40 protein-coding genes and 2 pseudogenes are annotated in these 41,081 nt (G+C 68.0%); 21 read left to right on the top strand and 21 right to left on the bottom strand.

Annotated elements, in window-relative coordinates; all coding sequences use genetic code 11:
* Nucleotides 1–242: pseudogene (locus ACXJLU_RS21740) on the bottom strand (hypothetical protein); the annotation flags it as partial.
* A gap of 154 nt (nucleotides 243–396) precedes the next feature.
* On the opposite strand from ACXJLU_RS21740, the gene ACXJLU_RS21735 reads away from it, so the two are divergent.
* Nucleotides 397–744, top strand: coding sequence for a hypothetical protein (locus tag ACXJLU_RS21735; protein ID WP_457334550.1), 348 nt, complete (start codon nucleotides 397–399; stop codon nucleotides 742–744).
* A gap of 29 nt (nucleotides 745–773) precedes the next feature.
* On the top strand, nucleotides 774–1,280 hold the full coding sequence (locus tag ACXJLU_RS21730) for a hypothetical protein (protein WP_457334548.1): 507 nt from the start codon (nucleotides 774–776) through the stop codon (nucleotides 1,278–1,280).
* Nucleotides 1,281–2,214: 934 nt separating this feature from the next.
* Here ACXJLU_RS21730 and ACXJLU_RS21725 read toward each other — a convergent pair.
* A complete protein-coding gene (locus ACXJLU_RS21725) occupies nucleotides 2,215–3,399 on the bottom strand; it encodes a DUF4236 domain-containing protein (protein ID WP_457334546.1) in 1,185 nt (394 codons plus the stop codon).
* A gap of 227 nt (nucleotides 3,400–3,626) precedes the next feature.
* Between ACXJLU_RS21725 and ACXJLU_RS21720 the strand changes: the two genes are divergently transcribed.
* The 3 genes from ACXJLU_RS21720 to ACXJLU_RS21710 all read left to right on the top strand — a co-directional run bounded on the left by ACXJLU_RS21720 (nucleotide 3,627) and on the right by ACXJLU_RS21710 (nucleotide 5,212).
* Nucleotides 3,627–3,860, top strand: coding sequence for a CopG family transcriptional regulator (locus ACXJLU_RS21720; RefSeq protein ID WP_457334544.1), 234 nt, complete (start codon nucleotides 3,627–3,629; stop codon nucleotides 3,858–3,860).
* A 228-nt stretch (nucleotides 3,861–4,088) separates the two neighbouring features.
* A complete protein-coding gene (locus ACXJLU_RS21715; protein ID WP_457334542.1) occupies nucleotides 4,089–4,847 on the top strand; it encodes an RHS repeat-associated core domain-containing protein in 759 nt (252 codons plus the stop codon).
* Complete coding sequence (locus ACXJLU_RS21710) at nucleotides 4,847–5,212, top strand: hypothetical protein (RefSeq protein ID WP_457334540.1); 366 nt, start codon at nucleotides 4,847–4,849, stop codon at nucleotides 5,210–5,212. The genes ACXJLU_RS21715 and ACXJLU_RS21710 overlap by 1 nt, the downstream gene beginning before the upstream one ends.
* A gap of 623 nt (nucleotides 5,213–5,835) precedes the next feature.
* Here the strand turns inward: ACXJLU_RS21710 and ACXJLU_RS21705 are convergent.
* On the bottom strand, nucleotides 5,836–6,747 hold the full coding sequence (locus ACXJLU_RS21705; protein WP_457334538.1) for a LysR family transcriptional regulator: 912 nt from the start codon (nucleotides 6,745–6,747) through the stop codon (nucleotides 5,836–5,838).
* Nucleotides 6,748–6,811: 64 nt separating this feature from the next.
* Here ACXJLU_RS21705 and ACXJLU_RS21700 point away from each other — a divergent pair, with 64 nt between their 5' ends.
* Both ACXJLU_RS21700 and ACXJLU_RS21695 read left to right on the top strand, forming a co-directional pair.
* Nucleotides 6,812–7,675, top strand: coding sequence for a class I SAM-dependent methyltransferase (locus ACXJLU_RS21700; RefSeq protein WP_457334536.1), 864 nt, complete (start codon nucleotides 6,812–6,814; stop codon nucleotides 7,673–7,675).
* Nucleotides 7,676–7,682: 7 nt separating this feature from the next.
* A complete protein-coding gene (locus tag ACXJLU_RS21695; protein WP_457334534.1) occupies nucleotides 7,683–8,708 on the top strand; it encodes a tripartite tricarboxylate transporter substrate-binding protein in 1,026 nt (341 codons plus the stop codon).
* A gap of 24 nt (nucleotides 8,709–8,732) precedes the next feature.
* Here the strand turns inward: ACXJLU_RS21695 and ACXJLU_RS21690 are convergent, their stop codons facing one another.
* Complete coding sequence (locus ACXJLU_RS21690; protein WP_457334532.1) at nucleotides 8,733–11,291, bottom strand: glycosyl hydrolase family 28 protein; 2,559 nt, start codon at nucleotides 11,289–11,291, stop codon at nucleotides 8,733–8,735.
* Nucleotides 11,292–11,531: 240 nt separating this feature from the next.
* Here ACXJLU_RS21690 and ACXJLU_RS21685 point away from each other — a divergent pair, with 240 nt between their 5' ends.
* The 3 genes from ACXJLU_RS21685 to ACXJLU_RS21675 all read left to right on the top strand — a co-directional run bounded on the left by ACXJLU_RS21685 (nucleotide 11,532) and on the right by ACXJLU_RS21675 (nucleotide 14,277).
* Nucleotides 11,532–12,248, top strand: a complete 717-nt coding sequence (locus ACXJLU_RS21685; protein WP_457334530.1) for a FadR/GntR family transcriptional regulator — start codon at nucleotides 11,532–11,534, stop codon at nucleotides 12,246–12,248.
* 261 nt (nucleotides 12,249–12,509) lie between these two features.
* Nucleotides 12,510–13,277, top strand: a complete 768-nt coding sequence (locus ACXJLU_RS21680) for a DUF6088 family protein (protein ID WP_457334528.1) — start codon at nucleotides 12,510–12,512, stop codon at nucleotides 13,275–13,277.
* A complete protein-coding gene (locus tag ACXJLU_RS21675) occupies nucleotides 13,225–14,277 on the top strand; it encodes a nucleotidyl transferase AbiEii/AbiGii toxin family protein (RefSeq protein ID WP_457334526.1) in 1,053 nt (350 codons plus the stop codon). Before ACXJLU_RS21680 ends, ACXJLU_RS21675 begins: the two co-directional genes overlap by 53 nt.
* On the opposite strand, the gene ACXJLU_RS21670 is transcribed toward ACXJLU_RS21675, so the two are convergent.
* From ACXJLU_RS21670 to ACXJLU_RS21660, 3 genes are read right to left on the bottom strand one after another with little or no spacing between them, the layout of a single operon-like run.
* Nucleotides 14,274–14,882: an amino acid kinase family protein gene (locus ACXJLU_RS21670; protein ID WP_457334524.1), complete on the bottom strand. Its 609-nt coding sequence runs from the start codon at nucleotides 14,880–14,882 to the stop codon at nucleotides 14,274–14,276. The two genes, ACXJLU_RS21675 and ACXJLU_RS21670, sit on opposite strands and share 4 nt — an antisense overlap.
* Complete coding sequence (locus tag ACXJLU_RS21665) at nucleotides 14,882–15,952, bottom strand: hydantoinase/oxoprolinase family protein (protein WP_457334522.1); 1,071 nt, start codon at nucleotides 15,950–15,952, stop codon at nucleotides 14,882–14,884. Before ACXJLU_RS21665 ends, ACXJLU_RS21670 begins: the two co-directional genes overlap by 1 nt.
* Complete coding sequence (locus tag ACXJLU_RS21660) at nucleotides 15,945–16,931, bottom strand: ATP-grasp domain-containing protein (protein WP_457334520.1); 987 nt, start codon at nucleotides 16,929–16,931, stop codon at nucleotides 15,945–15,947. The genes ACXJLU_RS21665 and ACXJLU_RS21660 overlap by 8 nt, the downstream gene beginning before the upstream one ends.
* Before the next feature lie 22 nt (nucleotides 16,932–16,953).
* Between ACXJLU_RS21660 and ACXJLU_RS21655 the strand changes: the two genes are divergently transcribed.
* The 9 genes and pseudogenes from ACXJLU_RS21655 (at nucleotide 16,954) to ACXJLU_RS21615 (ending at nucleotide 26,174) form a co-directional block, all read left to right on the top strand.
* Nucleotides 16,954–17,655: a HisA/HisF-related TIM barrel protein gene (locus ACXJLU_RS21655; RefSeq protein WP_457334518.1), complete on the top strand. Its 702-nt coding sequence runs from the start codon at nucleotides 16,954–16,956 to the stop codon at nucleotides 17,653–17,655.
* A gap of 230 nt (nucleotides 17,656–17,885) precedes the next feature.
* A complete protein-coding gene (locus ACXJLU_RS21650) occupies nucleotides 17,886–19,151 on the top strand; it encodes a molybdopterin-binding domain-containing protein (RefSeq protein ID WP_457334516.1) in 1,266 nt (421 codons plus the stop codon).
* The gene (locus ACXJLU_RS21645) at nucleotides 19,148–20,830 is read left to right on the top strand and encodes a formylmethanofuran dehydrogenase subunit A (RefSeq protein ID WP_457334514.1); all 1,683 of its coding nucleotides are present in this window, start codon (nucleotides 19,148–19,150) and stop codon (nucleotides 20,828–20,830) included. Before ACXJLU_RS21650 ends, ACXJLU_RS21645 begins: the two co-directional genes overlap by 4 nt.
* Nucleotides 20,827–21,741: a formylmethanofuran--tetrahydromethanopterin N-formyltransferase gene (gene fhcD / locus ACXJLU_RS21640; protein WP_457334512.1), complete on the top strand. Its 915-nt coding sequence runs from the start codon at nucleotides 20,827–20,829 to the stop codon at nucleotides 21,739–21,741. The genes ACXJLU_RS21645 and fhcD overlap by 4 nt, the downstream gene beginning before the upstream one ends.
* On the top strand, nucleotides 21,738–22,550 hold the full coding sequence (locus tag ACXJLU_RS21635; protein WP_457334510.1) for a formylmethanofuran dehydrogenase subunit C: 813 nt from the start codon (nucleotides 21,738–21,740) through the stop codon (nucleotides 22,548–22,550). Before fhcD ends, ACXJLU_RS21635 begins: the two co-directional genes overlap by 4 nt.
* A gap of 20 nt (nucleotides 22,551–22,570) precedes the next feature.
* The gene (gene fae, locus ACXJLU_RS21630) at nucleotides 22,571–23,104 is read left to right on the top strand and encodes a formaldehyde-activating enzyme (RefSeq protein ID WP_457334508.1); all 534 of its coding nucleotides are present in this window, start codon (nucleotides 22,571–22,573) and stop codon (nucleotides 23,102–23,104) included.
* 6 nt (nucleotides 23,105–23,110) lie between these two features.
* Nucleotides 23,111–24,313 (top strand): annotated as a pseudogene (pabB, locus tag ACXJLU_RS21625) (aminodeoxychorismate synthase component I); the annotation flags it as partial.
* Nucleotides 24,314–24,338: 25 nt separating this feature from the next.
* Nucleotides 24,339–25,007, top strand: coding sequence for an HAD family hydrolase (locus ACXJLU_RS21620; RefSeq protein WP_457334506.1), 669 nt, complete (start codon nucleotides 24,339–24,341; stop codon nucleotides 25,005–25,007).
* 36 nt (nucleotides 25,008–25,043) lie between these two features.
* A complete protein-coding gene (locus ACXJLU_RS21615; RefSeq protein ID WP_457334504.1) occupies nucleotides 25,044–26,174 on the top strand; it encodes a methyl-accepting chemotaxis protein in 1,131 nt (376 codons plus the stop codon).
* Between the two features lie 4 nt (nucleotides 26,175–26,178).
* On the opposite strand, the gene ACXJLU_RS21610 is transcribed toward ACXJLU_RS21615, so the two are convergent.
* The 12 genes from ACXJLU_RS21610 to ACXJLU_RS21555 form a co-directional block, all read right to left on the bottom strand.
* Nucleotides 26,179–26,793: a M48 family metalloprotease gene (locus tag ACXJLU_RS21610; RefSeq protein ID WP_457334502.1), complete on the bottom strand. Its 615-nt coding sequence runs from the start codon at nucleotides 26,791–26,793 to the stop codon at nucleotides 26,179–26,181.
* A 151-nt stretch (nucleotides 26,794–26,944) separates the two neighbouring features.
* The gene (locus ACXJLU_RS21605; RefSeq protein ID WP_073467557.1) at nucleotides 26,945–27,574 is read right to left on the bottom strand and encodes a response regulator; all 630 of its coding nucleotides are present in this window, start codon (nucleotides 27,572–27,574) and stop codon (nucleotides 26,945–26,947) included.
* Nucleotides 27,571–28,941 (bottom strand): histidine kinase, encoded by a 1,371-nt coding sequence (locus ACXJLU_RS21600; RefSeq protein WP_457334500.1) that lies wholly within the window; start codon nucleotides 28,939–28,941, stop codon nucleotides 27,571–27,573. Before ACXJLU_RS21600 ends, ACXJLU_RS21605 begins: the two co-directional genes overlap by 4 nt.
* Nucleotides 28,938–29,876 carry an alpha/beta fold hydrolase gene (locus ACXJLU_RS21595; protein ID WP_457334498.1) on the bottom strand — a complete coding sequence of 313 codons (939 nt, stop codon included), beginning with the start codon at nucleotides 29,874–29,876 and terminating at the stop codon, nucleotides 28,938–28,940. Before ACXJLU_RS21595 ends, ACXJLU_RS21600 begins: the two co-directional genes overlap by 4 nt.
* A gap of 106 nt (nucleotides 29,877–29,982) precedes the next feature.
* A complete protein-coding gene (locus ACXJLU_RS21590) occupies nucleotides 29,983–30,861 on the bottom strand; it encodes a phosphoribulokinase (protein ID WP_457334496.1) in 879 nt (292 codons plus the stop codon).
* A gap of 10 nt (nucleotides 30,862–30,871) precedes the next feature.
* Nucleotides 30,872–31,945, bottom strand: a complete 1,074-nt coding sequence (locus tag ACXJLU_RS21585; RefSeq protein WP_073467561.1) for a class 1 fructose-bisphosphatase — start codon at nucleotides 31,943–31,945, stop codon at nucleotides 30,872–30,874.
* 15 nt (nucleotides 31,946–31,960) lie between these two features.
* A complete protein-coding gene (locus ACXJLU_RS21580) occupies nucleotides 31,961–32,632 on the bottom strand; it encodes an HAD-IA family hydrolase (RefSeq protein WP_457334493.1) in 672 nt (223 codons plus the stop codon).
* Nucleotides 32,632–33,333, bottom strand: a complete 702-nt coding sequence (rpe, locus tag ACXJLU_RS21575) for a ribulose-phosphate 3-epimerase (RefSeq protein WP_457334491.1) — start codon at nucleotides 33,331–33,333, stop codon at nucleotides 32,632–32,634. Before rpe ends, ACXJLU_RS21580 begins: the two co-directional genes overlap by 1 nt.
* Nucleotides 33,330–34,082 carry an HAD-IA family hydrolase gene (locus tag ACXJLU_RS21570; protein ID WP_457334489.1) on the bottom strand — a complete coding sequence of 251 codons (753 nt, stop codon included), beginning with the start codon at nucleotides 34,080–34,082 and terminating at the stop codon, nucleotides 33,330–33,332. The genes rpe and ACXJLU_RS21570 overlap by 4 nt, the downstream gene beginning before the upstream one ends.
* On the bottom strand, nucleotides 34,079–34,939 hold the full coding sequence (gene cbbX / locus ACXJLU_RS21565) for a CbbX protein (RefSeq protein WP_457334552.1): 861 nt from the start codon (nucleotides 34,937–34,939) through the stop codon (nucleotides 34,079–34,081). The genes ACXJLU_RS21570 and cbbX overlap by 4 nt, the downstream gene beginning before the upstream one ends.
* A 49-nt stretch (nucleotides 34,940–34,988) precedes the next feature.
* On the bottom strand, nucleotides 34,989–35,423 hold the full coding sequence (locus ACXJLU_RS21560; protein WP_457334487.1) for a ribulose bisphosphate carboxylase small subunit: 435 nt from the start codon (nucleotides 35,421–35,423) through the stop codon (nucleotides 34,989–34,991).
* Between the two features lie 17 nt (nucleotides 35,424–35,440).
* Nucleotides 35,441–36,907 (bottom strand): form I ribulose bisphosphate carboxylase large subunit, encoded by a 1,467-nt coding sequence (locus tag ACXJLU_RS21555; RefSeq protein WP_457334485.1) that lies wholly within the window; start codon nucleotides 36,905–36,907, stop codon nucleotides 35,441–35,443.
* Nucleotides 36,908–36,996: 89 nt separating this feature from the next.
* Here ACXJLU_RS21555 and ACXJLU_RS21550 point away from each other — a divergent pair, with 89 nt between their 5' ends.
* Nucleotides 36,997–37,971: a LysR family transcriptional regulator gene (locus ACXJLU_RS21550; RefSeq protein ID WP_457334483.1), complete on the top strand. Its 975-nt coding sequence runs from the start codon at nucleotides 36,997–36,999 to the stop codon at nucleotides 37,969–37,971.
* Between the two features lie 320 nt (nucleotides 37,972–38,291).
* Nucleotides 38,292–38,795: a response regulator transcription factor gene (locus ACXJLU_RS21545; protein WP_457334481.1), complete on the top strand. Its 504-nt coding sequence runs from the start codon at nucleotides 38,292–38,294 to the stop codon at nucleotides 38,793–38,795.
* Between the two features lie 8 nt (nucleotides 38,796–38,803).
* On the opposite strand, the gene ACXJLU_RS21540 is transcribed toward ACXJLU_RS21545, so the two are convergent.
* On the bottom strand, nucleotides 38,804–39,586 hold the full coding sequence (locus ACXJLU_RS21540) for an amidohydrolase family protein (protein WP_457334479.1): 783 nt from the start codon (nucleotides 39,584–39,586) through the stop codon (nucleotides 38,804–38,806).
* Nucleotides 39,553–40,986, bottom strand: a complete 1,434-nt coding sequence (locus ACXJLU_RS21535) for a dipeptidase (protein WP_457334478.1) — start codon at nucleotides 40,984–40,986, stop codon at nucleotides 39,553–39,555. Before ACXJLU_RS21535 ends, ACXJLU_RS21540 begins: the two co-directional genes overlap by 34 nt.
* Between the last annotated feature and the right edge of the window lie 95 nt (nucleotides 40,987–41,081).

Raw genomic sequence — 41,081 nt, 5'->3', positions numbered from 1 at the left:
CCTTCCATGTAGTCCACGCTGTCGCCCATCGGGTGCTCCTGCCCGCAGTCGGTGCAGGTGCGGATTGCGACGCCGGCTTCTTCATCGGTCCGCAGCGCGAAGGCCCGGCACCCGCAATCGCATTTGGACGCAGCAAACCGGACGGCTTCATGGCGATTCGCAACGCTGTAGCTGCGCAGCTCGGCTTGGGTGTCGCCGGACGTCGTCCCGTACCAGTATTCGCCTTTCTTCGTCAGTGCCATTGATACTGCTCCATTCTTCAAGGTGGGCTTCCGGCAGGCCTGACGTCAGGCTCGCCCCTGAGCTGGATTTTGCCTGGAGGCCCGGTTCTGGAGAGGAGTACGGCTTCGCAGCGGTCGGCGGAGAATGCCTGCTTCGCGGCGAACGGAACAAATCATGCGATGGCTCTGGGGCGCAATTGGCATGCTGGCGCTGGGGCTGCAGTCCGCCGACGTTGCTTCGGCTGAGGGCTTGCCGGCAGACACCGAGGGCTTCCGCGCCTTGGTCGAAGTTCGCATACCTATTGGCACGCAACTCGACGTGGGCAAGTCGAGCCTCGAGGCGCTCGGCTTGAAATGTGCCCCTTTCGAGAGCTACGACGCGGAAGCGAAGACGGCCCGCATCAGCCTCTTGTGTTCGCGGACCGAAGGTTGGCTCGTAGCCAAGTCGTGGCTCGTGGACGTGCAGCACAAGGACGGTCGCGTCAGCTCCATATATGCTTTCGTCGCGCTCACGGGATCGTGAGCGTGGAGACCCAGTTGGAGAATCCGCGAATGAGTGCCCTCAAGCAGATCTGGCAAGCGCTCATCTCGGCGCTCGGGCAGTTCTTCGCGACCTACTCTTGGATCGAAATCGTCGAGGACAAGCAGGATCGCCTCGTCCTGAGCGTGAATACCCGTCATGTGATTGCCGACAAGATCAGCCGTCTTGTCTCTGCAGCTGGGCGAACAGTTGCCAGTTTCGAAGCCATTCAATCCATTGAGGTGCAGCACTGCCGCAACGGCAAGAGACTCGAATGGTGGGTTGTCAGCCTTCGCCTTCTCAGCGAACGTCGGCTGCGGATCGGCAGGACATCAGACGAAGTTCAGGCGTCGATTGCTGCGGCGCACTTGGGCACCAATCTAGCTGGCGTTCAGCCAGTCGCTCTTCAGCTTGACCATCCTTTCGCCAGGTCCGGTCTTCTTTGCTTCTACTCGGTAGTAGTGAGTGGGCTTCGGAACGAACGGCATCTTGGCCTCCAAGCTTCGAAGTCGCGAGACAAAAGCCGGATCGGTATCTGATGCGCCGAACAAGAAGGTCGGTTGAAGAAACACCTTGCGACCGCCAATCGACACCCCAAGTCTGCTTCCGCGTTCGAAGTGKGTTCTGGACTCACCGTGCGCGGGATTTGGCATCGATTTCCACTCAAACGAATACGACACGTACAAGCTGACCGGCCCCAGCGATTGCTTGGGCCGCTGCTCGTCCGCGAGGGCGAACTCAACCGCATCCGCCAGTCGATCCGTCTGTAGTTCCCAGTTATGAAACCCRCCAGAAATGCTTGTCACTGGCCCAAAGGCCTCGACAGCTTGGGTTCGGGTCGCCTCAACTACCGCCGCATCGGTCCACTGGCTCGATCCCCAGAGCGTCAGTCTGAGCGGCGACCCAAGCTCCGAGATCGTCTGCTCATCAAGGAAGGATCGCACTGATTCCCAAGCCCTTCGAGGAAGTCTTGCCCTTGGCCCCTGACCATGAGAAACAGATTTCGGAGGGTGATACGCGATCATGCTCGTTCAGAAGACAAGGGGTAGCGGCTCTGGTGCGTCGAAGGATACCTCCACGCTGGGGTAGCGAATGTCTGCTTGCGGGCGCCAAGTTTGACGGCGCGAATTTCCGTAGAGGGTCGATAGCTCCGCTTCGCGGTTCGCGACAGCAGCCATTCGAGCAGGTCAGCACTGCCGTCGCGGCACCGTCCGCCAGGCCCATGACTGAGCAGCTGCAAAACGATTCGCGATGAACGGCTCCTTCTGGTGAGAGCTGTCGTTCGGCGGGCGGACCCGACCGACCGCAACCAGTCTGAAGCGGACAACGGCTATGCAGCGATTGCCGCCGGCCGCGCGGCACGACCGAATGCCGCCACTCGACCAGCGCCAGTCGCCCGCGATCGGATGCTTTGCTGTGACGGACACAAGAACAGGACGAACCGAAGTGAACCCACGCCCTGCAGCGAAGCATTCATGAACTGTGAGGCGTGATAGCTTTGAGCAAACCAGACTTCAGCATCTCTCGACGCAAATCGTAGCGAGCCAACGCCTCGATGACGTCGATCGCTGCAAGGTGAGCGAAGTCGTTGGCTTCCCAGTTCGAGCGCTGCACTCGCACCGAGAGCAGGTAGTCGTCACGTAGCTGCGCGGTGGCGGGGTCACGTCGCTGTGAATAGCCGGATGCGACCACGGTTTGGGCCTTCGGAAGGGCCGCGAACACTTCGCCAATGAGCCGAAACAGGATGCCGTGCACGTGTTCCGCGTAGAGGCGTTGGACCTTGGTTGCAGTCAAGTCCTTAACCGACAACTTGAGGCCCCGCGCCGGGACTGCTGCGAGCTTTGTCGGCATGTCTTCGAGTTCAGGGAGATCCACGTCAAGCATGACCCGCTCGCCGTCATCCTGGATGTCCAAGGCGACCTGGGTCTCGCGCGGCCACGTGATGTCTTGAAGGCTTTCCTCCAGAAACGACTCCATCGCCCCAACATCTTGATAGATGAGAGTTTCGACCAGTGACTTGCGCCCTGCCATCTGAGCGGCGAACTCGGCGTTCGCTCGCTGCCACTTCGACGCGGCATCACGATAGTTTTCTACGTCGGCATTGTTGGCAGCTTCGACGCGGAGCCGGCGACTGCTAAAAAGCTTGTCGAGTATCCCGAGCTTTCGCGGCCGTGGCACGGTGGGCTCAGCTTCTCCATACGCGCGAGGCACGAACTTTGGCTTGATGCGCGGATCTGGTGTGTCGTAGTGCAGCCGGCCGAGCAATTCAACTTGCTCGTTAATCTCATCGCACTTGCGCTGGATGAGGCCGAGGATAGCTTCCTTGTTCTGCTTCTTCGCCACCTCGACCAGATGCTCCGGCATCGCGGCGCCTGAAGGGTCCTGGAAGTACAACGTGCCGTCATCGCGGATGCCGCAGGTCATTGAGACCGAGGTCGTCGCGCCACTCGACTGTCGCGACTTTGTTTCCGAGCCCCCGGATAGCTTTCCTCGCGAGGACAGCCCAGTGCTCGGAATGCCCGTGTTGAGGAAGGTGCCTCGCTTGCCAACGCCAACAGAAGCCCCCCTTGGACCAAACGTCCAACTCGACCCGGTCCCACTCAAGTTCCATCGGACGCCCGGTGCGAGCTTGATGGATTTGCGAAATCGCAGCGCCACCCTTTGTCCTCCTCACTGTTGACGACCACTACCCTGGGTAAGTGATTGTCGGCGAACTCCCATCGGACATCCAAGGTGATCTTCCAATTACTCCCCCGTTTGGCTGCTCGCGCAGCAGCTCCCTGAGACGGGTCTTGTACCCTGGCAGCGATACTGAAGCGCCAGACTCCGGAGCGGCTTCAGAGTGTTTCGCTACGCGCGCAAGTTGAAGAGGATGAACTCGAATCATGCGAGCGACGCTTTCCATCGACGACGACATCCTGGCTACCGCAAAGCAGCTCGCAAAGCGAGATCGCAAAACCGTTGGAGCGGTCATCTCCGCGCTCGCGCGGCAAGGCTTGGCGCAAGCAGCGCCCGCAGCACGAGTGGAACGAAATGGCGTGCCGCTGCTGCCGAGCCACCGTGGAGCGGCCACAGTCACTCCGGAACTCGTCAACCAGTTGCGCGACGAACGGCCGTGACCTTCGATCACTTGAGCTCAGTTGCGATCCTCGCGCGATCAGGGCCGCCACACAGCTCCTGAATCCGCCTCTGTCAAGTTCCAAGCGCGCAGGCGATCTCTTTGGCAGATGACGGTATCTGCAAAGGCTTTACCCCTGGTCATTTGTACGCTCCCTTTGCGATGAGAAGTCAGCGAGGCTGCGCGCCTAGTTGCACAGCCATTGACGAACAGACTCAGGGAAGAATCCATGCAAAGCACTACGCACGCGCGTCGGCGCGGAAAAGCGCATTCCATTTCGATTGCAGCCCTGCTTGGTGCTGCACTCATCCACCTCCACTCTCGAGCCCAAGGCGTGCCACCACCGCCAGAATCGCCGGGGCAGTACGCGGATGCAGAGATTGAGCTTGGGAACAACTACGCGCGCTACTACGGACCTGAAGTGGGGCATTACACGCAGAGCGATCCAATCGGCTTGACTGGGGGAATTAACACATACACCTACGCAGACGGGAACCCACTGGGTTTTATTGATCCAGACGGACTCAAGATGTACCCCGATAGCTTCTTGGGGCCGCTTCCACTGGACGGGTACTACATGTCACAAATGACGCAGACACGGTGTGGACTTGTCCCGCCATCCCCGCCCGGTATCGATATAGTGAAGAACATGACCCTCGCAAAGGGAAATATCAATCCTGTCTGGTTCAGGAACATGGTAAAGAACAAAGGCCCATGGGACTACAAGCAGCGAGGGGCTGTATATCAAGACTTCGGCAACTTCAACTATGGTGCCACGGGCAGAGCGTTTGGCTTTCCTCGTCAGACTCTTCTGCAAGAAGCAGGGAGAGCACAACGAGCTGCCGGGACATCACGTCCTGAATGGGGAGTCCCACCGAGCATCATGCTCAATATCTACGGCGGTGTGCCACCATACGGAGATGACCCAGATGACCAAGATCAAATCAATGGCGGTATGAATTTTTGCCAATGCATGGGATATCGATGATGCGCGCCCTTCTGGCAATGCTTTTTTCAATCTTGACAGCCTGCTCGCCGATCTTCGATGACAGCGATTGCTCGGATACGTTGGTGAGCGCGACTACATCTGCGGATGGGAATCTTGTCGCGAACACGATTCGGCGCGACTGCGGAGCCACGACGGCATTTTCGAACATTGTTTTCCTGAAAAAATCGGCAGGTGCCAAAGGCACGGATGGAAAGTGGGGGGAGAAAGTTTATGTCTTGCAGGGTGAGGCGAATGTTACCGTCGAATGGAGCGGCAGAAATCTGAAGATCAAGGCGCCGCCATCGGGAAAGAATGTCTTCTTGAAAAGGGATGATTGGGCGGGGATCAAGATCACTTACGAGTAGCATGAGAAATATTTCAGTGACTCTCACGGCATTCTTGATGTGGGTCGGCCTGGCTACGGCAAGTGGGTTCTTCGTGGGAGCAATGAGCCCACACGGAATGGCCGGATTCATCTATTCCAGTGTGCTACTCGGGGTTGTTGGCGGAATCGCATTCCCGGCCCTCTCGAACCTCATGGGACTCGATCTTGAGGTACACCCAAGAATCTACGTTGGTGGAGCGATTGGGGCGGTGTTCGGGGCTCTTTCGTTTCCCATCAGTACAGTCATTGCGGAGCGCACCCTCCATTTCCCCCGCGACGCTTTCCAACTTGTCATGTTCGCCTACTTATGCGTCTTGGGTGCATTGCTCGGATGCTTGGCGATGGTGGTCAAGCGCAGTATGAAAAGGCTGAACAGCGCGCCCCGTTCGTCTTCCGGTTCCACCGCAACGCCGGATAACTAAAACCCCCGAGCCCCCAGCACCGGATTCTCCTCATACAACAACGCCCGCATCCCCTCCAGATCATCCTTGTGGATGATCTCGATCGGAAACGCGCTCACGGCGGGCGTCTCGCCACGATGGACCAGAAGCTGGCGACAGAAGTCGTGCCTGGCGGGAAGAAGGCGCTCGAACTCATCCGGATCTAGCCCGTGATGATCGGGCGAAGCGTATCGATCTCGCTCACGATGAAATCGAAGAACGCGGCAACGCGCGGCGTGTGGCGCAACTCCGGGGTCGTCAGCATGCGCCAGTTGCGCGTGAGTTCGGCGACCGGCTCGATCACCCGCACGAGATCGGGTTCTGCATCGCCCAGGGCGATCGGCAACGGCGCCACGCCGATCCCCGCCTTGGCGGAATAGACCAGGCCCAGCACGCTGTTGTTGCGTGCGACGAGCACGGCGTCTGGCGCGATCTTGCGCAACCAGCCCGCGATGCGGTGCTTGGCCATCGTGTCGTCGAACCCGACCAAGGCATGCTGGGCCAGGTCTTCAACGCGCTGCGGGCGCCCGTGGCGTTCGATGTAGCTCGTGCTGGCGTAGACCGCCCACACCGAATCGCCGATCTTTCGCCCGACGAGCCCGCCATCGTCGGTGTCGCCCGAGCGAAGCGCCACGTCGGCTTCGCCCTTGGCCAGGTCGATGTATTTGTCGCTCATCACGAAGTGCACCTGCAGCGCAGGATGACGCTCGCTGAACCGCTGCAGCAGCGTCGACTGGGTGATCCGGTAGACGATGGGCTCCGGGCAGGTCACGCGGATGACACCCGCCACGTCGGCGGCAGCGATCACCAGGTGTTGCTTGAGCGCGGTCACCGCGTCCTCGACACGCTGGGCATGCGGCAGCAAGGCTTGCCCGAACTCGGTCAGGCGGTAGCCGCTGGGCTGCCGCTGCACCAGGGCCTGGCCGAAGCGGCGTTCCAGTTCGGCCAGCCGCCGCTGCACCGTCGACTGGTCCAGGCCGAGCGCGCGGCCCGCCGCGAGCGTGCTGCCGTGCTGCGCCACGGCCAGCAGATGCTTCAGGTCGTCCCAGTCGAAGTCTTGAGGGGTATGCGCCATTGCGGCTCCCATTCTGCAGCTTTGCGGCTTACGTCGACGCGTCCCGACTCGTACGCTGGACGGCATGAACTCATCCGAAACAGGAAGCCAGGCCGCCAAGGCCGTGGTGCGAGCGCAGTGGGACGCGGCGGCGCCGGGCTGGGATGCGCATTCGCCACAGATCCGCGCCTGGTTGCGCCGTTCGACCGACGCGATGATCGCGATGGCCGGCGTGAAGCGCGGTGCGCGCGTGCTCGACGTGGCCGCCGGGGCCGGCGACCAGACGCTCGACATCGCGGAGCGCGTCGGGCCTGCCGGCGCCGTGGTGGCCACCGATCTGTCGCCGGCGATCGTGGCGCTCGCCGAAGACCGCGCACGACGTGCCGGCTTCACGCAGGTGCACTGTCGCGTGGCCGACGGCGAGGACCTGCAGGTGGAGGCGGCCTCTTTCGACGCGGTCGTCTGCCGGCTCGGGCTGATGTTGTTTCTCGACCCGCTGCAGGGCCTGCGCGAAATGCACCGCGCACTGCGGCCCGGCGGTGGCGTGGGCACCGTGGTGTTTTCGGCCCCCGAACGAAACCCCTGCGTCGCGATCCTCGTGGGCACGGCATGCAGGCATGCCGGGCTGCCCGCGCGCGACCCCTGCGCACCCGGCAGCCTGTTCAGCCTGGGGGCGCCCCGCCGCATCGACGCGCTCTTCGTGGAAGCCGGGTTTCGCGATGTCGCGACCACCGCGATGGATGCGGTGTTCCGCATGCCTTCGGTCGACGACTACCTGGCGTTCGTGCGCAGCTCGGCGAGCCCGATCCTCCAGATCCTCGCGGGGCTGGGCCCGGCCCGTGCCCAGGCCGCATGGGACGACATCCGGGAGCAACTGCGGGCCTTCGACACGCCCACGGGCTGGGAAGGCCCCAACGAACTGCTGATCACGGCGGCGCGCCGGCCTTGAGGACCCCATGACTGACTTCAACCCTCTCGCGCATGCAGACCTCGGGGCGCAGCGCCGCCGGATGCTGCGTGCAGGCCTGACGACCGTCGCCGCGCTGGCCGCGCTGTCGCTCGGGCGCCGGGTGCATGCGGCGCGCGACGGAAGCCTGCGCATCCTGTGCAGCGGACCGGCCGGCAGCATCCCCGACCTGGTGGCACGCGCCATCGGTGACCAGTTGCCCGCCACGCTCGGCCTGCGTGCGCTGGTCGACAACCGCCCCGGTGCTGCGGGCCAGCTCAGCGTCGGCGCCTTGAAGAACGCGGCGGCAGACGGCTCGACGCTGTTGCTGGCGCAGGGCGCGATCGCCACCGTGTACCCGTTTCTCTACAGCAGGCTCGGCTACGACGCGGCCGTGGACCTGCAGCCCGTGTCGCTGGCCGGCGAGATGTCGCTTGGCCTCGCGGTGGGCCCGGCGGTTCCCGCGGAAGTGACGACGCTCGCGGACTTCATCGCATGGATGCAGGCACACCCGGCGGAGGCGAACATCGGCTCACCCGGAACCGGCACGCTGCCGCATCTGCTGGAGGCCATGCTGTTCCACGAGACAGGGTGCACCTGGCAGCACATCGCCTACCCGGGCGGACCGCCGGCGCTGACCCAGCTGCTCGGCGGGCAGATCGCCGCGCTGGTCCTGCCCGAAGGCCTGCTGCGCCAGCACCATGCCGGCCAACGCATCCGGGTGCTCGCGACCTCGGGCGCCGCTCGCAGCGCGTACCTGCCGGAGGTGCCTTCGTTCGTCGAACAAGGGCATCCGCAGCTCGTGGTCAAGGAATGGTTTGCCTTCTTCGCGCCGGGCGGAACGCCGAAGGACACCATCGCGCGCCTGTCGGCTGCGCTGCAAGAGGCGATTGCCGGCCCCGCCGTGCTGGCGGCGTTTGCACAGGCAGGAATGACGCCGGTATCCAGTTCACCGCCGTCGCTTGCGGCCCGCATCGCGACCGAGCAACGGCTATGGCAGCCGATTCTTCGCGCCTACGGCATTCGCGCCGACTAGCGGCCGCCGCGGTGAAGCTGATGACTATTTGACGTCGGGAAACGCGGGCCAGGATGCAGGGTTGTCGCACAGAGACAGCTTCGGATTCTGCGCAACGATGGTCGCTGCAGGATTCGGATCGGTCAGCGCCCCTGCGTCGTCACTGCCAGTCACGGTGAGGTTCAAGGTATTGACGGGCGCGGTGTATGCGCCGGCACCGCTCGTGGTATTGGTCAGAATGCCACCCGTGCCATGGGCAAAGGATCGCCCGAGCAGACTGACATTGGCGCCCAGTGTCAGATTGGCATTGGCAGCCTTGGATTGTGTCGAGCCGTCGAGGGCACCCAGATTCAATACGCCCTTGCTCAGGTTCGCGATGCTGATTTTCACGTCGCTGTCGACGACCACATTGTCCAGCGTCATTTGAATGATGCTCTGCGTATTGGCATACGCCGTGTCGGCGTGCAAGCCACGGAAGGTGACATTGCCGGCACCGACCAATCCTGCTGACTTGTTGCTGGGGATGTTCATCATCCGGACGTTGCTCATGACGATGTCATGGAAATTGGGAACCAGCCAACCCAGACCCGGGTAGGGATCCGCCGCAGGACTTGTGTAGTACTGCTCGAAGATCAGAAAGTCCTTGATCCCGCGCATGCAAGCGCCGTCGTAGTAGATGTTGCTGACATCCCCACCGCGTGCTTGCCCGCTCTTGATGCGCAGGCCAACGAGACCCATGTCGGTGGCCGCGTTGTTGCCGTCGTAGCCGCCATCGAAATAGTTGTCGTAAATGTGAATGTTGCGAACACCGGCGTTGGTCGGGCTCCCGATGGACAGACCGTGACCGGTGTAGTTGTGGTTGTGGGCGACCACGATGCCAAAGGTCCGGTTGGAAGAAACATCGCGATCGCCATCAATGCCCCACAGCTTGCTGGCACCGCTCGCAGCGCCTTGCGCGGCTTGAGGCCGCGGGTCGGCCAGCCCCCCTTTGAAGGCGACGTTGTCATCGGACGGGCTGAGGTAGTTGTAGACGATGGCCACGTTCTTCACATAGCCGTCGAAGTGGACGGAGCCGCTGGACGACGTGCTGCTGCCAGTCTGGAGCTTGGCGAACGCCGGGCCGCTGGCCACGCTGGGGTCGACGCCATCGGTGTTCTTCACACCCGTCGAACTGGCGTCGATGGTGGCGCCTGTGTAGAGCTTGGTGTAGGAACCGCTGACACCATCAAAGGCGTCGTTGTTCATGCCGACGCCGGCTTGATTCGCCGCATCTGGCAGCAATGGGGTTTTGATCTTGATGCCCCACACCGTCAGGCCATCCACGCCGTCCGCCTCGAACGTGAAGAACGTGCTGTTGCGCAGCGTGATCTGGTAGAGCGTCAGGTTCTTCGAATGCTGCATCCAGACCATGCCGGGGTTGCCCTGGAAACTGTAGGGGCCACCGCCGATGTCCTTGTTGCCGTGGTAAGAAATGTCCCACCAGTTGGATGTCACCCAGCGTGCGCAAGCCGGTGTTGCACTGGTGCAGCCCGGGCTTGTCACCGTCACGCCATTCGGGACGCTGCTGGCTTGCCGGTTCACCACGTAGGCGATGGCCGGCGTCGTGACGATGGTCTTGCCCATGGCAGTGACGACGTCGCACGCGGTGCCTTCGGGCGCGAGTTGGCCGCTGCGGTACGCGGCAATCGTGTTGGTGCAGCTGAACTTCGGTGTGACCACGCCGGTGATGTTGCTGCCGGAATAGGTGAAGCTCTCCGTCGTCCCGGTGGCCCAGCGAATGAGCGGATACAGAGGCGATGAACTGATCAAGGGCATGTAGCCGYGCGAGTCAATCGAGCCCGTGCCGACGATCGCTGCATTGACGGTGTAGCTGCCGCGAATGAATGCGTAGCAGTTTTGCATGCCACTGACGCCAGCAAGCGTAGCGTCTCCCGCGTTCACCGTGCCAGCGGGTGCCGGCAAGCCGGCCGGATTGTTGATGGCGGCGCCGCAGGTAATGGGGTTGGGGCGATCCTGCGCAGACTTGTCATACAACACCACGTCGCGGCTGGCAAACAGCGTGACGCCGTCATCAACCCAAAGCGTCACGCCCGAGGGCAACACCAGCGGACCGGAGAGAAAGGCGTTGCCCGCACCACTGCCGTTCTTGACCAGTCGCACCGCGAAACGCTTCGGTTTGAGCGCGGAAAGTGCCTCGCCGGAAGCGCCGGCGATGTTGACCAGCGGCTGGTTCGCAGCAGTTTGCAGGCTGGCCGCCAATTTATCGGCTATCGCGATCACGGCGCCGACTTGGGCGTCCACGGCAACACCGCAAGCATCCAGCGCAGCCTGGATTCTGGCTTGATCGGGATTGTTCAGCGCCGTACTGGCGCCACCCAATGTCGCCGGGGTCGGGTCCGCGCTGCCAGGAAGCGAACCGTCCGAATTCTTGACCAGGGAATTGCTGGCTTGCAGCGTGGCGCAGACCTGGCTGCCTTGCGGCAGTTCTGGCGCTTCCGGCAGGTTCGTATCGTCGGCGTAACGCGCACCACCACCACCGCAACCGGTCAGCGCAAGGCTGAGCGCAATCAGGGCGAGCAGGCATTGACCAGTGAACTGTGGCATGGGATTCCTTGCAACGATGTGGGCGAGGACGAGGCCTGCACCGAGTGATGCGAGCGCTGGGTGTTGCCTTGGGCGGCGGCACAACATGTCTGACAACTTTATTATTCGTCGCCAATTTGTAAAACAAATATAGGGAAAATACCAAAGCTGTCTGGCATATTTGCGGGCCTGTTAGGATTGCCGCTCCCCCATTGCAAGTGCCGACGCCCGCGCGACACAGTTCGCCACACCCGCAATTCGATGAGCGACTCCATCCTGCAAATCAGTGGTGCCGGCTCGCTCCCGGACCGCATCTATGCTCACATCGTCGAAGCGATCCTGCGGGGCGACTTTTCGGCGACCGGCAAACTGCCAACCGAAGGTGAGCTGGCGAGCCAATTTGCCGTTTCGCGCCCGACCATTCGCGAAGCGCTGGCGCGCCTGCGCTCCGATGGCTTGATCGATTCGCGGCGCGGCTCCGGCAGCCGTGTCGTGCGTCAGCCGGGCTCGTTGGTGCCGAGTGCGACACCCATCAAAAGCCTTGCCGATATCGAGCACTACTACGTTTTTCGCTGCTGCGTCGAGGGCGGTTCGGCAGCAGGCGCCGCCGAATTCCACGATGCCGACGACTTGGCGGCCATCCGCGCCAGTTTCGACGCGCTGAGTTTGGCCATGGAGAGCGGCAAGTCCGGCATCGACGAGGACGTCAAGTTTCACATGGCGATCGCGCGTGCGTCACACAACCCGTTCTTCGTTGCCACCGTCGAGACCAGCATTGCGCCGATCCGCCAGTTCATGGAGCTGGCGCGCAGCGTCACCGACAAGAAGAGCGTCGAACGCGTGCACATGAACCAGACTGAGCACCTGGCGATTCTCGAGGCCATCGCGCGGCGAGCGCCGACCGAGGCGGCCGAGGCGACCCGTGTGCACATACTGAATGCCAAGCGGCGCATCTTCGAGAGGACGTTGTTGCCTTGAGATGCCGCCGCACCAGGTCGAGCGCGATGCTGTCTGCGGTCACCTCTCAGTTAGTGCGCGCATCGGCGTGCTCTCGCTGCAGTTCGAATGGCAGCCACAGCGCCATCTGGCCCTTGTGGAGCACGCGGCGGATGCCGTTGCGGCTCGCGGGCGGCTGCACGAGCTCAACATTTCGTCCGAAATAAATACACATTTTTCGGACGAGCAGGCCTTGCCATTTGTCCGAAAAACACCTACAAATATCGGACAAACCGCCACCCCATGTTCGATCTCAAAACCCGCATCTCCGCGCTTGTCGACGCCACCGGGCCCAGCCAGGTCTGGGTGCCGACCGACTTCGCCCAACTCGGAAGCCGCGACGCCGTCGACAAGGCACTGCAGCGCATGGTTCAGGCCGGTGAACTGCGCCGCATCGACCGCGGCCTGTACGACAGGCCGGTGCTCAACAAGCTGACGAAGCGCCCCACCTCGCCGGACTACCGTGCCGTGGTGGAAGCCATCGCCCGCCGCGACCATCTGCGCCTGCTGGTGGATGGCATGACCGCCGCCAACGACCTCGGCCTCACCGACGCCGTGCCGGCCCGCGTGACCATCCACACCGACGCTCGCCGGCGCGCCATCCAGCTCGACAAGCTGAACATCGAGTTCAAGCACACGGCGCCCAGCCGCCTCTACTGGGCCGGGCGCCCCGCCATGCGCGTCGTGCAGGCGTTGTACTGGTTGAAAGACACGCTGAGTTCGGATCACGACCGCATCCTGGGCCGACTCTCCAAGGTGCTCGCAGACCCGACCCACGGAAGCGCGATCGGCCAGGATCTGCTCGACGGCTTCAGCGTGCTGCCTGCATGGATGCAAAGCCTGGTTCGCGAACTGCCCGGCTGCGATCCGCAAGCGGCATGGAACGATTCACCGCTGCCAGACGACATAAGCAAGCCCGTCGCACGTCGCAGACAGGCAAGCACGCGGAGAACACTCGTTGAACCCAGCCTTCAAAGCCGTCATCGGCGCCAGCGACTCCGACCGACGTGACCTGTTTCTCGGCACCGCGGCCCGCATGGGTACCGCGGTCCAGAACGTCGAGAAAGACTTCTGGGTCTGCTGGACCCTCGACGCGTTGTTCAACGGCCTGCCAACCGGCGGACCACGACTGCTGTTCAAGGGCGGCACATCGCTCTCGAAGGCCTTCCGGCTGATCACCCGCTTCTCCGAAGACATCGACATCACGGTCTTCCGCAACGACCTCGGTCATGCCGCAGAAGTGGCCGAGCTGGACGCCTTGAGCGGCAAGAAGCGCCGTGCGCGGCTCGACGCCATCCGAACTGCGTGCCAGGACTACATCGGCGGCCCTCTGAAAGAACAGTTCACCGACATCAGCGCCTCCAGCATTCCGGATGGCCGCTTCCAACTCGAACTCGACCCCGACGACTCGGATGGCCAGACGCTGCTCTTCTGGTACCCCGCCGTCACCGCAACCCGCGGCGACTACATCCGTTCCGCGGTCAAGATCGAGTCTGGAGCGAAGTCCGCGCTGGACCCGAATGTCGCGGCGACGGTGTCCCCCTACGTGACGCAGGATCTTGCCGATCAGAACCTGTCGGTCGCGAACATCACCACGGTGAAGCCCGAGCGCACGTTCTGGGACAAGGTGATGATCCTGCACGGCCTGCGGCAGTGGCATGACCGACGAGGAGAACTGCGGCATGGCGGGCAACGGATATCGCGTCACTACTACGATGTGCACCAGTTGATGCAAGCCGGATCGGCATCGCAATGGCAGGCCGACCATGCCCTGGCGATCGACTGCGCACACCACGCTCGACTGTTCTTCGGCAGCACGGATCTTGGGCTCGATACGGCGGTGCGCGGGACGTTCACGTTGGCACCCGGCGTCGTCATGCGAGAGGCCCTCGCCAGGGACTACGACGCGATGGCCGGAATGGTCTTCGGCGATGTCCCCGCCCTCGATGCAGTGCTTGCCAGCGTGCAACGGTTCGAGCAGATCGCCAACCAGGCCATCGCAGAACCCTAGAACCCCCGAGCCCCCAGCACCGGATTCTCCCCAAACAACAACGCCCGCATCCCCTCCAGATCATCCTTGTGGATGATCTCGATCGGAAACGCCGCCCCGTCCGCGAGCGACGCGAAGCGCTGATCAACGATGCCGTCCTCACTCAGCTGCGCGAGGCTCGATGCCCCATCGACCCGGCACGACTTCACCACCACCAGCCGCTCCGCATTCAGCCGCCGCGCCAGGTCCAGCGCAATGCTGTCCGAGGTGACCTCCCAGCTGGTGTGCGCGTCAGCGTGCTCGCGCTGCAGTTCGAACGGCAGCCACAGCGCCGTCTGCCCCCGGTGCAGCACGCGGCGGATGTCGCTGCGGCTGGTGGCCAGCTGCAGCGCGGGGTTCAGCGCGTTCAGCTGGTAGGCCGTCTGCGCCATCGCCAGCACCGCCATGTTGTGCGCGGCCAGGTCGTTGAACTGCCAGTGCGATTGCAGCCGCCGCACCTCGTCGGCAAAGGTGCCGCCGCCGCACACCAGCGTCACCCGCCCTCCCCCCAGTTGCGCCAGCAAATCGAGCCACTGCGGCAACACCGGGTCGGCGCACAGGCTGCCGCCGAGCTTGACGATCCACATCAGCGCAGCTCCATGTCGAGCAGCATCGCCACCGCCACGCTGGGCGCGCACACCTGCGCCCAGCCGGCCACGCCGGGTGCGGCGCCGGGGCCGATGCGGGCCAGGTCGGCGCCATACGAGCGGCAGGCACACGCGGCACCGTGCGCGCTGGCCAGCACGTCCGGCACCAGGAAGTCGCCGCAGCCCGCACTCACGACGACGGCATCGGCCGACAGCCCGTGCATCGCCATCACGCGGTGCAACTGCGTGCCCAGCTCGTCCACCTGCGCGGCGCGCCAGTCCTGCGCGAACACCAGCCACTCGCCATCGCAGGCATCGCGCGCGTCCATGCCGATCATCCGCGCCAGCCGCTTGCGCGTGGCCGGCAGGTCCTTGGGCGCGTTGTCGGCGCTCGGGTACAGGTCGTGCGCCGGATTCAGCTCGCCGGTCAGGCGGTACACGTCGGCCACGGTCGCGAAATACTCGTTCATCACGTTGAGCTGCTCGCCGCGCCACGCAATCTGCCGCGCCAGCCCGCACAGCGGCGTGCGCACCACGCCCTGGTAGACGAGCTCGCCGGTGGCCAGGCGCTGCACGTCGCTGCGCGCCCGCGTGACGACCTGCCCGTGCTTGAACGCGATGATGTCGGTGGTGGTGCTGCCGATGTCGACCAGCACCCCATCGCCCAGTTCGCGCGCCGCATGCAGCGCGGTCGCCAGCCAGTTGGCCGATGCGATGTGCTCCCACTCGGCCGCCACGCGCTCGCTGCCGCACCAGCCCTGGTCACCGGCAAAGAACTGCACCGGCGCGCCCGGCCATGCATCGCACAGCAGCGCCGCGATGCGCTGCACGCCTTCTTCGCGGTGCTCGAACAGGTCGACCATCTCGCCCGTCATCGTCACCGCGTGCCGGGCCTGCGCGGCCGCGGGCCAGCGTTCGCCGGCGGATTGCAGCGCGCGCTCCAGGTGCTCGATGCCCTGCCACAGCGGGCAGGCCCATTGCGCCACGTCGATCACGCGGCCCTGCTGCAGCAGGCAGGCCTTGACGTGCGCGCCGCCGATGTCCCAGCCGATGACGGTGGCCTCAGCCATCGCTGCCTTCCGCGCGGACGACGGCGTGGTCGCGCAGCAGTTCGGCGGCGAGGTTGCGGCCCAGCGACGCCGACAGGCCCACGTACGCGCAGGTGACCCGCGGGTTCACCTCGATCACCACCGGCCCGCAGCGCGGGTGCCACACCAGGTCGATGCCGACGAAGCCGCGCAGCCCGGGAATGGCCTTCGCCACCTGCTTGGCGAGGCGCGACAGCACCGGCCCGCGCTCGCCGTCGACCGCGATTGCGTTGACCTCGACCCCGTCGAACGACAACGCGCCCGCGCCGTCGACGCTGATGCGCTGCCGGTTGACGCTGAGCAGCTCGGTGCGGTCGGCGGTGCACAGCATCGACACGCTGAGCGGCTCGCCTTCCACCCACGGCTCGATCGCCATCGGGCTGCCGGCGGTCGAGCGCCGGTCCCAGTCGGCCAGCGCGTCTTCCTGCGAGCGGTGCACGCGGGTCGCGACACCGCCCGCGCCGTCATCCGGCTTCACCACCCAGCGCTCCACCTCCGGCACATGCTCGAAGGCGAGCGGCGTGGCGACCCCCTGCCCGGCCAGGCGCAGCAGCGTGGCGCGCTTGCCCGATGCCACCGCGATGGCGGCCGCCGAGCAGCCCAGCCAGCGCGCAGGCCCGATCACCTGCTGCATGCGCGCCAGCAGGCCGCCGGTCTCGGGCGCGACGATCCAGGCCACGTCGTGCAAGGCCGCCTGACGCTCAACGAAATCGAAGGCCGCTTCGCCGGCCCGCGGCCGCACCGGCTCGGCATTGCCCGGCACGCGCGGCGCGCGCGCGCTGGCGGCGACCGACAGCGAGACGCCGTCGACCTGCAGCAGGTCCTGCGCCAGCGCATCGCGCATCGACAGGCCCAGCGGCAGCAATTCCGCGGCCGCCGCGTCGTCGTTGACCGATGCGTCGCCGGCCGACGGGATGAGCCCGCCGCCGCTGAGATACTCGTACACGAACACGCGTTTCATCGATGCTCCCGATCCATTCGACATGACTGTCATTCCCGTGATCGACCTGCTGCAAGGCCAGGTGGTGCGCGCACTGCGGGGCGACCGGCAGCACTACCGCCCGATCGTCTCGGCGCTGTGCGCGAGCAGCGATCCGCTCACCGTCGCGCGCATCCTGTGCGACCACTGCGCGGCGCGGCAGCTGTACGTCGCCGACCTCGATGCCTTGCAAGGCGGGGTGGGCCACGTCGCCGTCGTGCGGCAACTGCTCGAAGCCCTGCCGGACCTCGAGCTGTGGCTGGACGCCGGCTTCGCCGACGTGTCGGAAGCCCGAGCCCTGTGTGCAGCGCTCGGGCCGGTGGCGCAACGCCTGGTGCCGGTGTTCGGCAGCGAATCGCTGCGCTCGCGCGCGGCGCTCGAGGCCTGCTTCACGCCGCCGGGCCGCGGCATCCTGTCGCTCGACCGCCGCGACGGCGAGCGCCTCGACGCCGCCGGTTGCTGGGAGTCGCCCGCGCTGTGGCCGCCGCGCGTCATCGTGATGACGCTGGAGCGCGTCGGTGCCGGCAACGGGCCCGACGTGGAGACCTTGCGCGAGGTCGCCGCCCGCGCACCGTACACGCAGCTGATCGGCGCCGGCGGCATCGGCAGCGAGGCCGACCTGGCGCTCGCGCGGGCCTCCGGTGCGTCAGCCTGGCTGGTGGCCAGCGCCTTGCACGACCAAAAGCTGCCGCGGATGTCGACCTGAGGGGGTTTGTCAAGGACCGTCGCGGCTGTTGCGAATGAAGCAGTGGCGTTCATGACGAGACGACACATCACGTTTCGTGCCAAGCGCGAGGGGCGCCACACGGGCGGCCACAGCCACCTCGATCGGCCAGAAACGCGACACAGTGTCTCGCTTCCGACTGGCGCAGCAGCTGCCGGACAGAGGTTTGCACGGTGTTCGCTCGTGGCACATCGCTTGCGTTGAAACAGGCGATGACCGACACCTCCGTGCCCACGCGCGCCGGCGCCACGCGCTGGACCTGCCCGTTCTGCCTGCTGCTTTGCGACACCTCCACCGTGCAGGTCGACGCGTCGGGCGCGCTGACGCTGTCGGGGCCCGGCTGTGCCTGCGCGCGGCGTGCGCTCGCGCGCTTCACGGCACGGCCGTCGACGGCCTCGCCGCGCGTGGACGGACAGGACTGCTCCCTCGACCAGGCCGTCGCGGCCGCGGCGCGCGTGCTCGCCGCCAGCCGGCAACCGCTGTTCGGCGGCCTCGGCACCGATGTGTCGGGCGCCCGCTCGCTGTACCGCCTGGCCTGCAAGACCGGCGCGATCAGCGATGCGGCCGAAGGCGCCGCGCTGATGAACACGCTGCGCGCGACGCAGGACCGCGGCAGCTTCTTCACGACGCTGGCCGAAGTGCGCACGCGCGCCGACCTGCTGCTGTGCGTCGGCGGCACGCCGGTCGACCAGGCACCGGAATTCTTCGAGCGCTGCGGCGTCGGCGAAGCGCTGGTGCCGCAGCGGCAGGTGGTGGTGCTCGGCGGCAGCACGGCTGACGACGCGGTGCTGGCCGGCTTGCGCACGCGGCCGGGCGTCACGGCGGCCTCGATCCCGCTGCATGGCGACCTGTTCGCCACCGTCGCGCTGCTGTCGGCGCTGGTCGCCGGCCGTGCGGTGCGCGACGCGCCGGCCGCGCTGCAGTCGCTGGCGACGCAATTGCAGCAGGCGCGCTATGCGGTGATCGTCGGCGAGACGCGCCGGCTGCCGCCACAGGGCGCGCTGATCGTCGAAGGCCTGCACCGCATGGTCAACACGCTGAACCGGCACACCCGCGCCGCGGCGCTGTGGCTGGGTGGCGGCAATGGCGCCGGCACGGTGAACCAGGTGTTCACCTGGCTGTCGGGCCTGCCGCTGCGCTCGCGCGCCGGGCCGCTGGGCCTCGAGCACGAGCCGCTGTGCTTCGACGCGCAGCGCCTGCTGGACGAGCGGGCGGTCGACAGCCTGCTGTGGGTGTCCAGCTTCGATCCCGAGCTGGCGCCGCCACCCACCGCGCTGCCGACCGTCGTGCTGGGCCACCCCGACCTGGCCGCGTCGCCCGCGTCGGTGTTCATCCCGGTGTCCACGCCGGGCATCGGCTCGCCGGGGCACCTGTTCCGCGCCGACGGCTCGGTGATGCTGCCGCTGTTCGCGGTGCATGACGACGGCTTGCCGACACTCGCCACCGTGGTCGACCGCATCGCAGGGGCCTTGGCATGAGCAGCCTGCGCCTGCGCGGCGGCCTGGTGATCGATCCGGCGAACGACAGCGCGCCGACGCTGCGCGATGTCGTCGTTCGCGACGGCCGCATCGCCGCGCTCGCGCCACACGAAGCGGTCGACGACGAGGTCGACGCGAGCGGCTGCGTCGTGATGGCCGGCGGCATCGACATGCACACCCACATCGGCGGCGGCAAGGTCAACCTGTCGCGACTGCTGCTGCCCGAGATGCAGCGCCGCGGCGCCGAGCCGTTCGCGCTGCCGACCAACCCGCTGGAGCTGGCCTCGTGCGGCGGCTGCACGCCGGGCACGCTGGCCACCGGTTACCGCTACGTCGAGATGGGCTACACGGCAGCATTCGAGCCCGCGATGATGGCCTCGAACGCGCGCCACACGCACATGGAGATGGGCGACACGCCGATCCTCGACCACGGCGCCTACGTGATGCTGGGCAACGACGAGCTGTTCCTGCAGATGCTGGCCGAGGGACAGGACTTCGAGCGCCTCCGCGACTACATGGCCTGGACGATCCATGCCACCAAGGCGCTCGGCGTGAAGGTGGTCAACCCGGCCGGCATCTCGGCCTTCAAGTTCAACCAGCGCAAGCTCGATGTCGACGAGCAGCATGTGCACTGGCAGGTCACGCCGCGGCAGGTGGTGCACACGCTCGCGCGGGCCTTGCGCGAACTCGGCGTGCCGCACCCGCTGCACATCCATGGCAGCAACCTGGGCGTGGCCGGCAACATCCAGTCGACGCTCGACACCATCGCCGCGCTCGAAGGCATGCCGGCGCACCTGACGCATGTGCAGTTCCACGCCTACGGCACCGAGGGCGCGAAGAAGTTCTCGTCGGCCGCGGCGCAGCTGGCCGAGGCGGTGAACGCGAACCCGAACATCAGCATCGACGTCGGCCAGATCATGTTCGGCCAGACCGTCACCGCGTCGGGCGACACGATGCGCCAGCATGCGCAGTCGGGGCTCGCGAGCCCGCGCAAGTGGATCGGCGCCGACATCGAATGCGACGCCGGCTGCGGCGTGGTGCCGTTCCGCTACCGCGAGCAGAGCTACGTCAACGCGCTGCAATGGGCGATCGGGCTGGAGATCTTCCTGCTCGTCAAGGACCCGTGGCGCGTGGCGCTGACCACCGACCATCCGAACGGCGGGCCGTTCACCAGCTACCCGCATTTGATCCGGCTGCTGATGGACAAGAGCTTCCGCAACGAGCAGTTGGCGAAGATCCACCCCGACGTGGCGGCGAACAGCGCGCTCGGCTCGATCACGCGCGAGCTGAGCCTGCACGAGATCGCGATCATGACGCGCGCCGGCCCGGCCCGGCTACTCGGCCTGCGCGACCGCGGCCAGCTCGGCGTGGGCGCCGCGGCCGACATCGCGGTCTACCGCGACCACCCCGACCGCGAGGCGATGTTCAGCACGCCCGAGCGCGTCTACAAGGACGGCACGCTGGTCGCGCACGCGGGCCGCATCACCGCGGTGCCGACGGGCGGCACGCACTTCGTCGAGCCGGAGTACGACCGCGGCATCGAGCGCTACCTGCGGCAGCACATGGCGTCGCATGGGTCGGTGAATTTCGATGCGGTGGCGATCGATCGCGACGAGCTGTGCACCTGCTGCAATGGCGGGCGCTTGCTGCCGGCCGCCCTTTTTGAGTCAGCGACATGATCGAGAACGGCGTCGCGATCGACGACAGCTTTGCCGAGGCCTTTCCGATGAAGGCCACGCGGCTGATCATCACCGCGCACAACCTGACGTGGGCGCTGAACGCCGCGGTGTCGGCCACCGGCTTCGCGACCTCGGTGATCGCCTGTGGTTGCGAGGCCGGCATCGAGCGCGAACTCGATCCCGCGGACACGCCGGACGGCCGGCCCGGCGTCAGCGTGCTGATCTTCTCGATGTCGGGCAAGGAGCTCGCGAAGCAGGTGGAGCGCCGCGTCGGCCAGTGCGTGCTGACCTGCCCGACCACGGCGGTGTTCGCCGGCATCGCCGAAGGCGAGGCCATTCCGCTCGGCAAGAACCTGCGATTCTTCGGCGACGGCTGGCAGATCTCGAAAGTCATCAACGGCGTTCGCTACTGGCGCGTGCCGGTGATGGATGGCGAGTTCGTCGCGCAGGAAACGACGGCCGTGGTCAAGTGCGTGGGCGGCGGCAACCTGCTGCTGATGTGCCGCGACACCGATGCGGCGCTCGCGGTGGCCGAGGCCGCGGTCGCCGCGATGAAGGCGCTGCCGAACGTGATCATGCCGTTCCCGGGCGGCGTGGTGCGCTCGGGGTCCAAGGTCGGCAGCAAGTACGCCGCGCTCAGCGCATCGACCAACGATGCGTTCTGCCCCAGCCTGCATGGCCTCGCCGCCCGCAGCGAGATCACGCCGCAGACGCGCTGCGTGATGGAGATCGTGATCGACGGCCTGACCGAGGCCGACGTCGGCGCGGCAATGCGCGCGGGCATGCGGGCCGGCATCGCGATCGGCGCGGCGGGCGGGTTGCTGCGCATCTCGGCCGGCAACTACGGCGGCAAGCTCGGGCCCTTCCACTTTCACCTGCGCAAGCTGCTCGCTGAGCAGGCTGCACCATGAGCGGCTGGCGCCTCACGCTGCGACACGCGCCTGCGGTGCGCGTGGACCTGCGCGGCGTGTTGCCGGCGGCGTTGGCGGGGTTGTCGGCGGCGCAGGTCGAGCAGGTGCGTGTCGGGCATGGCCGGACGCTGGTGCCGCTGGGCGAGTTCTTCGCGGTCCGGCCTGAGGGCGACGACGGCGCGCTGCGCTTCGAGGGCGACCTGTCGCGCTTCGACCGCGTCGGCTGGCTGATGGCAGGCGGGCGCCTCAGCGTCGATGGCCCGGCCGGCCACTACACCGGCGGCTGCATGAGCGGCGGCGAGTTGCGCGTGAACGGCGCGGTCGGCCTGCTGGCGGGCTGCGAGATGGCAGGCGGACAGCTCACGGTCGATGGCGATGCCGGCGACTTCGCGGCCAGCACGCTGCCCGGCAGCATGGACGGCATGCGCGGCGGCACGCTGGTCGTGACTGGCAACGCCGGCGCGCGCTTCGGCGACCGCATGCGGCGCGGCACCGCGCTGGTGTTCGGCAACGCGGGCGACTTCCTCGCGTCTCGCATGGTCGCCGGCACCATCGGCATCGGCGGGCGGGCCGGTGACCACGTGGGCTACGGCATGCGGCGCGGCAGCGTGGTGTTCGCGACATCGGCGCCCAGTATCGCGCCGACCTTCGTGCCGGCGGTGGCCGACGCATTGGTGTTCTGGCAACTGCTGGCCCGCGACCTCGCACGCCACGGCGGGCCCTTCGAGAGCTTGCCGTCGCGCACCATCACGCGCCACCTGGGCGACCTCGCGTCCGACGGCCGCGGCGAACTGATCCTGGCAACCTGAGCACCCGAGAAAGAGCCTCCATGACCAAGACCTACCTGTTCCACGCCGGCGAGGCGACCGTGTTCGCGCGCGAAGGCCAGTTCACCGACGCGATGCCCGAGATCCTGATCGGCCGCACCGACGGCCCGGTCGGCCAGGCCTTCGCGAACATGATGGCGCAGAGCAAGGGCCACACCGCGATGTTCGCGATCCGCGCCTGCAACCAGCTGGTGCGGCCCGCGACCATCATCGTGCCGAAGGTCACGCTGAAGGATTTCGCCAACATCGACCTCTACGGCGGCGTGGTGCAGAGCGCCACCGCCGACGCGATCGTCGACTGCCTGATCGACGGCACGATCCCGAAGGACATCGCCAACGAGTTGTGCATCATCAGCCTGGTGTGGATCGACCCGCGCTGCGCGAAGGACCCGAACCTCGACAAGAAGGACATGTACCGCACCAACCACGAGGCGACGAAACTGGCGATCCGGCGTGCGTTGAACAACGAGCCGTCGGTCGACGAACTGATCGCCAACCGCCACACCATCAAGCACGACATGGACGACTGGAGCTGACCCGGTGTGAACGGCATCTGCGCCCTGCTCGACGACTGCCACGCGACGCGCGGCAACCCGCTCAGCCGCGTCTATGCCGGCTTCGAGCGCGAGCACCGCTGTGTCGATCCGTCGCGGCTCGACGCGGTGTGGGCCGCGGTCGACACCGACCTGCGCGCCGGCCTGCATGCGGTGCTGCTGGCCGACTACGAATGGGGCGCCAAGCTGATGCGGGCCGGGCATGCGGCGTTGCGGCCGGACGATGCGTCGTCGCTGCGGGTGCTGATGTTCCGCGACCTCGCGCGCCTGTCGAGCGACGACGTGGACGCCTGGCTGGCTGCGCACGGCGGCGAAGGTGACAGCGGCGTGGCGAACCTGCGGCCGAGCGTCGACCGGCCGGGCTTCACGCGGGCGATCGACCGCATCCACGAGGCAATCCGCAACGGCGAGACTTACCAGGTCAACTACACCTACCGCCTGCACGGCGACGCCCACGGTTCGCCGGTGGCCCTGTACCGCCGGCTGCGCGCACGGCAGCCGGTGGCGTTCGGCGCGCTGATCGTGCCGCCGGACGACGGGCGCGGCACGACGCACGTGCTGTCGCGCTCGCCCGAACTCTTCCTGCGCCACGACGCCGGCCTGTTGACCGCGCGGCCGATGAAGGGCACCGCCCCGCGCATCGCCGCGCCGGAAAGCGACAGCGAGACCGCGCGGCTGCTGCAGCTCGACATCAAGAACCGCGCCGAGAACCTGATGATCGTCGACCTGCTGCGCAACGACCTCGGCCGCGTCGCGCAGACCGGCTCGGTGAAGGTCCCGGCGCTGTTCGCGATCGAGCCGTATGCGACGCTGTTCCAGATGACGTCGACGGTGACCGCGCGCGTGCGGCCGGAGGTCGGCTTCGCCGAGCTGCTGCGCGCGGTGTTCCCGTGCGGCTCGATCACCGGCGCGCCGAAGCACCACACGATGGAGTTGATCGCCGGCCTGGAGACCACGCCGCGCGGCCTGTACTGCGGCGCGATCGGCTGGGTCGACGCACCCGAGGGCGACGCGCGCATCGGCGATTTCTGCCTCAGCGTGGCGATCCGCACGCTGACGCTCGGCGCCGAAGCGGGCGGGCTGCGGCCGGCGCGGCTGGGCATCGGGGCCGGCATCGTGCTCGACAGCCGCGCCGACGACGAGTTCGAGGAGTGCCTGCTGAAGGCGCGCTTCCTCACCGGGCTGGCGCCCGAGCGGGTGGCGGCGTGAGGACCGCATGAACCTGGCGCTGTTCGACCTGGACCACACCTTGATTCCGTTCGACAGCGGCATGGCCTGGACACGCTTCCTCGCGCAACGCGGCGTGCTGCCGCCCGAGGCGCCCGAGGACTACCTGGCCTGCTGCCACCAGTACGTGGCGGGTGCGCTGGACATCCGCGCGATGCACCGCATCACGGTGGCACCGCTGTCGGTCCATCCACGCGCGCAGATCGAGGCCTGGAGCGCGGCGTTCGAGGTCGCGATGGCGGCCGAGATGACAACCAAAATCCCGCGCGACATGCGGGCGCTGGTGGCGCGCCACCACGACGCCGGCGACCGCTGCGCCGTCGTCACCGCCACCACGCGCTTCATCGCCGAACCCTTCGCGCGGCTGTTCGGCATCCCGCAGGTGCTGGCGACGGAAGCCGAGTGGCGCGACGGCTTCCTGACCGGCGAGATCGACGGCGAGCCCTGCCACCGCGAACACAAGCTGAGCCGCATACTCGCCTGGCTGCCGAGCCCGGGTGGCCTGCGCGCGTTCGAACAGTCCTGGTTCTATTCCGACGCCGCGAGCGACCTGCCGCTGCTGCAGGCGGTGACGCATCCGGTGGCAGTCAGGCCGGAGCCGGCGCTGCGCGAGCACGCGCTGCGGGCCGGCTGGCCGGTGCTCGACCAGGGCCCGTGACGGGGGGCTTCTCTCACAACAACAAGGAGACAAACCATGGAATGGATTCGACAGGTCAGCCTGGTCAGGCGGGTGATGATCGGCTTCGTCGCGATGGGCGTGATCGTGCTGCTGCTGGGCGGCGCCGCCGCGTGGACGGTGCGGCAGCTCGCCGCCGGCGCCAAGCTCGATGCCGAGGCGGCCGCGTGGTGGTTCATGGCGTGCGCCGCGGCCGGCTGCGTCGTCGCGCTGCTGGCCGGCTGGCTGATCCGCGCCAGCATCAAGGAGTCGGTCGAGTCGACCGTGCAGTGCGTGATCCGCATCGCCGGTGGCGACCTCGAGACCAAGATCACGTCGTCGGGCAAGGACGAGATCTCGTGGCTGCGCGCCGAGCTGAACGGCATGCGCAAGAAGCTGCGCACGATGGTGATGGATGTGCGGCAGACGGTGGAGAGCGTCAACACCGCGTCGGACGAGATCGCCAGCGGCAACACCGACCTGTCGAACCGCACCGAGCAGCAGGCAAGCGCGCTGCAGCAGACCGTCAGCTCGATGGCGCAGCTGGCGTCCACCGTGAGCAGCAATTCGAACAGCACGCGCGACGCGCGCAGCGTGGTCACCGGCTCCAGCGAGATCGCGGCGCGCGGCGCGCAGACCATGCAGGACGTGATCGTGCGCATGGACGAGATCAACACCAGCGCCGGCAAGATCGCCGAGATCATCGGCGTGATCGACAGCATCGCCTACCAGACCAACATCCTCGCGCTGAATGCGGCCGTCGAGGCGGCGCGCGCCGGCGAGCAGGGCCGGGGCTTCGCGGTGGTGGCCGAAGAGGTGCGCAGCCTGGCGCAGCGCAGCTCGACCGCGGCGCGCGAGATCAAGGCGCTGATCGGCGACTCGAGCGCGAAGGTCACCGCCGGCTCGAAGCTGGTCGCCGATGCGGGCCGCACGATGCGCGAGATCGTCGACAGCGTGGGCCAGGTGGCGAGCCTGATCGCCGGCATCGCGCAGGCGGGCGAATCGCAGGGCAGCGACATCGGCCGCATGCAGCAGGCGGTGTCGAAGCTCGACACGATGACGCAGCAGAACGCGGCGCTGGTGGAGGAGCTGGCGGCGTCGGCGCAGTCGCTGAAGGGCCAGTCGGAGCGGCTCACCGAGGCGATGAGCTCGTTCAGGGTGACCGCCTAGGAACCTACTGGGCGCGCAGCGCCGCCAGGCGCCTGTGCGTGCCGGGGTGCGTGGCGGTGTCCTTGCTCGCGCCCATGCGCATCAAGGCCGAGAACACCGCGTCGCGCTGCACGCCCAGGCCCTCCAGCGTGCGCAGCGCAAACGCGTCGGCCTCGTACTCCTGCTGGTAGGCCAGCGCCGAGGCCTCGCGCCCCAAGCGCCCGGCGACCGGATCGGTCTGGTCGGCGGTGACGCTGCCGGGCACCCATTTCTGGTACATCACGCCCATTTGCGACCAGTGCGCCAGCGCGACATGACCCAACTCGTGCGCCAGCACGAACAGCCTGCCCTCTTCCGGCCAGTCGCCCATGCCCTCGTTGGCGATCACCACGCGGCCCCGCAGCGTCTCGGCCACGGTGTCGCCACGCACCACGCGCAGCTCGGCGGCGCCCTCCAGCCCCAGCGTGTGCACCAGCCTGTCGAAGCTGTCGCGCACCTTTTGCGCGCGTTCGCTCTCGACCGGCGCCGGCGAGAGCCGCTCCAGGCGCACGTTCTGCGAGCGCTCCAGCACCTGCGTGATGTCTTCGCCACGCGCGCTGCTCGCCGCCAGTGCCGCTCCGATCAACATCCACCACCGCATGCCGTGACGCTCCTGCACAGACCCTTGTCAGGATTACGGCGCAAGAACCGGGCCTGATTCAAGGGTTTACCCGGATGTTGCCCGCGAACCGGGGGGCGCCGTGCCGGAATGCACGGGCAAACGCGGTGCCATCGGCTGGCGCGGGTGGGGATCAAGCCTGGATCAATCCCCAGTGCAGCGCCACCAGCGTCAGCTCGGACTGGTTGCTCGCGCCCAGCTTCTGCTTCACGTGGTACAGGTGCGTGCCGACCGTGCTGGGCGACAGGTTCAGGTTGGCGGCGATCTGCGCCACGCCCAAGCCGCGCGCCAGCTGGATGAAGACCGAGAACTCGCGCTCGCTCAGCGTTTCGGCCGGGTTGGTGTCGCCCTTCATCTGGGCCAGCGCCAGCACCTGGGCGGTTTGCGCGTCCACGTAGGGGCGATGCCCGGCCACGGCAGTGACGGCGGCGATCAGCGCCTCCGGCGCGCCGCGCTTGGTCAGGTAGCCGAGGGCGCCAGCCTGCATCACCCGCCGAGGGTGGGCGGTGTCCTCATGCGCCGACAGCACCAGCACGCGGGCCTTCGGGTCCTGCGCCAGCAGGCGCCGCACCGCCTCGAGCCCGCCCATGCCGGGCATCGACAGGTCCATCACCACCACGTCGGGCTTGAGCTTCGGATAGTCGGCGCAGGCCTGTTCGCCGGTGTCGGCCTCGGCCACCACCTCGATGCCGGCATCGGCCAGCAGCATGCGGAACCCCATGCGCACCAGCGCGTGGTCGTCGACGAGCATCACGCGGATCATTCGGGGAGCACCTCGGTTCGGGGAACGGGCATCGGCAGGCGCACGGCCAGCCGCACGCCCTGGGGTGAATGGGGCAGCAGCTCGAAGCTGCCGCCCAGGCCTTGCACACGCTCGGCCAGCCAGCGCAGGCCATGGTGGCCCTTCTTGTCGGCCCAGTCGGCGGCCAGGCCGACGCCATCGTCGACCAGTTCGAGCACGATGCCGTCGGCCGTCGCCTGCAGCCGCACATCGACCCGCTGCGCCCGGCCGTGGCGCAGCGCATTGGTGAGCCCCTCCTGCGCAGCGCGGTACAGCGCGAGCGCCGCTTCGCTGCCGAGCAGCACGCCGGCCATGTCGGCCTGCAGCGCGATCTGCGCGCCGGGGTGGCTGCGGCGGGTGCGCTCGGCAAGGTCGGCCAGCGCTTCGGCGAGGCCGAAGGTGTCGAGCACCAGCGGCGTGAGGCGCGGGATGATGCCGTGCATCGCGTCGTACAAGCGCGAGGCTTCTTCGGCGATCAGGCGCGCCGCCTGCTCGGCCTGCGGGTCGAGCGTGCGCATGCGCTGCGCGATCGACAGCGCCATGCTGCGCATCGCCGTCACCGACTGGCCCAGCTCGTCGTGCAGCTCGCGCGCGATCAGGTGGCGCTCCTGTTCGATCTGGTGGTCGACCCAGCGCGTGAGCTCGCGGCTTTCGGACAGCTGCAGCTCGGCGCGCACCGCGCGGCGCTCGGTCTCGATGTGCCCCTGCAGCATGCCGACCATGCGATTGAAGGCCTTGCCGATGGTGCCGGCCTCGGCGCCGGGCAGCGGCGGCAGCACGACATCGAAGCGGCCGGCTTCGAGCTGGTTCAGCGCGTCGACGATGCGGCCGAACGGCCGCACCGTGTGGCCGACGAGCGCGTACACCAGCAAGTTGAGCACCACCAGCGTGACGACGGCGCCGAACACCAGCACGATGGCTTCGTCCCACGCGTCGAGCACGGCGCGCGAGGCGTTCGCCTGCACCGTCAGCTTGCCGTCGGGCAGCTCGAGCGATTGCAGGGCCGGCGGCGGCGCGACCAGCGCATCGAACCAGTCGGGCGCATCGCGGCCGGGCTTGTAGGGCGAGCTGGGCGAGGTGTAGAGCACGGCGCCCTGCTTGTCGAGCAGCGTGATGTCGTTGGAACGCACCCGCCCCATGCCCTGCAGGAAGCCGAGCACCGCCGGCGTGCCCTGGGCCGCATAGCGCCACACCGTGCGGTTCAGGAATTGCGACGCGACGCGGTTGGCGGCCACCACCTCCTCGTTGACCGATTCGCGCATGCTGCGCAGCTGCAGGCCGAGCATCACGACCAGGAACAGCAGCGTCAGCAGGCCGACGATCAGGTGGATCTTGAGGCGCAAGCTCATGACGGCCAGCTGTCCAGCGCCTCGACCATCGCGCGCACCATCGCCGGATGGGAGGGGTCGTGGCCGGCGCCCTCGACGAGGCGCAGGCGGCTGTGCGGCAGGCGCTGGTGCAGCGCGACCGCGCCCTCGGGCCGGCAGACATGGTCTTCGCTGCCGTGCAGCAGCAGCGTCGGCACGGCCGGCAGGCGATGGCAGCGATCGAGCAGCGGCGGGTCATCGAGCCAGCAGCGGTGCAGCAGGTAGTGGCTTTGCACGCGGTAGCGGTCGACCTGCGCATCGAGCACCGCGCCCGATGGCTCGGGCTGCACCACGGCGCCGGTCGCCAGCGTGCTTTCCCAGCGCCACCAGGCCAGCGCGATGCGGCGCGCGGTGTCGGCATCGGTGTTGGCAACGACACCCAGGCCGCGCGCCAGGAAGGGCAGCAAGCGGTACCGCTGCTCGGGCGGCGCGATGGCGGCGAATTCCACCCAGGCCTCGACATGCCCGACTGGAATCACATGAAAGAACCCGATGATGTCCTCCTCGCGCGCGAGGAAGGTGGCGCGCAGCAGCAGCCCCGTCACCGCACTCGGATGCTCCATGGCATACGCAAGCGCGAGCGTGGCGCCCCATGAACCGCCGACCACCAGCCAGCGGTCGATGCCCAGCGTTTCGCGCACCGTTTCCAGGTCGGCGATCAGGTGGGCGGTGGTGTTGTCGACGATGCTGCCGCGCGGCCGGCTCCGGCCGGCACCGCGCTGGTCGGGGCTGACGATGCGGAAGCGGCCCGGATCGAAGAAGCGGCGCAGCAGCGGCGAGCTGCCGGAGCCCGGGCCGCCATGCAGCACCACCACCGCGATGCCTTGCGGGTGGCCGCTTTCCTCGACATGCAGCACGTGGCCGCCCGACACGCGCAGCGCGTGCACGCCGTACGGTGCGGTTTCGGTGTAGAGCATGGCGGGGGGATCGTAAACGGAGATTCCCCGTTCGGGCTGAGCTTGTCGAAGCCCTGGTCCGATGCGAGCAGGCCCTTCGACAGGCTCAGGGCGAACGGGGAGTTGTTCACGCTGCCAGCAGGTTCTTCTGCTGCGCCACCAGCCGCATGATCATCGGCGTGAAGATCAGCTGCATCGCCAGTTCCATCTTCCCGCCCGGCACCACCAGCGTGTTGGCGCGCGACATGAACGAGTCGTGCAGCATCGACAACAGGTACGGAAAATCGATGCCGCGCGGATTCGCGAAGCGGATCACGACCAGGCTTTCGTCCGCCGTCGGGATGGTGCGCGCGATGAACGGGTCCGACGTGTCCACCACCGGCACGCGCTGGAAGTTGATGTGGGTGCGCGTGAACTGCGGGCAGATGTATTCCACGTACTCGTGCATGCGGCGCAGGATCACGCCGGTCACCGCCTCGGTCGAGTAGCCGCGCGTGCTGCGGTCGCGGTGGATCTTCTGGATCCACTCCAGGTTGATCACCGGCACCACGCCGATCAGCAGGTCGGCGAAGCGCGCCACGTCGACCTTGTCGGTCGTCACGCCGCCATGCAGGCCCTCGTAGAACAGCAGGCTGCTCGGCGGCAGCGGCTCCCACGCGGTGAAGGTGCCGGGTGCCTGCTGGTACGGTGCGGCCTCGTCCTCGTTGTGCAGGTACTTGCGGCTCTGCCCGCTGCCGGTCTCGGCGTAGCTGCGGAACAGCTCCTGCAGCTCGGCGAACAGGTTCGCGTCGTCGCCGAAATGGCTGAAGTGCGGTTGGTGCTGCTGCTCGGCCTCGGCCATCGCCGCCTTCATCGCCTCGCGGTCGTAGCGGTGGAAGCTGTCGCCCTCGACGATGGCGGCCGCCACGCCCTCGCGGCGAAAGATGTTCTCGAAGGTCTTCGTGACCGAGGTGGTGCCGGCGCCGGACGAGCCGGTGATCGCGATGATGGGGTGCCTGGCGGACATGGGGACTCCTTCAGGCCGTGACCGCGAACAGGCCGCGCTTGCCGAACAACGGCGAGTCGTAGTTGGCGGCCGGTTCGTCGCGGTGGTAGGTTTCGATGCGCGCCACCTCGTGGCGCGAACCGAAGACGAAGCCGATGCGCTGGTGCAGCGCTTCCGGCTGTACCTCCATCAGCCGCGAACGCCCGGTGCTCGCGCCGCCGCCGGCCTGCTCGATCAGGAACGAGATCGGGTTCGCCTCGTACAGCAGCCGCAGCCGGCCGGCGCGCGCCGGATCCTTGCTGTCGCGCGGGTACAGGAACACGCCGCCGCGCATCAGGATGCGGTGCGTCTCGGCCACCAGCGACGCGATCCAGCGCATGTTGAAGTCGGCACCGCGCGTGCCGGTCTGGCCGGCCAGGCATTCGTCGACGTAGCGCTTGACCGCAGGCTCCCAGAAGCGGCTGTTCGACGCGTTGATCGCGAACTCGCAGGTCTTCTCGGGGATGCGCAGCTCGGGGTGGCTCAGCACCCATTCGCCGAGCAGCGGGTCGAGCGTGAACGCATGCGTGCCGCGGCCCAGCGTCAGCACCAGCATGGTCGACGGCCCGTAGATCGCATAGCCGGCGCAGACCTGCTGCGTGCCCGGCTGCAGGAAATCCTGCGGCTGCGGATCCTGCCCCGGCGAGACGGCGCGCAGCACCGAGAAGATGCTGCCGACCGAGACGTTGACGTCGATGTTCGACGAACCGTCGAGCGGATCGAACAGCAACAGGTACTTGCCGCGCGGGTGCTCCGGCGGCAGCGTGTACGGCGCCTCCAGTTCCTCGGACACCATGCCGGCCGTGTGACCGCCCCATTCGGTGGCGCGCAGGAACAGCGCGTTGCCGAGCACGTCGAGCGTCTTCTGCTCCTCGCCCTGCACGTTGCCGGTGCCGGCGCTGCCGAGCGCACCGTCCAGCGCGCCATACGCGACCTTGCGCGCGATGGTCTTGCAGGCGAGCGACACATCGGTGATCAACGCGTTCAGGTCGCCGGTGGCCTCGGGGTGGTGGCGGCGTTCCTCGATCAGGAACTGGGTCAGGGTCGATCGTCCTCCGGTGAGCATGGCGTGTCTCCTGGTTTACTGGTGGATCGGTGTGCGCACGGGCAGGCGGGCGAGCAGGTCGGCGGGCGCGTCCAGGCGCCACACGCCGGCGAGCGCGACCGGGGCGGGGCCGTAGCCCCAGGCGACCCAGGCGGCGGGGCTGCCCGCGGCACTGGCCGACGCCAGGTCGGCCGGGCCGTCGCCGACCATCAGCACGCTGGCGGCCGCGATGCCGAAGCGACGCGCCGCCTGCTGGATCAGCAGCGGCGAGGGCTTGCGCTGCGCCGCCGTGTCGGCGCCATGCACCTGCGCGAAATGCTCCAGCAGCCCGGCGGCGTCCAGCACCGCGCGCGCCAGCGGCGTCGGCTTGTTCGTCACCACCGCCATCGGATAGCGCCCGGCCAGCCGTGCCAGCAGCGCGGCGATGCCAGGGTAGGCCTGGCCCTGCGCCGACGGCGCGGCCAGCGTGGCGGCGTCGAAGCGCAGGCGCATGCGGGCCGCGAGCGCCGGCAGCTCGTGCAGCCCGCTGGCGTCGAGCGCCCGCACGATCAAGGCGTCGGGCCCGTCGCCGATCCAGCCGCGCACCGTCGCCAGCTCGAAGGGCGGCAACCCGTCCTCGGCCAGCGCGGTGTTGAGTGCGAGCGCGACGCCGGCGGCGCTGTCGACCAGCGTGCCGTCGAGATCGAAGCAGAGTGCGGCGACCGTCATCACGGGCTCTCGGCAAGATCGCGCCGCTGCGCGTTGACGCACAACGCGGCGATGGCCTTCGGGTAGTCGCCGCCGCTGAACACCGCCGAGCCGGCGACCAGCGTGTCGGCTCCGGCGGCCACCACGCGCGCGATGTTCTTCGCGTTGATGCCGCCGTCGACCTCGAGCCAGATGTCGCGCCCGCTCGCCTGGATGCGGCGGCGCGCGGCTTCGATCTTCGGCAGCACGCCCTCGATGAAGGCCTGCCCGCCGAAGCCCGGGTTGACGCTCATCAGCAGCACCAGGTCGAGCTGGTCGAGCACGTGGTCCAGCACGTTCAGCGGCGTCGCCGGGTTCAGCGCCAGCCCGGCCTTCACGCCGAACGAGCGGATCAGCTGGATCGTGCGGTCGACGTGCTCGCTCGCCTGCGGGTGGAAGGAGATGATCGACGCGCCGGCCTGCGCGAACATCGGGATCAGCGCATCGACCGGCTTGACCATCAGGTGCACGTCGATCGGCACCGGCTGGCCGCCACGCCGGCAGTGCGGCGCGATCGCCTGGCACACCATCGGCCCGATCGTCAGGTTGGGCACGTAGTGGTTGTCCATCACGTCGACGTGGATCAGGTCGGCGCCGGCGTCGATGACCGCCCTCACCTCGTCGCCGAGGCGCGCGAAATCGGCCGACAACAGGCTGGGGGCGATGCGGATGGCGGGGTTCATCGGGTGGTCTCGCGGTAGAGCGCCTGCACGGGCGACACCGGCCTGGCCGGGCGGGCGATGCGGACCAGCTCGTCGAAGCCGAGCTCGCCCAGGTCCGGCAGCAGCAGGCTGGCCGCGCGGAAATCGCCGTCCTGCGTCCAGAAGGTCGGCGTGACCAGCGTCCACAGGCCGGCCGCCGTGGCGGCACGCAGCCCGTGCGCCGAATCCTCGACCGCCAGCGCCTGCTCGGGCGGCAGGCCCAGCGTGTCGAGCGCGAGCCGGTAGATGTCGGGCGCGGGCTTCTTCGCGCGCACCTGGTCGCCGCAGGCGATCACCGCGAACATGTCGAGCCCGCGCGGGCCGAGCGTCGCGCCGAGCAGCGCGTGGATGTTGGCGGCGGTGGTGGTGCTGGCGATGGCCAGGTGGCAGCCCTGCTCCAGCGCCTCGTTCAGCAGGCGCTCGACGCCGTCGCGCAGCGGGACGCCGCCGTCGTTCACCACCTCGCCGTAGAAGCGCGTCTTGTCGGCATGCAGCTGCGGCACCAGGGCCAGCAGGCGCTGGCGCTCGGCCGCGCCCAGCGGCAGCAACGCGATGTACGACGCGATGCGCTCCTTGCCGCCGGGCACCTCGAGCAGCTGCCGGTAGTCGGTGCGCGTCCAGGTCCAGCCCAGGCGGTGCCGTTCGAACGCGCTGTTGAACGCGATGCGGTGCGCTTCCTCGGTGTCGGCCAGCGTGCCGTCGACGTCGAAGATCAGGGCTTCCACGCTCATGGTGATGCTCCTTGTCCAGTGCCGGAAAACACGCGGCTCGCGAGCACGTCTTCGGCCTGCAGCGTGCACAGCTGCTCGCGCGTCAATCGCAGGTCGGCCGTGAACAGCCGCGTCGCATGGCGCAGCCGGATGCGGTCGAGCGCATTGCGGATCGAGCGCGCATTCGCGAAATGCGGCTGCTGCCGGCGCAGGCTCAGGTAGCGCGCGAAGGCCGGCTCGGCAGCGGCGTCGAAGCGGTAGTTCAGCCGCGTCAGCATCAGCCGCGCGATCAGCATCAGCTCGGCCTCGCTGTAGTCGGGGAAATCGATGTGGTGCGCGATGCGCGAGGCCATGCCGGGGTTGCTCCCGAAGAAGCTGTCCATGCGGTCGCGGTAGCCGGCGAGGATCACCACCAGGTCGTCGCGCTGGTTCTCCATCACCTGCAGCAGGATCTCGATCGCCTCCTGCCCGTAGTCGCGCTCGTTCTCCGGCTTGTAGAGGTAGTAGGCCTCGTCGATGAACAGCACGCCGCCCATCGCCTTCTTCAGCACCTCGCGCGTCTTCGGCGCGGTGTGGCCGATGAACTGGCCGACCAGGTCGTCGCGCGTCACCGCCACCAGGTGGCCCTTGCGCACATAGCCCAGTTGCTTCAGCACCTCGGCCATGCGCAGCGCGACGGTGGTCTTGCCGGTGCCGGGGTTGCCGGTGAAGCACATGTGCAGCGACGGCGGCTGCGACTGCAGCCCCTGCTCGGCGCGCAGCTTGTCGATCAGCAGCAGCGCGGCGATGTCGCGGATGCGGCCCTTGACCGGCGCGAGGCCGATCAGCTCGGCGTCGAGCTGGTCGAGCATCGCGCGCGCCGCGGACGCCTCCGGCATCTCGCCGGGCGGCTGGCACAGACTGTCGCGGTCCTCGTTCATGCGGTGCTCACTCCTGGCGCAATCCGTACCGTTCGCCTTCCGGCGAGCGCTGCACGGCGTAGCTTTCGATGCTGTATCGCAAGCTTCGTCCCGCCTCTTCGGTGCGGATCAGCCGGAAGCCCGGCTCGTGCTTCGGCCGGTTGACGATGAAGGACAGCACCACCGATTCGGTACCGTGCGTCGAGTCGAACGCGGCCAGGCGGATGTAGTGGTCCGGGAAGGTTCGTCGGCACTGCCGCAGCTCCAGCATCACGCCGGCCGCGTCCGACACGTCGAACATCGGGTTGCCGAACATCTCCCAGAAGGTGTTGCGCGGGTGGGGGTCGTCGGTGTACTCGATGCCGATGGCCCAGCCCTGGCGCAGCGCGTGCTCGAGCTGGGCGGTGATCTGCGCGTCGCTGAGGTCGGGCAGGAACGAGAAGGTGCCTTGGGTGATTCGCATGCGGGTCTCCCGGGGATTCAAGCGACCGCGAGGGTCGGGACGTAGTCGGAGCTGTCGGTCGGCGTGTAGTTGAAGCTGACCTCGCCCCAGGTGTCGAGCGCGGCGCGCAGCGGGCTGCACCAGCGGGCCGCCTCGGCCAGGATGTCGGGGCCTTCGTTCGCGATGTCGCGGCCTTCGTTGCGCGCCAGCACCATCGCCTCGAGCGCGACGCGATTGGCGGTGGCGCCGGCCTGGATGCCCTGCGGGTGGCCGATGGTGCCGCCGCCGAACTGCAGCACCACGTCGTCGCCGAACAGGTCGAGCAGCTGGTGCATCTGGCCGGCGTGGATGCCGCCGGAGGCGACCGGCATCACCTTCTTCAGCGCGCCCCAGTCCTGCGCGAAGAAGATGCCGCGCGGCAGGTCGACCACGGTGTGCGTGTCGCGGCAGACGTTGTAGTAGCCCTGCACCGTCATCGGATCGCCTTCGAGCTTGCCGACCGCGGTGCCGGCATGGATGTGGTCGACGCCGGCCAGCCGCATCCACTTCGCGATCACGCGGAAGCTGACGCCGTGGTTCTTCTGGCGGGTGTAGGTGCCGTGGCCCGCGCGGTGCAGGTGCAGGATCATGTCGTTCTGCCGGCACCAGTGGCTCATCGACTGGATCGCGGTGTAGCCGACCACCAGGTCGATCATCACGATCACCGAGCCGAGCGACTTCGCGAACTCGGCGCGGCGGTACATCTCCTCCATCGTGCCGGCGGTCACGTTCAGGTAGCTGCCCTTGACCTCGCCGGTGGCGGCGCTCGCCTTGTTGACGGCGTCCATCACGAACAGGAAACGATCGCGCCAGTGCATGAAGGGCTGCGAGTTGATGTTCTCGTCGTCCTTCATGAAGTCGAGGCCGCCGCGCAGGCCTTCGTAGACCACGCGGCCGTAGTTGCGGCCCGACAGCCCGAGCTTGGGCTTGGTGGTGGCGCCGAGCAGCGGCCGGCCGAACTTGTCGAGCCGCTCGCGCTCGACCACGATGCCGGTCGGCGGGCCGCTGAAGGTCTTCACGTAGGCGACCGGGAACTGCATGTCCTCGAGCCGCGCGGCCTTCAGCGGCTTGAAGCTGAACACGTTGCCGATGATCGACGCGGCGACGTTGGTGATCGAGCCCTCCTCGAACAGGCTCAGATCGTAGGCCACGTGGCAGAAGTACTGCCCGGGGTTGTTCGGCACCGGCTCGACCTTGTAGGCCTTGGCGCGGTACATGTCACAGGCGGTGAGCCGATCGGTCCAGACCACCGTCCAGGTGGCGGTGCTCGACTCGCCGGCCACCGCGGCGGCGGCCTCGATCGGGTCGACCCCGTCTTGCGGCGTGATGCGGAACAGCGCGAGGATGTCGGTCGCCTTCGGCACGTAGTCGGCGTTCCAGTAGCCCATCTGGGCGTACTTCAGCACACCGGCCGAATAGCGCTTCTTCGCGTCGGTGATCTGCGTGGCATCTTTCATGTGGCCCATGGGCACTCTCCTTGCTGATGCACCGACTGTAGGAACCGCAACGCATTCAAAAAAGTGAATTCTTTTCGTCGACTCATAAGCTTTGACTGATGTTGAAGAACGCCACCTTCCGACAGCTCGCCGCCTTCCATGCCGTGTCACGCCTGGGCAGCGTGTCGCGTGCCGCGAGCGAACTGCACCTGACGCAGCCGGCGGTGTCGATCCAGCTGAAGCTGCTGGAAGAGACCGCCGGCGCGCCGCTGCTCGAGAAGGCCGGCCGCGGCGTGCGCCTGACGGCGGCGGGCGAGCTGATGGCGGGCTACGCGGCGCGCATCCTCGAGCTGTGGCGCGAGGCCGGCGACGAGATGGCGGCGCAGCAGGGCCTGTTCTCGGGCACGCTGCGCGTCGGCGCGGTCACCACCGCGGAGTACCTGCTGCCTCCCCTGCTGGTGGCCTTCGCCGGGCAGCACCCGGACGTGAAGATGAAGCTGCAGGTCGGCAACCGCGACGAGATCGTGCGCATGCTGGCGGCGCAGGAGGTCGACCTCGCGATCATGGGCCGGCCACCCGCCGAGCTGAAGACGAGCGCCGTGGCGTTCGCCCGGCACCCGATGGCCTTTATCGCGTCGCCGAAGCATCCGCTGATGGCCAGGCGCCGGCCGACCCTGGCCGACCTGGTCGATGCCAACCTGCTGGCGCGCGAGCGCGGCTCCGGCACGCGCACGACGCTGGAGCGGCTCTACAAGGAGGCCGGCGTGCCGCTGCGCATCGGCTCCGAGCTGTCGAGCAACGAGGCCATCAAGCACATGTGCGCGGCCGGCCTCGGCGTGGCCTTCCTGTCGCTGCACACCTGCGCGCTGGAGTTCGAGGCCGGCCTGCTGGACCTGCTGCCGATGGCCGGCAACCCGCTGCAGCGCGACTGGTACGTGATGCACCTCGCGACACGCCGCCTGCCGCGGGTCAGCGCGGCCTTCAGGCAGTTCCTCGAAGACGAGGGCCAGGCCCTGATCGACGCGCAGCTGCAGGCGCTGGCCCGCAAGCTGCAGAAGACGACTCACCCGGCCCCGCGCACGCGCCGCGGCTGAGCCGGGAGGCCGCCGTCACGCCTTGCAACAGTTGTCATCCGCACGTCACAAGAACGGCGGCCTTGCCCTCAAGCTTGAGGATGCGCTTCATCGGCGAAGCCGCACCATCATGCATGCGTCGCCCGTTCGTGCAGCCTGGGCGCGGGGCCCCACCGGCCGGTGTCGCTTGAACGCGGGACTGTTCGCCGCCCGCACCCTCGCCTAGTTTTGACAACGGCTCGACGCCGACGGCATCGCACCGACCGATGCCGTCCCGCAGTCCTCGAAGTCCGCGCCTCGCGCTGCCGCGCGCGGCCTGTCGACCTGTCCCGGGAGGATCCATGAACGTCCGCGCTCCCTGTGCGCCCGAGAAATCTTTTGCAGGCACTGCCGCCGGCACCGACGAGGGCCATGTCGGCCAGTTGATCCGCTCGCTGCTGCTCGCGACCGCCTGCATCACCGGCGACGCCCCCACCTCGTCCATCGACAACGACGGCGACGAGGTGCTGCTCGACATCGATGTCGACGGCTGCCGCTACCTGCTGATGCGCCTGCCACAGCTCGATCCGATGCGGGCGAGCCTGAGCCCGCGCGAGCAGGAGATCGCGCGCATGGTGGCCGCCGGCCACCCCAGCAAGGCGATCGCGCAGGTGCTGAACATCAGTTCGTGGACCGTCGGCACGCACCTGCGCCGCATCTTCGCCAAGCTGGGCGTCAAGTCGCGCGCCGCGATGGTCGGGCGGCTGCACGAGGTCGGCATCGTCGTCCACGCGCGCAGCGTGTCGGCCGACGCCTCCCACGGCGGTGCCGCGGCGGCGCCGATCGGCGAACGCCGCCGCGCCTGAGCGCGGCCTCAGCCGGGACGCCGCCGCGCCAGCAGGCGCTGCAGGTTGCCGCCGAGCACGGCCGCCTCGTCGCGTGCCGACAGGCCGAGCAAGCGGATCTTGTGCAGCTCCAGCCCCGGGTGCAGCCACGGCCCGTCGGAGCCGAACAGCAGCTTGCGCGCACCGGCACGGCGCACCGCTTCGACCAGGTAGTCGAAGCGCCGCACGCCGGAGGTGTCGGCGTAGACGTTGGGATGGCGCACCAGCTGGTCGATCACCGCCTGGTGCGCGCGCCAGTCGTCGGCGAAGCTGCCGAGGTGCGGCACGATGAAGTCGACATCGGGGTACGCCGGCGCGAACATCTCCACCACCGCGGTCCGTCCGGCCACGTCCACCAGCAGCGGGACGGCATGGCGGCGCGCCGCCTCGCAGACCTCGCGGTTCGGCATCGCCTCGTGGCCGTGCACCTTGATGCCGCGCAGGCCCAGTCCAAGCACGGCGCGATCGACCATCGCGCCGATGCGCCCGGCATCGCGCGCGCAATGGACGAACGCGAAGCCGATCAGGCGGCCGCGGTGCCGCGCGACGATGCGCGCGAGCGCCTCGTTGGCCGCCGCGTAGTCGGAGTTGAAGGCCGGGAACACCACCGTGCGGTCGATGCCTGCCGCGCGCGCGCGGCGCAGGTAGGCGCCGAGCGGCGCATCGGTGGTCCACGGCGCGGTCAGCTGGTCGCCGTGGCCGGCATGGCAATGGCCGTCGATGCGCATCGTCGCCTCGCTCAGGCCGCCTGCAGCGGTTCGGCGGCGCGCCACCGCGGCGCGCCTGCCGGTGCGCGGCCCAGTTCGCCGCCCAGTTCGCCGAACAGCGCGATCACCGCGGCAACGGCGCGCTCGAAGGTCGGCAGGTGCAGCTTCTCGTCGGGCCCGTGCCGCGCCCCGTCGTTGGGGGCGAAGCCGAGCGCGATGGTCGGCGCACCGAGCTCCGCCTGGAAGCCGTGCAGCGCGGGAATGGTGCCGCCGCCGCGCAGCATCGCCGGTGCGACGCCGAAGGCCTGCCGGCAGGCGGCCACCGCGGCGCGCAGCGCCGGATGGCGCGGGTCCATCAGGAACGGCTTCGCACCCGACAGCGTGCGCAGCCGCACCCGCACCGTCGGCGGCGCCACCGCGGCGACATGGCGCCGCAGCAGCTGCGCGATCTCGCGCGGGTCCTGGTCGGGCACCAGGCGCAGGCTCAGCTTGGCCGAGGCCCGGGCCGGGATCACCCCCTTCGACCCCGGCCCGGTGTAGCCGCCGTGGATGCCGTTGACCGTGAGCGCCGGGCGCAGCGCCAGGCGCTCGTACAGCGACCAGTCGCGCTCGCCCCAGGGCGTGTCGATGCCGGCGTCGTGCATCAGCCCGGCATCCGTCGGTCCGTCGCGCGCGAGCAGCGCACGCTCGGCGGCGCGCCAGCGGCGCACGCGGCCATGGAAGCCGGGGATCGCGATGCGGCCCTGCGCATCGTGCAGGCCGGCGATCAGCTCGCACAGCGCCTGCACCGGGTTGTGCACGATGCCGCCGAAGTTGCCCGCGTGCAGGTCGTGCGGCGGGCCGTCGACCTGCAGCTCCAGGTACAGCGCACCGCGCATGCCGTGCATCAGCGCAGGTTGCCCGGGCCGCGCGAGCGCGGAGTCGGCCATCAGCACCGCGTCGCAGGCGAGCGCGTCGCGGTGCGCCCGCACGAAGGGCATCAGGTGCGGGCTGCCGATCTCCTCCTCGCCTTCGAACAGGCACACCAGGTTCACCGGCAGGCGGCGCGCGGTGGCGAGCCAGGACTCGATCGCCTTCACCAGGATGAAGAGCTGGCCCTTGTCGTCGCTCGACCCGCGGCCGTACAGCGCTTCGCCGCGCACCGTCGGCACGAACGGCGGCGAGTGCCAGGCCGCGAGCGGCTCGGCCGGCTGCACGTCATGGTGGCCGTAGACCAGCAGCGTCGGCGCGCCGGGGGCGCCGCGCCACGAGGCGAGGACCAGCGGATGGCCGGCCGTCGGCACGCTGCGCGCATCGGGCAAGCCGATGCCGCGCAGGTGCCGCGCGAGCCAGTCCGCGCAGCGCCGCACGTCGGCCGCGTGGCGCGGCTGCGCGCTGACCGACGGCAGCGCGACGAAGGCCTTCAGCTCGTCGACGAAGCGCGGCTGCTGCGCGCCTGCGAACCGCAGCGCCGCGTCGAGTGCCATCGCCGTGGCGCCACCGGCTCAGAGTTCCAGCTCGTTCTCGCGGGCCGGCACGCGCGCCGGCGCGCGCTGCACGCTGACGCCCGGCCCGCTGCGCC

Source organism: Rhizobacter sp. P5_C2, assembly GCF_054049715.1.
The sequence above is the reverse complement of the archived record's forward strand: the minus strand, read 5'-3'. Positions and strand labels throughout refer to the sequence as shown.

Coding starts and splice junctions, on each gene's coding strand:
- ACXJLU_RS21735 (WP_457334550.1), top strand. CDS start 397: ATGCGATGGCTCTGGGGCGCAATTGGCATGCTGGCGCTGGGGCTGCAG.
- ACXJLU_RS21730 (WP_457334548.1), top strand. CDS start 774: ATGAGTGCCCTCAAGCAGATCTGGCAAGCGCTCATCTCGGCGCTCGGG.
- ACXJLU_RS21720 (WP_457334544.1), top strand. CDS start 3,627: ATGCGAGCGACGCTTTCCATCGACGACGACATCCTGGCTACCGCAAAG.
- ACXJLU_RS21715 (WP_457334542.1), top strand. CDS start 4,089: ATGCAAAGCACTACGCACGCGCGTCGGCGCGGAAAAGCGCATTCCATT.
- ACXJLU_RS21710 (WP_457334540.1), top strand. CDS start 4,847: ATGCGCGCCCTTCTGGCAATGCTTTTTTCAATCTTGACAGCCTGCTCG.
- ACXJLU_RS21705 (WP_457334538.1), bottom strand. CDS start 6,747: ATGGCGCATACCCCTCAAGACTTCGACTGGGACGACCTGAAGCATCTG.
- ACXJLU_RS21700 (WP_457334536.1), top strand. CDS start 6,812: ATGAACTCATCCGAAACAGGAAGCCAGGCCGCCAAGGCCGTGGTGCGA.
- ACXJLU_RS21695 (WP_457334534.1), top strand. CDS start 7,683: ATGACTGACTTCAACCCTCTCGCGCATGCAGACCTCGGGGCGCAGCGC.
- ACXJLU_RS21685 (WP_457334530.1), top strand. CDS start 11,532: ATGAGCGACTCCATCCTGCAAATCAGTGGTGCCGGCTCGCTCCCGGAC.
- ACXJLU_RS21680 (WP_457334528.1), top strand. CDS start 12,510: ATGTTCGATCTCAAAACCCGCATCTCCGCGCTTGTCGACGCCACCGGG.
- ACXJLU_RS21670 (WP_457334524.1), bottom strand. CDS start 14,882: ATGTGGATCGTCAAGCTCGGCGGCAGCCTGTGCGCCGACCCGGTGTTG.
- ACXJLU_RS21665 (WP_457334522.1), bottom strand. CDS start 15,952: ATGGCTGAGGCCACCGTCATCGGCTGGGACATCGGCGGCGCGCACGTC.
- ACXJLU_RS21660 (WP_457334520.1), bottom strand. CDS start 16,931: ATGAAACGCGTGTTCGTGTACGAGTATCTCAGCGGCGGCGGGCTCATC.
- ACXJLU_RS21655 (WP_457334518.1), top strand. CDS start 16,954: ATGACTGTCATTCCCGTGATCGACCTGCTGCAAGGCCAGGTGGTGCGC.
- ACXJLU_RS21650 (WP_457334516.1), top strand. CDS start 17,886: ATGACCGACACCTCCGTGCCCACGCGCGCCGGCGCCACGCGCTGGACC.
- ACXJLU_RS21645 (WP_457334514.1), top strand. CDS start 19,148: ATGAGCAGCCTGCGCCTGCGCGGCGGCCTGGTGATCGATCCGGCGAAC.
- fhcD (WP_457334512.1), top strand. CDS start 20,827: ATGATCGAGAACGGCGTCGCGATCGACGACAGCTTTGCCGAGGCCTTT.
- ACXJLU_RS21635 (WP_457334510.1), top strand. CDS start 21,738: ATGAGCGGCTGGCGCCTCACGCTGCGACACGCGCCTGCGGTGCGCGTG.
- fae (WP_457334508.1), top strand. CDS start 22,571: ATGACCAAGACCTACCTGTTCCACGCCGGCGAGGCGACCGTGTTCGCG.
- ACXJLU_RS21620 (WP_457334506.1), top strand. CDS start 24,339: ATGAACCTGGCGCTGTTCGACCTGGACCACACCTTGATTCCGTTCGAC.
- ACXJLU_RS21615 (WP_457334504.1), top strand. CDS start 25,044: ATGGAATGGATTCGACAGGTCAGCCTGGTCAGGCGGGTGATGATCGGC.
- ACXJLU_RS21610 (WP_457334502.1), bottom strand. CDS start 26,793: ATGCGGTGGTGGATGTTGATCGGAGCGGCACTGGCGGCGAGCAGCGCG.
- ACXJLU_RS21605 (WP_073467557.1), bottom strand. CDS start 27,574: ATGATCCGCGTGATGCTCGTCGACGACCACGCGCTGGTGCGCATGGGG.
- ACXJLU_RS21600 (WP_457334500.1), bottom strand. CDS start 28,941: ATGAGCTTGCGCCTCAAGATCCACCTGATCGTCGGCCTGCTGACGCTG.
- ACXJLU_RS21595 (WP_457334498.1), bottom strand. CDS start 29,876: ATGCTCTACACCGAAACCGCACCGTACGGCGTGCACGCGCTGCGCGTG.
- ACXJLU_RS21590 (WP_457334496.1), bottom strand. CDS start 30,861: ATGTCCGCCAGGCACCCCATCATCGCGATCACCGGCTCGTCCGGCGCC.
- ACXJLU_RS21585 (WP_073467561.1), bottom strand. CDS start 31,945: ATGCTCACCGGAGGACGATCGACCCTGACCCAGTTCCTGATCGAGGAA.
- ACXJLU_RS21580 (WP_457334493.1), bottom strand. CDS start 32,632: ATGACGGTCGCCGCACTCTGCTTCGATCTCGACGGCACGCTGGTCGAC.
- rpe (WP_457334491.1), bottom strand. CDS start 33,333: ATGAACCCCGCCATCCGCATCGCCCCCAGCCTGTTGTCGGCCGATTTC.
- ACXJLU_RS21570 (WP_457334489.1), bottom strand. CDS start 34,082: ATGAGCGTGGAAGCCCTGATCTTCGACGTCGACGGCACGCTGGCCGAC.
- cbbX (WP_457334552.1), bottom strand. CDS start 34,939: ATGCCGGAGGCGTCCGCGGCGCGCGCGATGCTCGACCAGCTCGACGCC.
- ACXJLU_RS21560 (WP_457334487.1), bottom strand. CDS start 35,423: ATGCGAATCACCCAAGGCACCTTCTCGTTCCTGCCCGACCTCAGCGAC.
- ACXJLU_RS21555 (WP_457334485.1), bottom strand. CDS start 36,907: ATGGGCCACATGAAAGATGCCACGCAGATCACCGACGCGAAGAAGCGC.
- ACXJLU_RS21550 (WP_457334483.1), top strand. CDS start 36,997: ATGTTGAAGAACGCCACCTTCCGACAGCTCGCCGCCTTCCATGCCGTG.
- ACXJLU_RS21545 (WP_457334481.1), top strand. CDS start 38,292: ATGAACGTCCGCGCTCCCTGTGCGCCCGAGAAATCTTTTGCAGGCACT.
- ACXJLU_RS21535 (WP_457334478.1), bottom strand. CDS start 40,986: ATGGCACTCGACGCGGCGCTGCGGTTCGCAGGCGCGCAGCAGCCGCGC.